The organism is Streptomyces sp. NBC_00459 (assembly GCF_036013955.1).
Taxonomy (GTDB): Bacteria; Actinomycetota; Actinomycetes; order Streptomycetales; family Streptomycetaceae; genus Streptomyces.
In genome coordinates, this window is sequence record NZ_CP107903.1 from 4,815,479 (window position 1) to 4,872,908 (window position 57,430).

At 70.2% G+C, this 57,430-nt stretch carries 48 protein-coding genes (2 of these 48 cut by a window edge); 26 read left to right on the plus strand and 22 right to left on the minus strand.

Translation table 11 applies throughout. From position 1 onward, the window contains the following. On the plus strand, nt 1–413 hold the final stretch of the coding sequence (locus tag OHN74_RS21055) for an NADP-dependent oxidoreductase (protein WP_327696109.1). Its footprint begins 526 nt before the window's first position; 413 of the gene's 939 nt are visible here — the last part of the coding sequence; its start codon lies off the left edge, out of view; the stop codon is at nt 411–413. A 16-nt stretch (nt 414–429) separates the two neighbouring features. Here the strand turns inward: OHN74_RS21055 and OHN74_RS21060 are convergent, their stop codons facing one another. Together OHN74_RS21060 and OHN74_RS21065 are read right to left on the minus strand one after the other, a co-directional pair. Further along, nucleotides 430–1,866: a hypothetical protein gene (locus OHN74_RS21060; protein ID WP_327696110.1), complete on the minus strand. Its 1,437-nt coding sequence runs from the start codon at nt 1,864–1,866 to the stop codon at nt 430–432. Nucleotides 1,867–1,954: 88 nt separating this feature from the next. After that, entirely contained in the window at nt 1,955–3,181 is a 1,227-nt protein-coding gene (locus tag OHN74_RS21065; RefSeq protein WP_327696111.1) for a PP2C family protein-serine/threonine phosphatase, read from the minus strand. 102 nt (nt 3,182–3,283) lie between these two features. Here OHN74_RS21065 and OHN74_RS21070 point away from each other — a divergent pair, with 102 nt between their 5' ends. Then, nucleotides 3,284–3,715 (plus strand): hypothetical protein, encoded by a 432-nt coding sequence (locus OHN74_RS21070; protein WP_327696112.1) that lies wholly within the window; start codon nt 3,284–3,286, stop codon nt 3,713–3,715. 28 nt (nt 3,716–3,743) lie between these two features. Here the strand turns inward: OHN74_RS21070 and OHN74_RS21075 are convergent, their stop codons facing one another. Then, complete coding sequence (locus OHN74_RS21075) at nt 3,744–4,205, minus strand: SH3 domain-containing protein (protein WP_327696114.1); 462 nt, start codon at nt 4,203–4,205, stop codon at nt 3,744–3,746. A 143-nt stretch (nt 4,206–4,348) separates the two neighbouring features. Between OHN74_RS21075 and OHN74_RS21080 the strand changes: the two genes are divergently transcribed. Beyond that, a complete protein-coding gene (locus tag OHN74_RS21080) occupies nt 4,349–5,278 on the plus strand; it encodes a hypothetical protein (RefSeq protein WP_327696115.1) in 930 nt (309 codons plus the stop codon). Here OHN74_RS21080 and OHN74_RS21085 read toward each other — a convergent pair. Then, nucleotides 5,184–6,542 carry an aminotransferase-like domain-containing protein gene (locus tag OHN74_RS21085; protein WP_327696116.1) on the minus strand — a complete coding sequence of 453 codons (1,359 nt, stop codon included), beginning with the start codon at nt 6,540–6,542 and terminating at the stop codon, nt 5,184–5,186. The two genes, OHN74_RS21080 and OHN74_RS21085, sit on opposite strands and share 95 nt — an antisense overlap. A 95-nt stretch (nt 6,543–6,637) precedes the next feature. Between OHN74_RS21085 and OHN74_RS21090 the strand changes: the two genes are divergently transcribed. Continuing rightward, entirely contained in the window at nt 6,638–7,465 is an 828-nt protein-coding gene (locus OHN74_RS21090; RefSeq protein ID WP_327696117.1) for an alpha/beta fold hydrolase, read from the plus strand. 39 nt (nt 7,466–7,504) lie between these two features. Then, on the plus strand, nt 7,505–9,454 hold the full coding sequence (locus OHN74_RS21095) for an FUSC family protein (RefSeq protein ID WP_327696118.1): 1,950 nt from the start codon (nt 7,505–7,507) through the stop codon (nt 9,452–9,454). Nucleotides 9,455–9,537: 83 nt separating this feature from the next. On the opposite strand, the gene snpA is transcribed toward OHN74_RS21095, so the two are convergent. Continuing rightward, nucleotides 9,538–10,194: a snapalysin gene (gene snpA, locus OHN74_RS21100; RefSeq protein WP_327696119.1), complete on the minus strand. Its 657-nt coding sequence runs from the start codon at nt 10,192–10,194 to the stop codon at nt 9,538–9,540. A gap of 200 nt (nt 10,195–10,394) precedes the next feature. Here snpA and OHN74_RS21105 point away from each other — a divergent pair, with 200 nt between their 5' ends. Beyond that, nucleotides 10,395–11,345: a LysR family transcriptional regulator gene (locus tag OHN74_RS21105; protein WP_327696120.1), complete on the plus strand. Its 951-nt coding sequence runs from the start codon at nt 10,395–10,397 to the stop codon at nt 11,343–11,345. A gap of 28 nt (nt 11,346–11,373) precedes the next feature. On the opposite strand, the gene OHN74_RS21110 is transcribed toward OHN74_RS21105, so the two are convergent. After that, nucleotides 11,374–13,452, minus strand: a complete 2,079-nt coding sequence (locus OHN74_RS21110; RefSeq protein WP_327696121.1) for a PhoX family protein — start codon at nt 13,450–13,452, stop codon at nt 11,374–11,376. A gap of 332 nt (nt 13,453–13,784) precedes the next feature. On the opposite strand from OHN74_RS21110, the gene OHN74_RS21115 reads away from it, so the two are divergent. The 3 genes from OHN74_RS21115 (at nt 13,785) to OHN74_RS21125 (ending at nt 17,578) form a co-directional block, all read left to right on the plus strand. Then, on the plus strand, nt 13,785–15,488 hold the full coding sequence (locus tag OHN74_RS21115) for a VWA domain-containing protein (RefSeq protein ID WP_327696122.1): 1,704 nt from the start codon (nt 13,785–13,787) through the stop codon (nt 15,486–15,488). A 119-nt stretch (nt 15,489–15,607) separates the two neighbouring features. Further along, entirely contained in the window at nt 15,608–17,233 is a 1,626-nt protein-coding gene (gene metG / locus OHN74_RS21120; RefSeq protein ID WP_327696123.1) for a methionine--tRNA ligase, read from the plus strand. Nucleotides 17,234–17,299: 66 nt separating this feature from the next. Next, on the plus strand, nt 17,300–17,578 hold the full coding sequence (locus tag OHN74_RS21125) for a hypothetical protein (RefSeq protein WP_327696124.1): 279 nt from the start codon (nt 17,300–17,302) through the stop codon (nt 17,576–17,578). 30 nt (nt 17,579–17,608) lie between these two features. Here the strand turns inward: OHN74_RS21125 and OHN74_RS21130 are convergent, their stop codons facing one another. Together OHN74_RS21130 and OHN74_RS21135 are read right to left on the minus strand one after the other, a co-directional pair. Further along, nucleotides 17,609–18,043, minus strand: a complete 435-nt coding sequence (locus OHN74_RS21130) for a PIN domain nuclease (protein WP_327696125.1) — start codon at nt 18,041–18,043, stop codon at nt 17,609–17,611. Beyond that, on the minus strand, nt 18,040–18,249 hold the full coding sequence (locus OHN74_RS21135; RefSeq protein ID WP_055525124.1) for a type II toxin-antitoxin system VapB family antitoxin: 210 nt from the start codon (nt 18,247–18,249) through the stop codon (nt 18,040–18,042). The genes OHN74_RS21130 and OHN74_RS21135 overlap by 4 nt, the downstream gene beginning before the upstream one ends. Nucleotides 18,250–18,372: 123 nt before the next feature. Between OHN74_RS21135 and metG (OHN74_RS21140) the strand changes: the two genes are divergently transcribed. After that, nucleotides 18,373–20,088: a methionine--tRNA ligase gene (gene metG / locus OHN74_RS21140; protein WP_327696126.1), complete on the plus strand. Its 1,716-nt coding sequence runs from the start codon at nt 18,373–18,375 to the stop codon at nt 20,086–20,088. Between the two features lie 21 nt (nt 20,089–20,109). Here metG (OHN74_RS21140) and OHN74_RS21145 read toward each other — a convergent pair whose 3' ends face one another. Continuing rightward, nucleotides 20,110–20,571: a hypothetical protein gene (locus OHN74_RS21145; protein WP_327696127.1), complete on the minus strand. Its 462-nt coding sequence runs from the start codon at nt 20,569–20,571 to the stop codon at nt 20,110–20,112. 220 nt (nt 20,572–20,791) lie between these two features. On the opposite strand from OHN74_RS21145, the gene OHN74_RS21150 reads away from it, so the two are divergent. Together OHN74_RS21150 and OHN74_RS21155 are read left to right on the plus strand one after the other, a co-directional pair. Further along, entirely contained in the window at nt 20,792–21,157 is a 366-nt protein-coding gene (locus OHN74_RS21150) for a PH domain-containing protein (protein ID WP_327696128.1), read from the plus strand. Between the two features lie 101 nt (nt 21,158–21,258). Continuing rightward, nucleotides 21,259–24,465 (plus strand): FG-GAP repeat domain-containing protein, encoded by a 3,207-nt coding sequence (locus tag OHN74_RS21155; protein WP_327696129.1) that lies wholly within the window; start codon nt 21,259–21,261, stop codon nt 24,463–24,465. A gap of 148 nt (nt 24,466–24,613) precedes the next feature. On the opposite strand, the gene OHN74_RS21160 is transcribed toward OHN74_RS21155, so the two are convergent. The 3 genes from OHN74_RS21160 to aspS all read right to left on the minus strand — a co-directional run bounded on the left by OHN74_RS21160 (nt 24,614) and on the right by aspS (nt 28,613). Continuing rightward, nucleotides 24,614–25,612 (minus strand): intradiol ring-cleavage dioxygenase, encoded by a 999-nt coding sequence (locus OHN74_RS21160; protein WP_327696130.1) that lies wholly within the window; start codon nt 25,610–25,612, stop codon nt 24,614–24,616. 156 nt (nt 25,613–25,768) lie between these two features. Continuing rightward, complete coding sequence (locus OHN74_RS21165; protein WP_327696131.1) at nt 25,769–26,713, minus strand: intradiol ring-cleavage dioxygenase; 945 nt, start codon at nt 26,711–26,713, stop codon at nt 25,769–25,771. A gap of 136 nt (nt 26,714–26,849) precedes the next feature. Continuing rightward, nucleotides 26,850–28,613, minus strand: coding sequence for an aspartate--tRNA ligase (gene aspS, locus OHN74_RS21170; RefSeq protein ID WP_327696132.1), 1,764 nt, complete (start codon nt 28,611–28,613; stop codon nt 26,850–26,852). Nucleotides 28,614–28,839: 226 nt separating this feature from the next. On the opposite strand from aspS, the gene OHN74_RS21175 reads away from it, so the two are divergent. The 3 genes from OHN74_RS21175 (at nt 28,840) to OHN74_RS21185 (ending at nt 33,465) form a co-directional block, all read left to right on the plus strand. Further along, the gene (locus OHN74_RS21175) at nt 28,840–31,029 is read left to right on the plus strand and encodes an ATP-binding SpoIIE family protein phosphatase (RefSeq protein ID WP_327696133.1); all 2,190 of its coding nucleotides are present in this window, start codon (nt 28,840–28,842) and stop codon (nt 31,027–31,029) included. 45 nt (nt 31,030–31,074) lie between these two features. Beyond that, a complete protein-coding gene (locus tag OHN74_RS21180) occupies nt 31,075–32,529 on the plus strand; it encodes a cytochrome P450 (protein ID WP_327696134.1) in 1,455 nt (484 codons plus the stop codon). 156 nt (nt 32,530–32,685) lie between these two features. Then, on the plus strand, nt 32,686–33,465 hold the full coding sequence (locus OHN74_RS21185; RefSeq protein WP_327700212.1) for a BRO-N domain-containing protein: 780 nt from the start codon (nt 32,686–32,688) through the stop codon (nt 33,463–33,465). 90 nt (nt 33,466–33,555) lie between these two features. Here OHN74_RS21185 and OHN74_RS21190 read toward each other — a convergent pair whose 3' ends face one another. The 3 genes from OHN74_RS21190 to OHN74_RS21200 form a co-directional block, all read right to left on the minus strand. Continuing rightward, nucleotides 33,556–34,527 (minus strand): pirin family protein, encoded by a 972-nt coding sequence (locus OHN74_RS21190; protein WP_327696135.1) that lies wholly within the window; start codon nt 34,525–34,527, stop codon nt 33,556–33,558. 127 nt (nt 34,528–34,654) lie between these two features. Then, entirely contained in the window at nt 34,655–36,865 is a 2,211-nt protein-coding gene (locus OHN74_RS21195) for an Ig-like domain repeat protein (RefSeq protein WP_327696136.1), read from the minus strand. 237 nt (nt 36,866–37,102) lie between these two features. Beyond that, complete coding sequence (locus OHN74_RS21200) at nt 37,103–37,570, minus strand: SseB family protein (protein ID WP_327696137.1); 468 nt, start codon at nt 37,568–37,570, stop codon at nt 37,103–37,105. Between the two features lie 209 nt (nt 37,571–37,779). On the opposite strand from OHN74_RS21200, the gene OHN74_RS21205 reads away from it, so the two are divergent. From OHN74_RS21205 to OHN74_RS21225, 5 genes are all read left to right on the plus strand, one after another. Then, a complete protein-coding gene (locus OHN74_RS21205) occupies nt 37,780–38,646 on the plus strand; it encodes an intradiol ring-cleavage dioxygenase (RefSeq protein ID WP_327696138.1) in 867 nt (288 codons plus the stop codon). Nucleotides 38,647–38,807: 161 nt separating this feature from the next. Then, complete coding sequence (locus OHN74_RS21210; protein WP_327696139.1) at nt 38,808–40,634, plus strand: acyl-CoA dehydrogenase; 1,827 nt, start codon at nt 38,808–38,810, stop codon at nt 40,632–40,634. A 256-nt stretch (nt 40,635–40,890) separates the two neighbouring features. Beyond that, nucleotides 40,891–42,225, plus strand: coding sequence for a M18 family aminopeptidase (locus tag OHN74_RS21215; protein ID WP_327696140.1), 1,335 nt, complete (start codon nt 40,891–40,893; stop codon nt 42,223–42,225). 112 nt (nt 42,226–42,337) lie between these two features. After that, a complete protein-coding gene (locus OHN74_RS21220) occupies nt 42,338–42,556 on the plus strand; it encodes a DUF6458 family protein (RefSeq protein ID WP_327696141.1) in 219 nt (72 codons plus the stop codon). Between the two features lie 114 nt (nt 42,557–42,670). Continuing rightward, entirely contained in the window at nt 42,671–43,165 is a 495-nt protein-coding gene (locus OHN74_RS21225; protein ID WP_327696142.1) for an LURP-one-related/scramblase family protein, read from the plus strand. Nucleotides 43,166–43,242: 77 nt separating this feature from the next. On the opposite strand, the gene OHN74_RS21230 is transcribed toward OHN74_RS21225, so the two are convergent. Further along, complete coding sequence (locus tag OHN74_RS21230; RefSeq protein WP_327696143.1) at nt 43,243–44,034, minus strand: carbon-nitrogen family hydrolase; 792 nt, start codon at nt 44,032–44,034, stop codon at nt 43,243–43,245. Between the two features lie 261 nt (nt 44,035–44,295). Here OHN74_RS21230 and OHN74_RS21235 point away from each other — a divergent pair, with 261 nt between their 5' ends. Continuing rightward, on the plus strand, nt 44,296–45,120 hold the full coding sequence (locus OHN74_RS21235; RefSeq protein ID WP_327696144.1) for a maleylpyruvate isomerase family mycothiol-dependent enzyme: 825 nt from the start codon (nt 44,296–44,298) through the stop codon (nt 45,118–45,120). A 149-nt stretch (nt 45,121–45,269) separates the two neighbouring features. Here the strand turns inward: OHN74_RS21235 and OHN74_RS21240 are convergent, their stop codons facing one another. Together OHN74_RS21240 and OHN74_RS21245 are read right to left on the minus strand one after the other, a co-directional pair. After that, nucleotides 45,270–46,619 (minus strand): MFS transporter, encoded by a 1,350-nt coding sequence (locus OHN74_RS21240; protein ID WP_327696145.1) that lies wholly within the window; start codon nt 46,617–46,619, stop codon nt 45,270–45,272. Beyond that, complete coding sequence (locus OHN74_RS21245; protein WP_327696146.1) at nt 46,616–47,278, minus strand: GntR family transcriptional regulator; 663 nt, start codon at nt 47,276–47,278, stop codon at nt 46,616–46,618. The genes OHN74_RS21240 and OHN74_RS21245 overlap by 4 nt, the downstream gene beginning before the upstream one ends. Nucleotides 47,279–47,588: 310 nt before the next feature. Here OHN74_RS21245 and OHN74_RS21250 point away from each other — a divergent pair, with 310 nt between their 5' ends. Continuing rightward, a complete protein-coding gene (locus tag OHN74_RS21250) occupies nt 47,589–48,494 on the plus strand; it encodes a D-alanyl-D-alanine carboxypeptidase family protein (RefSeq protein WP_327700213.1) in 906 nt (301 codons plus the stop codon). A gap of 107 nt (nt 48,495–48,601) precedes the next feature. Here OHN74_RS21250 and OHN74_RS21255 read toward each other — a convergent pair whose 3' ends face one another. The 3 genes from OHN74_RS21255 to pdhA are packed head-to-tail and all read right to left on the minus strand — an operon-like array spanning nt 48,602 to nt 52,324. Then, the gene (locus OHN74_RS21255; RefSeq protein WP_327696147.1) at nt 48,602–50,032 is read right to left on the minus strand and encodes a dihydrolipoamide acetyltransferase family protein; all 1,431 of its coding nucleotides are present in this window, start codon (nt 50,030–50,032) and stop codon (nt 48,602–48,604) included. Nucleotides 50,033–50,042: 10 nt separating this feature from the next. Next, the gene (locus OHN74_RS21260; protein ID WP_327700214.1) at nt 50,043–51,008 is read right to left on the minus strand and encodes an alpha-ketoacid dehydrogenase subunit beta; all 966 of its coding nucleotides are present in this window, start codon (nt 51,006–51,008) and stop codon (nt 50,043–50,045) included. 47 nt (nt 51,009–51,055) lie between these two features. Next, complete coding sequence (pdhA, locus tag OHN74_RS21265) at nt 51,056–52,324, minus strand: pyruvate dehydrogenase (acetyl-transferring) E1 component subunit alpha (RefSeq protein ID WP_327696148.1); 1,269 nt, start codon at nt 52,322–52,324, stop codon at nt 51,056–51,058. A gap of 321 nt (nt 52,325–52,645) precedes the next feature. Here pdhA and OHN74_RS21270 point away from each other — a divergent pair, with 321 nt between their 5' ends. The 3 genes from OHN74_RS21270 to OHN74_RS21280 all read left to right on the plus strand — a co-directional run bounded on the left by OHN74_RS21270 (nt 52,646) and on the right by OHN74_RS21280 (nt 55,237). Continuing rightward, nucleotides 52,646–53,332, plus strand: coding sequence for a response regulator transcription factor (locus tag OHN74_RS21270; RefSeq protein WP_327696149.1), 687 nt, complete (start codon nt 52,646–52,648; stop codon nt 53,330–53,332). Nucleotides 53,333–53,415: 83 nt separating this feature from the next. Further along, nucleotides 53,416–53,811, plus strand: coding sequence for a pyridoxamine 5'-phosphate oxidase family protein (locus tag OHN74_RS21275; RefSeq protein WP_327696150.1), 396 nt, complete (start codon nt 53,416–53,418; stop codon nt 53,809–53,811). Between the two features lie 76 nt (nt 53,812–53,887). Then, nucleotides 53,888–55,237 carry a phosphotransferase gene (locus OHN74_RS21280; RefSeq protein ID WP_327696151.1) on the plus strand — a complete coding sequence of 450 codons (1,350 nt, stop codon included), beginning with the start codon at nt 53,888–53,890 and terminating at the stop codon, nt 55,235–55,237. A gap of 140 nt (nt 55,238–55,377) precedes the next feature. Here the strand turns inward: OHN74_RS21280 and OHN74_RS21285 are convergent, their stop codons facing one another. Further along, a complete protein-coding gene (locus OHN74_RS21285) occupies nt 55,378–56,946 on the minus strand; it encodes a protein kinase domain-containing protein (protein ID WP_443060423.1) in 1,569 nt (522 codons plus the stop codon). A gap of 351 nt (nt 56,947–57,297) precedes the next feature. On the opposite strand from OHN74_RS21285, the gene OHN74_RS21290 reads away from it, so the two are divergent. Continuing rightward, nucleotides 57,298–57,430 carry the beginning of a Stk1 family PASTA domain-containing Ser/Thr kinase gene (locus OHN74_RS21290; protein WP_327696152.1) on the plus strand. The gene runs 1,577 nt beyond the window's last position, so only the first 133 of its 1,710 coding nucleotides appear in the window; it begins with the start codon at nt 57,298–57,300; its stop codon lies beyond the right edge, outside the window.

The window sequence follows — 57,430 nt, forward strand, 5'->3', positions numbered from 1 at the left end:
TCGCCACGGCCGGTGCCCGAAGCGCCGAGGTGGTCCGGCGGCAGGGCGCGGACCATGTGATCGACTACACCGCGGGGCCGGTGGGCGCGTCGCTCGACGGTCCGGTGGACACCCTGCTCAATCTGGTCCATCTGAGCCCGTCGGACGCAGCGTCGCTGGCACCTCTGGTGCGACCGGGCGGGCGTATCGTCTCGATCGCGACCCCGGTCGAGACACCCGCCGACGCCGGGGTCACCGCGACGCACATGGTCGCCCGCAACGATACGGCGCAACTGGCGGCGCTCGTTGAACTCGTCGAGGCGGGAACGGTCGCCATCGACATCAGCGAGTCGCGCCCGCTGAGCGACCTCGCAGACGTCCACCGTCTCAGTGAGGCCGGCCGGACCCGGGGCAAGGTCGTCATCGTCCCTTGAGGCCGGGCGGCCGAACCTAACCGGGTACGCGTTGGGCGGTCAGCGCCTTCCCCGACTTCTCCAGCCTCGCCAGCCTCTCCAACTGCCGCTCGGCATGCCGTACGGCCCCTTCTCGCCGGCCCGGCACCCGGCGTCGCAACTCGACGACCACCGGCCCGAGTTCACGCGCGTCGGCGCTCTCGCCGAGGCTCGTCCACTGGTGGTGGGCCCGGTCGACGGCCGCCTCGACGGCAGGCGTGTCCGACGCCTGCCCGGCCCCGAGCCGCGCGTCGGCGACGGTCAGCCAGGTCCGGCAGCTCCGGGCCGGGTCCCCGGCGAACATCGCGAGATCGGCCCGCACCTCGGTCCAGTGCAACGCCTCCTCGGAAGCGACCCCGTACGCCCTGGAGGCGGCCTGCTCCCACTGGGCGGCCAACGCGTCGGCGTCCCCGTGCCGTCCGGCCTGCACGGCGGAGGTGATGAAGGAGTGCGGATCACCGTCCTTGACGAGGGCGAGCCGCCGCGGTGCCTCTGCGACCGGGGCTGCCTGTTGCGCTGGGACCGCCGGTCGAACCGGGGCCTCCCGGTGAACCGGGGCCGGCGGCTTGGCCGGGGTTGCCAACTCCGCTGGACGGGAGACCTCTTCGGCGCCGACCGGCGTTCCCAGCCCGTCCGGGGGTCCCTCTGGGGGAGTTTGAGGACGAGGCCGTTCAGGCCGAGAGCGGGGGTCTGGGGGCGCGTCCCCCAGAGACGGGACGGGTAGGGGCGGCTGGGGCGAGACCGACCCGGTGTTCACCCCACCCCCGGACACCGCGTCCCACGCCAGCACCACATCCCCGTAAGCCGCCCCCTCCGACGACAACCGCCCGAGCGCCTGCTGGTGCAACCGCCCGGCCTCGGGCCGGTAGCCGCTGCGCAGAATCGTCGCGACCGTCTTCATGTACGTCGGGACGGCCACGGCCCGCCGGGGCGGCGGCGGAGCCACCCTCCCGTACACGCTCACCCCTCGCCCCGCGGCGAACGCCCGCCCCGTGACGTACTGCCACGCGGCGGCATCGGCGTGCAGGTCGAGGAACAGGGTCGTCGTCCCCGGTGCCCGCAACCGCAGTTCCTCGGCGATCCAGTGCCAGGGGAACGCCGTGTAGCGAACCGTGGAGGGAGTCGTGCGGGCCAGCGCGAGATGCGGAAGGTGCTGTTTGCGGTCGAGTTGGAGCTGTCCGGTGAGGAACACGGTGAGCGGACCGGGGGACACCGCGGCGGCACGCAGCCGGGTGAGAACGGCCTGCGGCTCCAGCGGATCGGCGAGTTCGACGACGTTCGCGGTGTCGGTGCCGGCCAGCACGGCGGGGGAGACGGCGGCGAGAACGGGCAGCACGGACGCCGCGTCCACCAGACAGCCCTTGCCCACGGGCGAGGCGGCGAGCAGCAGCGCGGTCCCGGTCGTCGAGCCGATCGAACCCGTTGCCCCAGCCATGGTCCCTCCCCTCACGTCCGTCACTTCCCTAGGCAGCACCGTAACCGGTGCGACTGCGAAGGGGGATTGGCGGTACGGCTATGGCCCCCTATGCGCGGCTTTTACCTGACCCGGGGTCAGCCGCACCCTCCGCCGGACCGTCCGCCGCACGCACCGCGAACACCGTCGTGTCGTCGGCCAGCCGCCCACCGGAGTGCCGCAGCGTGCCGTCCCGTACGAACGCCACCAGCCGCCCCGGATCGGCGGTGCGCGGATCCTGCGCGACGGCGTCGGCGACCCGTTCGCGCAGCGGGAAGAAGGTCCCGTCGGCGTCCCTGGCCTCGGTGACACCGTCGGTGACGAGGAGCAGGGTCTCCGCGGCGCCGAGCGGCACCCGGACCACGGACGGCAGCCCGCCGGCGCCCGAGGTCAACTCGCTGAGCCCGAGCGGGAGTCCGTCCCCCGGCGGCAGGCTCCGTACCCCCTCGGGTGACACGATCAGGGAAGGCTCATGACCGAAGTTGACGACCTCGACCACGACCTCGACGCCGAGCCCGTCGGCAGCCGCCCGCCGCTCCTCGGGGAAGCCGATGAGGACGGCCGTGGCGAACCGGTCGCCGTCGTCCCGGCCGACGGCCGCCCGGTAGCGGATGTGCCGCATCATCCGTACCTCCAGGCGTTCCGCGACCGACGCGAGCGCCGGTTCGTGGTATCCGGCCTCCCGGAACGTGCCGAGCAGGGCCGCCGCCGCCTCGACCGCGGCGAGCCCCTTGCCCTGGACGTCACCGATGAGGACCCGGGTGCCGTGCGGGCCCGGCTGGATGTCGTAGAAGTCGCCGCCGACCCGGGCGACGGCGTCGGCGGCGAGATAGACCGCCGCGTGGTCGAGGCCGCCCCAGCCCGGTGGCAGCGGACGCAGCACCGTACGACGGGTGGTCTCGACGACGTCCCGCATGTGCAGCATGCGCCGCTCACCGCGCAGCCGGACCACGCAGGCCAGGACGGCGAGCACCCCGCCGAGGGCGACGAGGATGAAGTCGGGCAGCCCGGTCTGGTACTGGTGCGGCCACGCACCGTCGACGAACACATAGGTGCCGAGGGACAGGACGGCGAAGACGACGGTGCCGGCCACCCGGCAGAGCGCGGCGGCGATCCCGGGCACCAGCACGATCCAGGAGATGATCCGGAACTCGCCGGTGGTGTTCCAGTCGAGGACCGCGATCCCGATGAGCAGCACCAGCGGCGGCACCCAGCCGACACCGCGCCCGGCGGAGAGGGGCGACGAGAAGGCGGGCCCCTCCTCCGTGCCCAGACCCACCGGGCCCACCGGCTTCATGGAACCCAGCGAAACACGGCCGGTCACCGCTGTCGACTTGCCAGGGGACCTCTCCAGGTGTGCTCTGGAGGGCGGGGGGCGAGGAGAGAGAGGAACACTCTCATGGCTCAGACAACGTCCGGCATCCCCGGCAAGGCCGGGTTTCCCGACATCTTCAGTGCCCGGGCCCATCTGGCCGCGAACCGGGCGCTGCCCGTCGTGCTCGGGCTGGTCTACGGCTTCTGGGCCGCGGCCAACCGGCGCGACGGCGGTCCCATCACCGGCTGGAACGTCCTCTTCGGCTTCGTGAGCGCGCTGGCGTTCATGGTGGTGCTGGTCGGCGTACGGGCGGTGGCGCCGCGACTGAGGCGGGAGTCGCACGCGGTGGCGTGGGGCGCGTTCGCCGGGGTCGCGTTCGGGTTCCTGTACAGCCAGACCGGGGCGAGTGTGCTGCGGTCGTGCGGCAACTCGGTGGCGGTCGCGGCGTCCGTGTCCGCGGTGCTGTTCTACCGCTACTACACGCACGAGGACGCGGCGGGCCACCGGGTGGGCTGATCCGGGCCGGACCCGGCCGAAGCCGGACTCAGCCGAAGGTGACGCTCCAGGTGACGTTCCAGGTGAAGCTCCACGTCCCCGAGGCGTTCCCGTGGTCGTGGCCGTGACCGTGGCTGTCGTCCTTCCACTCCGGGCACGGGTCGGCGCACCTGGGCACCGGCCGGCCTCCGGTGTCGACGAAGACGGCGCTCGCCCAGGCGTCGACGCCTGGCAGCCAGTACCAGTGCGGGTTCCCGCGCACGGTCTGTCCGACGACCGAGCACTCGACGCGGCCGTGGCTGCCCGGCGCCAGCCGCCCGACGACGGGCGAGTCGGTGGTCGGCTGCTGCCTCAGGTTCAGCTCGCCGACGGAGACGACGGTGCCCCGGACCCCGGAGCCGTCGGAGCCGGCCGGCGCTGCCGCCATCGCCGTGCCTACGGGTACGGCGGCCAGGATCCCGCCGGTGAACAGGGCCGCGGTCAGGGTCCGCAGGGCCGGAGTGGTGCGCATGGTCGGCCTCCTTCTCCCCAAAACCAGGAAACACCCGTTCGGGTGAACGCTCCACCGGAGGCTCCACCTCGGAGGCTTGTCCAGCACGCCCATATGCAGTCAACGGGCTCGCGTTTCCCCCCTCCGGGCCCTTGCCTGGAGGGGTGCCTCACCGTCTCCGGAGCGTCCTGTCGGCCGTCCTCACCGCCCTCGCGTGCCTTCTGCTGCCCTTCGGCGCGCTCTCGGCCTGGGCGGCGTACGGGCTCGCCGACACCGGCCGGTACGTCACCACGATGGCGCCGCTCGCCGAGAACCCGTACGTCCAGGACGCCATCGCGGACAACGTCGGCGCCGGGATCGTGCACGCTGTCGACGTGGGCCCGCTCGAAGGCACCGTGAACCACTTCGTGCAGGACGCGGTCCACTCGTTCACCCGCACCGAGGCCTTCCGCGCAGCCTGGGACACGGCGAACCGCGCCACCCACGAGGCCGTGCTGCACGCCCTGCGAAACGACCGCCGCACCTATGGCGGTTACGGCGGCGAGGGCGCCGTCACCATCGACCTCGCCCCCGTCACCGCCCAGGTCAAGCGTCAACTCACCGCCGACCACGTGCCGTTGGCGAGCCACATCCCCGTCGCGCACACCGAGGTCGCGGTTCTGCCGGCGCAGGATCTCGTACCGCTCCGGAAGGGTTTTCGCGTGCTCGAAGTCGCCGGTTTCTGGCTTCCGGTGACGGCCGGCGTCCTCGCCGTCGCCGGGATCGCGCTCGCCGTCCGGCGCCGCCGGGCGATCACGGCGACCGCGCTCGGCACGGCGCTCGGCGGGGCGCTGCTCGGTGTCGCGCTCATGATCGCCCGCCGTCTGACCCTCGCCGACCTGCCGCCGGGCGTCTCCGCGCCCGCCGCGGGCGCCGTCTACGACGCCCTGACGGCCACCCTCCGCACGGTCTCCTGGCTGCTCCTCGCCCTCGGCCTGGCCGTCGCCCTCGGTATGTGGGTCACCGACCGGTACGGCCGCGCCGGGCGATCGCGGCGAGCGTCCGCAGTGCCCGGGCCAAGTCCGCTTCCGGCGCCGACGCGAGCCCGAGTCTGACGGCGTCCGGCGCCCGCTGCGGTCCCACGGCGAAGGTGTCCCCCGGTGTGATGGCGATGCCGTGCACCGCGGCGGCGGCCGTGAAGGTGTCCGCCCGCCAGGACGCGGGCAGCTCCCACCAGGCGTAGTAGGCGTACGGATCCGACCGCAGGGTGCCTCCGAACTCCGCCAACTCATGTGCCACCAGCCGCTGTCGACGCGCCGCGTCCAGCCGCTTGGCGGCGACGAGCCGTGCCACGGTCCCGTCCTCGACCCACCGCACCCCGGCCTCCAGCGCGAACCGCCCCGCACTCCACCCACCCGACCGCACGGCCGCCGCCACGGCTTCCGCCCGGTCCGGCGGTACGACGAGAAAGCCCGCGGTGAGTCCGGGCGCGACCCGCTTGGACAACCCGTCGACGACATGGGCCAGTTCGGGAACATGGGCGGCCAGGGGCTCTCCCGAGTCCGTCGTGTCCCTGAGGAACGACCAGATCCGGTCCTCCACCACCGGTACGCCCGACTCCCTGACCACACCCGCGAGTTCGCGCTTCCGCTGCTCGCCCATCGTCACCGACGTCGGGTTGTGCAGCGTCGGCTGGACGTACAGCGCGGACAGGGGAGCGGTGCGATGGGCGGCGGCGAGGGCGTCGGGGCACAGGCCGTCCCGGTCCATGGCGAGGGGCACGAGGGTGATGCCAAGACGGACGGCGATCTCCTTGACCAGCGGGTACGTCAGCGCCTCGACGCCGACCCGGCCGCCCGGACGGACCAGGGAGGCGAGGGCGGCTGCGACGGCCTGCCGGGCGTTGCCCGTGAAGAGGACGCCGTCGGGGTCGGGCCGCCAGCCCGGGGTGGCGAGCAGCCCGGCGACCGCCGCCCTGGCCTCGGCGGTACCGGTGGCGGCCGCCGGGCGCAGCGCCTCGGTGAGCACGTCGGGCCGCAGAAGAGGCGCGAGCGCCGGGGCGAGCAGCTCCGACTGGCCGGGCGCGGAAGGGTAGTTGAGCTCCATGTTGACCGCGGTGGCCCTGTCGCTCAGCGCCGGCTCGGCGAGCGCGCGCCCGCCCGGCTCGGGCGGCGCGGCCCGGACGAACGTGCCGCGTCCGACCTCGCCGACGACCAGTCCGCGCCGCACGAGTTCGCCGTACACCCGCCCGGCCGTCGACCCGGCGATCCCGCGCCGGCGCGCGAACGCCCGTTGCGGAGGCAGCCGTTCACCGGGGCGGAGCCGTCCGGTGGCGATGTCGTCGGCTATCCGGTCGGCGAGGCGTCGGTAGTCGTCCATTGGTTCCCCTGGTCCCCCGTACTCGTTCTCGCGCATTGCACCGAGAGCAAAGATCTTATTGCACCGAGGAGTTGAGCCGATCTAGAGTCGTCCACATGCCCCCTCTCAACCCGATTACCCCTAATACACCCCTCACACCCTTTGCACCCATCACCCCTCTCATCCCTCTCGTCCTCGTACACGGCCACCCCTTCGACCACACGATGTGGAACCCGCAGGTCGAGGCGTTCTCGGCCACCCGCCGGGTCATCGCCCCCGACCTGCGCGGCTACGGCGCCTCCCCGGCGGCCGTCGACGCCGCCACCCCGCTCTCGCGGTTCGCGCAGGACATCGATGAGTTGCTCGACGAGGCGCGGGTGGAGTCGTGCGTGCTCGCCGGGCTGTCGATGGGCGGCCAGATCGTCATGGAGTACTGCGACCGGTTCCCGGAGCGCGTCCGGGGCGTGGTCCTCGCCGACACCTTCCCCGCGCCCGAGACACCGGAGGGCCACCTCGCCCGGAACGCGACGGCGGACCGCCTGCTCGCCGAAGGCATGCGCGGGTACGCCGACGAGGTCCTGGACAAGATGGTGGCCCCCTACGCCGACGCGAGCGTCAGGGCCCACGTCCACCGCATGATGACGGCCACGGACCCCCGGGGCGCGGCGGCAGCCCTCAGGGGCCGGGCCCTGCGCCCCGACTACCGCCCCCTGCTGACCAGGCTCACCGTCCCGGCCCTGGTGATCGTGGGCGCCGACGACACCTACACCCCGGTCTCCGACGCCGAGGCCATGCACGCGGCCCTCCCCGACTCCACGCTCCACGTGATCGAGAAGTCGGCCCACATGCCCAACCTGGAACGCCCGGCGGAGTTCAACAAGGCCCTGGCCGACTTCCTGGCGACCAGGATCGACCTCGACCCCGCCTTCCACCAGCGCGGATGAGCTCGCCGGGACGCACCGGTGTACGGCGATAATGGGGCCATGCCCCGCGAGTTCCCCATCGGCCTCACACCTCCCGACTGGCTGGTGCGGAATCTCCGGCCCCAGCCGGCCCCTCCCGTCAACCGCCCCGCAGTGGCCCGCGCCGCCATCGCCATGGCGCTGCCCCTGGCCGTCGGCCTCGCCACCGGCCACGCCGCCTACGGCGCTCTGGCCTCCATGGGCGCCCTCTCGGGCGTCATCGGGGACACCGCCGACGCGTACCGGATGCGCATCCTCAACATCGCGATCCCCCAGCTCTTCGGCGCCCTCGGCGTCACCCTCGGCTCGCTCGTGTACGGCCAGGGCTGGACCGCCGTCGCCGTCGTCACCGGCGTGGCCCTCGTCTCCGGGATGATCTCGACGATCGGCGCGGTGGCCTCCGTTTCCGGACTGCTGCTGCTCCTCAACTCGGTGATCGGGGCGGGGCTGCCACTGCCGGGAGCCTGGTGGCTGGCGCCGGCGCTGATGTCCGGTGGCGGGCTGCTGGTGCTGGCCCTGGCCCTGCTCGCCTGGCCGCTGCGATCGGGGGTGCCGGAGCGGGCGGCGGTCGCGCAGACCTACCGTACGGTCGCCGAACTGCTCGCCGCCGGCACCACCGACGGCTACGAGGACGCCCGGTACGCCGTCACCCAGTCCCTCAACAAGTCGTACGACCTCGTCCTCGCCCGGCGCGCCCGCCACCACGGCCGCAGCCCCGAACTCGTGCGCCTGCTCGCCCAGTTGAACGCCATCACCCCCGTCATCGAGGCCGCCCCCGCCGCCCACCAGGCCGGCCGCCCGCTGCCGCCCGAGGTCCCGGAGGCGGTCCGCCACCTCGCCGACGCCGTCGAGACCGGCTACACCGGCCCGACCGGGCTGCACATCCCCGCCCCGGCCGACCACACCTCCCGCGCCGTCGAACAGGCGCTGCGTCATGCCGCGGACGTGGTCGGCAGCCGCTCCCCCGACCTGCGTACCGCCATCGCCGACGACGACCGCCTCGGCCGGCCCGCCACCCTGCGCGCCCGCGCCGTCCACTCGGCCCGGGACGTCGTACTGTCCGGCGACTCCTGGCGCTACGGACTGCGCCTCGCGCTGTGCATCGGCCTCGCGCAGGTGCTGGTGTCGACCGTCCCGGTGCCACGGTCGTACTGGGTCGCGCTGACCATCACCTTCGTCCTGAAGCCCGACTTCGGCTCCGTCTTCTCCCGGGCGCTGCTGCGCGCCCTCGGCACGGTCGCGGGGCTGGTGATCGCGGCGGCGGTGCTCGTCCAGGTGCCGCGCGGCTGGTGGGACGTGCCCGTGGTCCTTCTCCTCGCCACGCTGATCCCGGCGTTCACGCCACGCGGTTACGGCTACCAGACGGCCGCCATCACCCCGGTGATCCTCCTGCTCTCCGACGTCCTCAACCACCAGGGCGCGGCCCTGCTGCTGCCCCGGCTCCTCGACTCCCTCATGGGCTGCGGAATCGCGCTCGTCGCGGGCTATCTCCTCTGGCCCGAGAGCTGGCACACCCGCGTCGGCGACCGTCTCGCCGACGCGGTCGCGGACACGGCCCGCTATGTGGACTCGGCGTTCCGCCCGGACACCGAGGGCGCGGCACGGGCACGGATGCGACGGCGCCTGTACCGCGATCTCTCCGTCGTCCGTACGGAGTTCCAGCGGGCCCTGACCGAACCGCCGCCCACCGGACGACGGGCGGCGGCCTGGTGGCCCCTGGTCGTCGCGGTGGAACGCATCGTCGACGCGACGACGGCGGCCCGGGTCCACATCAAGCAGGGCGCCGAGCCGCCGTCCGATGCCGAGATCGCCCATGTCGTCGTCCAGTTGCGGGAGTTGTCGGACGGGCTGCGCCGCGTCGAGACGCTGTACGCGGTGCGCACGGACCTCAGCGGACCGGCGAACAGCGTGCTGGAGCCGCTGCGGCAGGAGGTGGCGGCTGCGAGGGCGGTCACGTCACCGCAGAAGTAGGCGCGAGGCGAAGGGGGGCGCGGGCCGCCCCTGTGCAGAGGGACGGCCCGCGCCTGTGGGGGGTGGGGGCTGCTGGGGCGTGACTAGCGCAGTGCCGCCGCGAGCCCGTTGGCCCACAGCCGGTTCACGCGGGAGCGTTCGGTCGTGTTCGGGACGGCGTTGGTGCAGGACGTGCCGGGACCGCCGCCCGACATCAACTCGCTGCACGGGCCGGAGTAGTGGTCCGGCAGACCGAGCACATGACCTGTCTCGTGCGCGGTGATGCGCGTCGGGTCGTACTGGTCGCTCTGTGCGTAGTCGAGGAAGATGTACCCGCTGCCGTGGCCGTCCGTGGAGGCGTACGAGCCCTGGGAGCTGTTGCCCTCGCGATAGGTGAAGTCGGCGGCGGACGCGGTGCCCGCCTGTAGCTTCACGTTCGTCACCGAGCTGTTCCAGATCGAGGTGGAGCGGGCTATCTCGGCGCTGAAGGAGGGCGCGCGGGACGCGTTGTAGACGACCGTGACGGCGGCGGCCGAGCGCGGGGCGGCGGCACGCTTCTCGGCGACGGACTTCAGTACGGCCTCGAAGAACGCCTTGTTGGCGGCGGCTTCCTCGGCCGATCCTGCGTACGCGACCTTCGCGGTGGCCGCGGTGGTCGCGGGCTCGGGTGCGGCGGAAGCGGGAACTGCCGTACCGAGGGCGAGAGTTGCCAGGCCGAGGCCTAACGCCGCCGCCACGGCACCGGAGATGGGCTTTCTCATCGATGACTCCTTGAGTGGGGGGTGAGTCAGTCGGTCGTACCGTGAGTGTCGGCGGCTGTGCGGCGGCTGTGATGATGGCAAGTCGTGATAGCTCGGCCCTATCACCGCCTTTGTGCGTCTGTCGGAACGCACGGATCCGGCTTAGGCTGCGATGGCATGGACATGTGCATGCGCATGATTCGCGACGCGGAGCCGGTCGCATGGAGCTAGAGGTGAGGCACCTTCGGGCGCTGTGCGCCATCGCCGACACCGGCAGCCTGCACCGGGCCGCCCGCCAACTGGGCGTGGCCCAGCCCTCGTTGAGCACCCAGTTGCGCCGCATCGAGCAGGAGCTGGGCGGCGCGCTGTTCACCCGCACCCGGGCCGGCTGCCGTCCGACGCCGCTCGGCCGGGTCGTCCTGAGCCGGGCCCGGCCCCTGGTGGCGGAGATGCGCTCACTGGTCACGGAGGCGCGGGCCGCCGCGGTGGACGGACCGCAACTGCGCATCGGCTCGACGGCCAGCCGGGCCCTGTCGGGCTGGCTGCGCCGACTCCGTCAGCACCGGCAGGAACCGACCCTCCGCATGGACGTCTCCGCGAACGCGCTGCTGCGCATGGTCGCCGACGGCCAGTTGGACGTGGCGTTCGTGCACGAGGTGGAGGGCTGCCCGCTCCGCGTCCCGGACGGCCTGCGCCTGCGCGTACTGGTCGACAGGGAACCCCAGTTCGTGTCCCTGCCCGCCGACCATCCGGCCGCCGCGAGACCGGTGGTCCACCTCTCAGAGCTGGCCGGCGACCGCTGGATGGTGGACGAGACGGTCGACGGCGAGTTCGACGCCGTACTGCGCATGCTGCACACCGCCGGCCTCAACCCCCGTGTCCTGCACGGCGATTACCACACCACGGCCTCGCTGGTAGCGACCGGCGAGGTCATCGCCGTCTGCCAGGCGACCTGTCTGCCGCGCCCCGAGATGGCCGTACGCCGACTGCACGGCGACCCGCTCGGCGTACGGCTGCTGCTGGCGGCCCGTACGGAGGCGGAACTGGACGGGGTGCATCCGGCGCTGGCGGAGGCGTACGAGGAGGTGGCGAGACAGGCCCCGGCATACCGGGAGTGGCTGGGACAGAGCGCCGACGCCGAAGCGACCGCCACTGTCCCAGCACTCCCGTAACCGTGAGCTGCTCTCCGAACCGACCGGCTCAGACGCCGATGTCGCAGCCGTCCGTACGCCACACGGCGACGACCGCCGGACGGACGATCTTGCCGGGTCCGTCGGGCCACGTGCTGGCGGGCTTCTCCACCGAGGCGCCGTCGATCTCGCCCGGGTGCTGCACGGCGACGAGCACCTGCCGCTCCCCGATGACCGGACCACACGTCTCGGCGCCGGTCGGCACGGTCAGGAACTGCTTGAGCTCACCGCGCCGCGCCCCCTTCGTCGCGACGCCGAACAGGCCGTCGTGGGAGCCGAGTTGGGAACCGTCGGTGGAGATCCACAGGTTGCCGTGGCGGTCGAAGGCGACATTGTCCGGGCAGGAGATCGGGCTGACGTCGTCCTTCGGGAAGCCCGCGAAGTAGGTGGCGGGGTCCTTGGGGTCACCGGCGACGAGGAAGAGCGACCAGGCGAACGAGGTGCTCTCGGCCCGGTTCCACCGCTCGGTCAGCTCCAGGATCTGCCCGTGCTTGTTGGAGTTGCGCGGGTTGGCCTCGTCGGCGGCGGCGAAGCCGGCCTTGCCACGGTTGGTGTTGTTGGTGAGGGCGACATAGACCTTGCCGGTGACCGGGTTGGGCTCGATGTCCTCGGGCCGGTCCATCTTGGTGGCGCCGACCTTGTCCCCGGCGAGCCGCGTGAAGACGAAGACCTCCTCGGCGGTCATGCCGTCGACGTGCGAGACGGCACCCTTGGCGGTGGCGGTCGCCAGCGGGATCCACGTACCGCTGCCGTCGAACTCACCGTCGGCGGGCAGCTTCCCGCTCCCGTCGATCTCGATGGCGGGGGAGTCACCGGTGAGCTTGGCGACGTACAGCGTGCCCTCGTCGAGGAGGGAGAGGTTGTGCTCGCGGACGGACCGCGAATCCCCGTGCCGCATCCGCTTGCTGCTCACGAACTTGTAGAAGTAGTCGAAGCGCTCGTCGTCACCGGTGTAGACGACGGGCCGCCCGTCGGAGGTCAGCCGGATGGTGGCGGCCTCGTGCTTGAAGCGTCCGAGGGCGGTGTGCTTGCGGGGCGTGGAGGAGGGATCGTACGGATCGAACTCGACGACATACCCGAACCGGTGGACCTCGTTGGGCTCCTGCGCGACATCGAACCGCTTGTCGAACCGCTCCCACTTGCGCTCGGTGGCGCCGGTGCCGATGCCGTACCGCTTGTCGGTGTCGCGGGAGGCATTGGCGAAGTACTGGTTGAAGTTCTCCTCGCCGTGGAGCGTGGTCCCCCAGGGGGTCGTCCCCCCGGAGCAGTTGTTGAGCGTGCCGAGGGCCTTGCGCCCGGTCGGGTCGGCGGAGGTCCTGAGCAGCGTGGACCCGGCGGCCGGTCCCGTGATCCGGAACTCGGTGGTGGCGGTGACCCGGCGGTTGAGCGGGTGGCGGAGTACGGGGGTGAGCTTGCCGGTACGCCGGTCGCCCTCGACCACGACTGCCGACAGACCGTGCGCGGCCCAGGCGACCTCGACCTGCTCGCGGGTGGGGTTGGCGGCGTCGTAGCCGCGGAACATCAGGATCTCGTCGGTGTACTCGTGGTTGGCGACCAGGAGCTTCTGGTTCCCGTGCAGCGGGAGCAGGGCGAGGAAGTCGTTGTTGTACCCGAACTGGCCGGCCTGCGCGGCGGCGGTCTGCTTCTCGGGGTCGAAGGCGGGGGCTCCACGGAGTATGGGCTCGCCCCAGCGGATGACGACGTTCTGGCCATAGCCGCCGGGGACGGTCACGGCGTCGGCGGTGTTGGGCGCGACGGGAGTGAAACGCAGACCACGCGGCACGGAGGAGTGGGAGGGACGGGAGGGGTGAGGGTGATGGGAAGCGCCGGTGGCGGCTTCCGCGCTCTCGGCGCCGACGACGTTCGCGGCGGTACCGGCCGCGGTGGCCACGGTGACGACGGCGGCGGCACGCATCACGGAACGGCGGCTGAGGGCGCCGGCGATCACATCGCCGAGGTACTCGTTGGCGCTGGTGTTGGGAACCTCGTGGAAGCAGGCGTCACCACACCGGAAACGGCAGGTCATCGCGGACCGGCCGCCAGGATGCGATCCGGACGACGATCCGATCAACGGCAGCAGCTTGCGCACTTTACTCTCCCCATGGTGTCCCTATACGTGCCTTTGGTGTCAGCGTGACGCTAGGCGGGCGGGAGTGCGCCGGTGGGGACGCCAGATGAACGGAGGGTGAACCCGTCGGAGCGGTAAGGGTGTTGAGGTGCGGGGAAGATGCGGACGGAACCTGCCGCAAGCCCGTCCGACGCCTGCCGGGGGGCGGGGCGCGAGGTTGGCGGAGTGGCGCCCTTGACGCCCGCCGGGTTCCGTGAAAGACCCTGCCCAAGATCGTCAATCCGGCCCGCTAACCTTACGTGTCCGTCCTGGCCAGGGATTGACGGCTACAACTCACGTGAAGGGTTGCGCACATGGGCATTCTCACTCTCCTGCGGAACGCGTTCGGCAAGTCACGCAAGGGGCGTGACGCCGAGGCGGCGCCCGCGCGGGAGGCGGAGTCGGCTCCCCAGCAGGAAGCCACCGAGCCGAAGATTCCGGCACCGTCCCCTGAACCGACCCTGACACCGAAGCCCACAGAGACCCCCTCGGTGGTGGACGAGCTCGTCTCGGCAGCCTTCGACAACGTAACGGTCCCCAAGCCGGCAAGGCCGGTGGACGAGCCGGTACCTCCGGTGACCGAGGCGACTGGGCCGGTGGCCGAGCCGGAGCCGGAGCCGGAGCCGGCGGCTGAGCCTGTGACCGAGGTAGAGGCGAAGACCGAGGTAGAGGTAGAGGTAGATGCCAAGCCGGAGCCGGTCGCCGAGGCGGAGGCAGTGACCGAGGCAGAGGCCGAGGCCGAGACTGCGGCCAAGGCAGAGACTGCGGCCGAGGCCAAGCCTGAAGCAGAGCCTGAGCCGGTCGCCGAGACCGCTCCGGAAGCTGAACCGTTCGCCGAGGCGACCCCTGCCCCGGAACCTGTCGTCGAGGCGGCTCCGGAGCAGGAACCGGTGGCCGAGGTGACCGAGGTCGCCCCGGAACCGGAGCCCGAAGCCGAAGCCGAAGCGGTTGTCGAGCCCGAGGTCGAGCCCGCCGCAGAGGAGCCGACCCCCGAGCCCGCCCCCGAGCCGGAGGCCGAGCCCGTGGCCGAGGAGGCCCCGGAGCAGGAACCGGTGGCCGAGGTGACCGAGGTGACCGAGGTGACCGAGATCGCCCCGGAACCGGAGTCCGAGGCCGAAGCCGAAGCGGTTGTCGAGCCCGAGGTCGAGCCCGCCGCAGAGGAGCCGACCCCCGAGCCCGCTCCCGAGCCGGTGGCCGAGGTGACCCCTGAGCCGGAGCCGGAAGCGGAGTCTGCGCCTGAGGCTGAGGCAACGGGTGAGGACCAGGACCTGGAACCGGCAGCCGCCGACGCACAGGAAGCCCCACAGGTGCCACCCGCACCCGAGGACGAAGGCGCCACGGGTGGTGCGGGTGAGGAAACGGACAAGGCCGACGGCGAAGCCGAGGCCGTACCCGCAACCCTCCTCACCGCGTACAACTCCGCCGCCACCACCCTCACCACCCTCAGCCTCGACAACACCCGCGCCAAGATCTACCTCGTCCTGGACCGCTCCGCGTCCATGCGCCCGTACTACAAGGACGGCTCCGCCCAGGCCCTCGGCGAGCAGACCCTCGCCCTCGCCGCCCATCTCGACCCGGAGGCGACCGTCCACGTCGTCTTCTTCTCCACGGAACTGGACGGCACCGGCGAGCTGACCCTCTCCGACCACGACAACAAGATCGACGAACTCCATGCCTCCCTCGGCCGCATGGGCCGTACGAGCTACCACGCGGCCGTGGAGGAGATCGTCAAGCACTACGAGAAGTCCGGCACCGAGCACCCCGCCCTCATCGTCTTCCAGACGGACGGCGCGCCGGACGCCAAGACCCCCGCCACCCAGTCCCTCACGGAAGCGGCGGCGAAGCACCCCACCCTCTTCTTCTCGTTCGTCGCGTTCGGCGAGCCGGAGAACAAGGCCTTCGACTACCTCCGCAAGCTCAAGACGTCCAACACGTCCTTCTTCCACGCGGGCCCGACCCCCCGCGAGCTGACGGACACGGAGCTGTACGAGGGCGTACTGGCGAACTGGCGCCCGTAGCCAGCAAGCGCAATCCGTAACCCGCAGAACCTCACGCACGACGACCGACAGGGCCCGGGCCATACCCCGGGCCCTGTCCCCGTAATCCCCCACAGTCCCCCGCCAGTAGGATTTCGCGCATGGCGGCCACTGGATCCGAGAAGCAGGGCGGGAAGGCGTACTACGTCTCCACCCCCATTTACTACGTCAACGACGCTCCTCACCTGGGCCACGCCTACACGACCGTCGCAGGCGACGTGCTCACGCGCTGGCACCGTCAGCGCGGCGAGAGGGTGTGGTTCCTCACCGGCACGGACGAGCACGGTCAGAAGATCATGCGCACCGCGGAGGCGAACGGCGTCAGCCCGCAGCAGTGGGCGGACAAGCTCGTCGACGAAGCCTGGAAGCCCCTCTGGGAGCACCTGAACATCGCCAACGACGACTTCATCCGTACGACGGAGAAGCGTCACACGGACCGCGTCCAGGAGTTCGTCCAGGATCTCCACGACAAGGGCGAGATCTACAAGGGCGGCTACGAGGGCCCGTACTGCGTGGGCTGCGAGGAGTACAAGCTCCCGGGCGACCTCATCGAGACCGCGGACGTGGCCGAGGACGGTACGAGGACAAAGCTCTGTGCCATCCACAAGAAGCCGGTGGAGATCCTCAAGGAGGAGAACTACTTCTTCAAGCTGAGCGAGTACGGCGAGAAGCTGCTCGCCCACTACGAGGCGAACCCGGACTTCATCCAGCCCGAGTCGGCGCGCAACGAGGTCGTGAACTTCGTCCGCCAGGGGCTCCAGGACCTCTCCATCTCCCGTTCCACCTTCGACTGGGGCGTCCCGGTCCCGTGGGACGACAAGCACGTGATCTACGTGTGGGTCGACGCGCTGCTGAACTACGCGACGGCGGTCGGCTACAACGAGAACCCGGAAAAGTTCGGGAACACCTTCCCCGCCGACGTCCACCTGGTCGGCAAGGACATCCTCCGCTTCCACGCGATCATCTGGCCCGCGATGCTGATGGCACAGGGTCTGCCGCTGCCCGGCAAGGTCGCGGCCAACGGCTGGCTGATGGTCGGCGGCGAGAAGATGTCGAAGTCGAACCTGACGGGCATCAAGCCGCAGGACCTGACCTCCCACTTCGGTGTGGACGCGTACCGCTGGTATTTCCTGCGCGCGATCACGTTCGGCCAGGACGGCTCGTTCTCCTGGGAGGACTTCTCCGCCCGTTACACGAGCGAGCTGGCGAACGACTACGGGAACCTCGCGTCGCGGGTGGCCGCGATGGTCGGCAAGTACTTCGGCGGTGCCCTGCCGGAGGCGACGGCGGCGGGCGAGGCCGAGAAGGCCGTCCAGGACGGCATGGCCAAGGCGGCGGCCGAAGCCGACCGCCGGATCGGCGACGAGGTGGACTTCCAGGGCGGCATCCTGGCGATCTTCGACTTCGTGAAGCAGGTCAACGGCTACATCACGGAGCAGGAGCCCTGGAAGGTCGCGAAGGACGAGTCGCCCGAGGGCAGGTCCCGCCTGGCGACGATCCTCTACACGGCCGCGGAGTCGCTGCGCGCGGTGGCGGTCCTGCTGAACCCGGTGATGCCGGAGACCTCGCAGAAGCTCTGGGACTCCCTCGGCGCGGACGCCGTCCTCGGCGCGCTCGCGGACCAGCGCGTCGCCGACGCCGCCACCTGGGGCCGGCTCCCGGCGGGCGCGACGATCACCAAGGGCGCGGTGCTGTTCCCGCGCCTGGAGGAGAAGCCGAACGCGTAGTACGCATGCGAGGCCCCGCACCCCTTTCCGGGTGCGGCTGCGTGCCACCCGGGGGACCCTGCGTCCATGGCGTACAACAAGCTGGAGATCTGGGCCACGGGCGAGTGGCACGGCGTTCGGGGAGCCCGCCCACTTGGACGGCCCTTCGGGGTGCCGGGCGACTTCACGTGTGGCCGAAGGCAGGCCACAGGCCCGATGCGGCAGTCACTCAAGGCCGAGCTGAACAGGCTGCTGCAGGTCAACGACCCCATCGAGGTGGTCATGGAAGACGGACTCACGCTGTACTTCGCACCCGGGACAATGGGCCCGTTCCGCATAGCCGGCGGCGAGGACGAGGAGTCCTGACAGCACGAGGCCACGGGGCTACGCCGACGTTCAGAACTCGGGGGGCTCGGGCTCGGGCTCGGCCAGCCAGACGGTCGACTGGCCCGTACGGCGGGCGACGATGTCGAAGTCCCGGTCGTGGTGGAGAAGGGTCAGACCCGACAGCTCCGCCGTGGCGGCGACGAGCAGGTCGACCGGCCCGGCCGAGCGGTGCTCACCGTTGTCGGTGAGCAGCTGCTGGACCTCGCGAGCGCGCTGATGGATGCCGTCGGGCATCGAGGTCCAGGCGAACAACCGCCGCAGGCGTTCCTGCTTGGCATCCCGGTCCTTTCCGGAGCGGGCGGAGTAGAGGAGTTCCAGCTCGGTCAGGTCGCAGAGCGCGACCAGCCCGTTGTCGAGGACCTGTTGCCATCGCTCGTCATACGCGTCGCTGCTGAGCAGGCGTACAACAGCCGAGGTGTCGATCAGATACGAGGCGTCACTCACCGGCGGTAGTTCCTCTTGTCCAGAAGGATGTCGAAGTCACCTCGCGCTCCCATCTCCCGGAGCTCAGCCAGCGCTATGGCCCGGCTGCGCCGCTTGGCGACTTCCAGAAGCGCGGTGTTGACGGTGTCCTTCTTGGTCTTGGTGCCAAGCAGGAGCTGGGCTTCCGCCAGAGCCTCGTCGTCGACCTCAATGAGCAGCTTCGACATGACAGACCTCCCAATATAGATAAGCGACTCATGGAATATATACCGGCGTCGCGAGCGTCCACTCACGGCTACGATTTCAGGGTTCGCGAAGCAGCAGGAAACCAACCTGGGAGCAACCCCCCGATGGCTCGACACCTCATCACCAGCGCCCTTCCGTACATCAACGGGATCAAGCACCTGGGCAACATGGTGGGGTCGATGCTCCCGGCGGACGTCTACTCCCGCTATCTCCGTCAGCGCGGGCACGACGTCCTCTACATCTGCGCGACCGACGAACACGGCACCCCGGCCGAGCTGGCCGCGAAGGAGCAGGGCATCCCCGTCGCGGAGTTCTGCGCGCAGGCGCACGACGCGCAGAAGGCGGTGTACGACGGGTTCGCGCTGGCCTTCGACTACTTCGGGCGGAGTTCCTCTCCGCAGAACGTGGAGATCACCCAGCACTTCGCCCGCCGTCTCAACGAGAACGGCTTCATCGAAGAGCGTGCGATCCGCCAGGTGTACAGCCCCACCGACGGCCGCTTCCTCCCGGACCGGTATGTCGAGGGCACCTGTCCCCACTGCGGCTACGACAAGGCGCGCGGCGACCAGTGCGAGAACTGCACCCGGGTGCTCGACCCCACCGACCTGATCGACCCCAGGTCCGCCATCTCGGGCTCGACGGACCTGGAGGTCCGCGAGACCAAGCACCTCTTCCTGCTCCAGTCGAAGCTCCAGCACGAGGTCGAGGAGTGGGTGACCGCCCACGAGGGCCAGTGGCCCCACCTCGCCTCCTCCATCGCCCGCAAGTGGCTCACCGAGGGCCTGCACGACCGGGCGATCACCCGTGACCTGGACTGGGGCGTGCCGGTCCCGGCGGACACCTGGCCGGAACTGGCGGCGGAGGGCAAGGTCTTCTACGTCTGGTTCGACGCCCCGATCGAGTACATCGGCGCGACGAAGGAGTGGTCGGACGAGCAGCCGGAGACCAGGGACTGGAAGTCCTGGTGGTACGAAGCGGATGAGAGCGTCCGCTACACGGAGTTCATGGCGAAGGACAACGTCCCGTTCCACACGGTGATGTTCCCGGCCACCGAACTCGGCGTCCGTGAACCGTGGAAGAAGGTCGACGTCGTCAAGGCCTTCAACTGGCTGACGTACTACGGCGGAAAGTTCTCCACGTCCCAGAAGCGGGGCGTCTTCACCGACCAGGCGCTGGACATCCTCCCGGCCGACTACTGGCGCTACTTCCTCATCGCCAACGCCCCCGAGTCCGACGACTCCTCCTTCACCTGGGAGCACTTCACCGCCACGGTGAACAAGGACCTGGCGGACACCCTCGGCAACTTCGTCAACCGCGTCCTCTCCTTCTCGAAGAAGCGCTTCGGCGACGAGGTCCCGGCGGGCTCGGCGGCCGGCGAGGCGGAGGCGAGGCTGGGCGAGCAGATCGCCGAGCTGCTCGCGGAGTACGAGAGCCAGTTGGAGGCACTCCAGTTCCGCAAGGCGGCGGCGGCCCTGCGCGCCCTGTGGTCGGCGGGCAACTCCTACCTGGAGGAGAAGGCCCCCTGGCTGGAGATCAAGACCGACCAGGACGGCGCGGCCCTGACCCTCCGTACGGCGATGAACCTCATCCACCTCTACGCCGTGGTCTCGGAACCCTTCATCCCCGCGACGGCGGCGACGATGCGCGCGGCGTTCGCGCTGGACGCCGACACCCGGACGTGGGTCACGGCCGACGAGGCGAAGTCGCTGTCCGCCGTGCCCGCGGGCACCGCCTTCACGGTCCCGCCGGTGCTGTTCGCGAAGCTGACGGACGAGGACCTGGCGACGTACAAGGAGCGCTTCGGCGGCGCACCCGAGTGACCCGGCCCTCGCACCCGCGCCTTACACGGTGACACCGCACCGCCCGTCAACTCGCTGGAGTCGACGGGCGGTTCCTTCGGTCGGGTCGCCGGCATCGGCCTCGGTGTCCGCGTCGGCACCCGGCGGACCGGATGTGCGCCCGAGGGCGCTGCGGGCGGCGCTGACGTACTGGAGCCCCTCCACGGCGGTCTGCCTCGCGAGCGCGTACTCGGCGGGCGTGCGGGCGGCGGCCAGTTGGCCGCGGGCGGTGTGATGCCGTCCGGTCGCCTCGGCCAACGCCTGCGCGGCGACTTCGTCGGCCCCCGGCCGCAGACCGGCCAGACTCCCTCCGAGCCGCACGACCCACCGGTTGGCCTCGACCTCGGCGTCCAGCCCGGACAGGCCGGACGCAGCCGTGCGCATTCCCGCCTGCCTGCGCAGAAGGATGCCGGAAACCACCGCTCCGACGATCAGCAGCAGCGTGAGCGGAACGACGATTCCCATGACTTCCTCCAGCGAACAGCGAACAGCGGGCGTGAGTCGAACATGCCGTGAGGTGCGGTTACCCCACTGCGACAGTTCCCATCAAACGCCCCGCCACTGTGCCCTTCCGACGAGAAGTCTGTGCGCTGCCTGCGAACCTCCCGTGCGCGTACGCTGGCTGGGCTTACCTGGACATGAGTCCGCATGTGGACGTACGGGTCCACCCAACGGGGGGTCAACCATGGCACTTTTCGGCAACGCGCACACCGTCGATCCGGCCGCCGCGCAGCAGGACTACGCCCGGCTGCTCGGCCAGAACGAGCAGGTCCACGCGGCGTACCAGCTGATCCGCGACACCATCCTGTTCACCGACCGCCGGCTCCTCCTGGTGGACAAGCAGGGCATCACCGGCAAGAAGGTCGAGTACCACTCGGTCCCGTACCGCAGCATCACCCACTTCGCGGTCGAGACCGCCGGCACCTTCGACCTCGACGCCGAGCTCAAGATCTGGATCTCCGGCTCCCCGACCCCGGTCCAGAAGACGTTCACCAAGGGCGTCGACATCTACGAGGTCCAGGCGATCCTGACGCAGTTCGTCGCGAAGTAGGTCCGTAGACGGCAGATCCACCGATCATGGCCCGCCCCAAGCCCTGGTAAAGTCCGCTCACTTGTGCGAGGGCTGTGTCCCTCCTGAGGAGGGAACTTCACGTGGGCAGACAGGCCCTGCGGCAGGGCGGGCCGACCGCGCTCGTCTCCGCTTTCATGGTCGCCCTTGCGGCCGGAACCATCACTCTGTTCGCCGCGACACCCGACGGCGGTGGCGCGGCGCAGGCCGCCACGGCGTCCGGGACGACCGGGGCGACCGCGACGACCGGGACGACCGGGACCGCTGAGATCGTCCTGGACGATCCACGCTCGAAGACCCCGCGCACCGAGCGCCTGCTCGGGGCGGGCGAGACCGGCTTCCTGCATCGGCAGGCCGACGTCGCGGGCCTGCTGTGGACGAAGTACACGGACGGCACGACCGTCACCGTGCAGGGCCCGAGCGGGGCATACCAGCCGAACGCCGCCACCGGCTGCTACGACATCACCCTGGCGTGCCCGTCGGGCCTCTTCGCGCAGGCCGGCGACATCGTGGCGATGCCGCCCCGCAGCCCCGGCGACCCGGCTGTGCTGTGGAGCCCGGACGGCAGCGCGCTGCGGACCGTCGACCTGCCGTACGGCGACTACGTCGGAACGTACGGGTCGACAGTCGTCGCGATGGACAACGACCGTGCCGCGGTGGAAGTGATCGACTTCGTCGACGGCGAGCAGCGCGACCGTACGGTGACCGGTCTCGCGGGCGACGAGTACCGGCGCTACGAGTTCGGCAGTACCGGTGACCGGGCCGGTGCGGTGCTCGCCTACGCGGTCTTTCAGCCTGACCACACCCGCAGGTCCACCATCGGTTATCTCGACTTCGCCACCGCCGAGTTCACCGTGGCCTTCACCGGTGCGGACGATTTCCCCGAAGTCGTACTCACCGAGGACCGGATCGGCTGGTACACACCGGCCTCCGGCCTGCACCTGAAGCCCCGCGCCGACCTCACCGCCGAGGAGACGGTCCCGGTCGCCGGGAATCCCGACACCGGCGAGGCCGTCGACGTTTCTGCTCCCGTTCTCGTCGGGGACTGGCTCGTGCTGGCGGACCCGAACGGCGGCAGCACGGCCGTCTCCCTGGCCGACGGCTCCACCCGCACCCTGCTGGACAGCGCCTACGGCAATCCGCTGGCCGCCCCCGACGGCTCCGCCCTGGTCACCGGCGGCACCGGCGCCGCCGACTGGTGGATCCACCGGATCACCGAAGGCCCGGACGGCGCCCCGCAGTTGACGAAGCTGTACAAGGTCGCCCCGTACGAGAACCCCAAGAGCGGGGTCGCCCTCAGCCGGGGCCACCTGCGCGTCGCGGAGAACACCTCGGGCGACGACTCGACGTCCGTCCGCACCCTCACCACGGACAACGGCACCACGCTGACCGCGTCCGCCGCCAGGAGTGGACAGACGGTCAACCCCATCTGCCCGTACGCGGGCACCGTCTGCTCGGTCCTGTGGGGCAACCACGGCGCGGAGCCCGAGGACGTCTTCCTCCAGCGGACCGGCGGCGGCAAGGAACGCCTGATGTCCATCAACGAGGAATGGGGCAACAGCACACTGGCGTTCGGCACCGGGGGCGGCGCCATCGTCGACGTCTCCGACAACTACGTCGTCTACAACTCCGGCGGCACCGCACCCGCGCAGTACGTGGGCGAGTTCGTCCAGGGCCAGAAGCTGAAGCGCACGATCCGCGCCGCCGCCCTGGGCGGCTCCACCCTCTGGAGCGCCACCGGCACGTCCGGTCAGCTCACCTCGTACAGCCTCACCGCGAACAAGACCCTCGCCACGGTCACCGTCCCGGGCCTCGGCTGCGTGCCGAGCGAGCTCCAGGCGGCGGGCCGCTGGGTGTACTGGGCCTGCGGTACGTCCTCGGCGGGCGTGTACGACACCAAGTCCCGCAAGTCGACCGCCGTCAAGCCCGGTGATGTGCTGCTCGGTGACGGCTTCACCGTCCGCCACGACCACACCACCGACGAACTGGTCCTCACCCGGACGCCCACCGGCACCACCCGCGTCCTCGCCTCCCACGTCCCGGACACCGGTCTGGCAGTGGACCGCCGTTACCGCTGGACCGTCGACGAGTACACGGGCCTGGTCGCCTGGTTCGGCGCGTACGAGCAGACACACGTCGCCACCACCGGCGTCGCCCCGTCCGCCCCGACCGCGTTCGTCAGCGCGATCGACGACGTCTACGTGGATGTGCCCACCGCGGCGGCCTACCCCTGGCGGGGCTCCTGGCTGCTCTCCCGCCCGGTCACCTCCTGGTCCCTCACCTTCACCTCGGAGCAGAGCACCGCGACCGGCCGGGTCACTCGCACGTTCACCGGCGGCGCGACCCGTGCCTGGCTGTCAGCGAGCTGGAACGGGCGTACGGCGAACGGGAGTTACTTCCCCAACGGCGAGTTCACCTGGTCCCTGAAGGCGACCGGCCTCAGCACCGCGGCACCGGTCACGGCGGCCACCGGTACGGGCTTCGTCGAGCGTGGCTCTGCGGTGCGCCACGACTTCACCGACCTCGAAGGACCGGACGGCCTCGGTGACCTGCTCACCCTCAGCGGCTCCGGCGCCCTGGCCTTCCACGACGGCAACGGAAAGGGCGGGATCAGCCGCGACAACGGCGAGAACACCGGAACCGGCTGGCCCGCCTCCGTCACGGCCGTCGCCTTCGGCGACCTGAGCGGCGACCGCTGCAACGACGTCCTCGTCAGAATGGCCAACGGGGCCCTGCGCCTCTACAAGCCGCGCTGCGGCTACCCGGTCACGCCGAGCACCTCGTACACCACCCTCGCCGCCTCCGGCTGGACCCAGCACGACATCCTCACCTCCCCGGGTGACGTCTCCGGCGACGGCCGTCCCGACCTGATCGCCCGCAAGGCGTCCACCGGGGCCGTCTACCTCTACAAGGGCACCAGCGCCGGCAAGCTGTCCGCGCCTGTCGCCCTGTACGCCGACTGGAAGGGCTACAAGAAGATCGTCGGAGCCGGAGACCTCGACGGCGACGGAATCGGCGACCTCCTCGCCCAGGACAAGGCCGACAACCTGTACCGGTTCAACGGCACGGGCAGGGGCACCTTCACCGCCCGTACCAAGCTGTTCGGTTCGTGGGGAGCCTCGTACAACGCGGTCGTCGGCATCGGCGACCTCAACAGCGACGGCAAGGCGGACCTCGTAGCCCGCGACACCGCCGGCAACCTGTACCGCCAGAGCGGGGACGGGAAGGGGTCGTTCGGGGCTCGGGCGAAGATCGGGAGCGGCTGGGGCGGCTACAAGTCCCTCTCCTGAACCGCACGTCGCGGATCGAGGCGCCCGGGGTGCACGTTGCCCCGGGCGCCTCGGCGTTGCAGAGGAGCCAGTCGTCACACACCTGCCGACGAGGGCCCGGAACCCGGGGGGGTGGGTTCCGGGCCGTCCTTCGCGGGCCGTACGTCCGTCAGCTCGCGGAAGCGGAAGGTGAGGCCGTGTCCGCCGGTGACTCGGACGCGCCCGGCTGCGCCGCGTCGCCCGTGCCGTCGTTGGTCGCCTCCGGGTCGACGCCCATCGTGATGGAGCCGATCACGCCCTTCGCGATGTTCTTCTTGTCGTACTTCAGCTTGAGCAGACCGCCCGCGGTGCCGCTCTGGTCGTAGATCGTGTCCTCGGTGAGCGTCGTGCGCTCGGTCGTCGACGTCGAGTACGGCTCGACCGTGGCGGAGAGCAGCACCGACTCCTCGTCGAGGAAGAACTGACCGGTGTGGCAGGTGGTGCCGCCCTCGTAGCCGGCGTCCGTCCAGGTGCCGTCCACGTGCACCTTCGTGTGGATGTGGACGGTGCGGCCCCGGTACCAGCCCGGGAAGACCGTCTTGAAGGTGACCCGGCCCTGCCGGTCCGTCTTCCAGGTGCCGCGCAGGTAGCGCTTGTCGTCGGTGGGCTCCTCGTGCACACCGCCACCGCCCGTGCCGCCGGAGGGGGCACCGGAGGGCGCGTCGGTCGGCGGCTCACCGGTCGGGGTGCCGGAGGGTGCGTCCGTCGAGGCTCCGCCACCACCACCGGTGGAGAGGCTCTCGTAGCCGGAGTACAGGCCCAGGGCGTCGCAGTGCCAGATGTCGACGGCCGCGTTGACGATCGGCTTGCACGACTCGGAGTCGATCACCCGCAGGCTCAGGGTCAGCGGGATGCCTTCCTTGTCCTCGGTGATGTCCTGGCGGAGCTTGTCCGCGTCGATGTAGTACGGACCCTCCGTGGTTTCCGAGGTGAGCGTGTAGCAGACCTCCGAGCTGCTGCCGGAGGCCTTGGGGGCGGGGGTCTTCTTGCCCTTGCCCGTCTCACCCGCGAACGCGCCCGCCGCAAGTCCGCCCGCGACGCCCACCGCCGCCACCGCTCCGGCGCCGGTGACGACGACCTTCCGACGCGTCAGATCCCGCTTGTGCTTCGGCCCTTGAATCTCTGTCATGGTCGTGAAACCTAGGTAAGACGCCTGTCAGGACCATGGGAAAGGACTGTGCTTTCCTTTGCCTTTTCCTGAACCAAGGAGAAATGCGCGAAAGGGGCGGAAAACAGAGATCCATTTCCCGCCCCCGGAGTGCGAATTAGGGAAGCCTAACCTTATTTAATTGCTGTCGTGTGTCTCGTCCGGCGCCACGCCCATCGTCAGCTCGGCGCGAACCCCGCGCCCGATGTCCCGCTTCTTGTACCGCAGCCGCAGCAGCCCGCCCTCGGCGCCGTTGTCCGGGTAGATCCCGTCCTCGTCGAGGGTCGTACGAGGGGCCGTGTTCGTCGAGTACGGCGCCACCTCCGCCGAGAGCAGCACCGACTCCTCGTCGAAGAACAGCTGGCCGGTGTGGCAGGTGTGCCCGCCCTCGTAGCCGGCGTCGGTCCAGGTGCCGTCCACGTGCACCTTGACGTGGATGTGCACGCAGCGACCCCGGTACCAGCCCGGGAACACGGTCCGGAAGGTGACGTAGCCGTGCCGGTCCGTCTTCCACGTACCGCGCAGATAGCGCTCGTCGTCGGTCGGCTCCTGGTGGCCGCCGGGCCCGCCGGGACCGCCAGTGGGGGGCGGACCTGTGGGTACGTCCGTCGGCTCGCCGGACGGCGGGGTGCCGCCGCCACCGCCACCGCCGTTGCCCATGTCCTCGTAGCCGGAGTAGATGCCGAGCGCCGAGCAGTGCCAGATGTCGACGGCCGCGTTCCGCACCGGCCTGCAGTTCTCGGCGTCGATCACCTTGAGCCTGAGGGTCAGCGGGATGCCCTCCTCGTCCTCGGTGACGTCCTGGCGGAGCTTGTCCGCGTCGATGTAGTACGGACCCTCGGTCGTCTCCGTGGTCAGTACGTAGCAGGCCTCGGGCGTGCCGGAGGGGGTGCCCGACGGGGTGCCGGAGGGCAGGCTCCCGGGGCCGTGCGCGCCCTTGCCCTCCGGCGCTCCCTGCGCCGACGCGAGTCCGGCGCCCAGAGCCACCGCCGTGGCCGTCACGGCCGTCGCGCCACCGGCGACGACGACTCTGCGGCGCGTCAATTCCCGCTCCGCTGCTGTCTGTTGGGGGGATTCAGTCATGACTGGGGAGATTATGAATCGAACCTGTCAAAGCCCTGTGATTCCTGGGGATGACATGAGAATGGCTCGGAATCGTCGCCGATTCCGAGCCATTCACCGAAGGCCGCAAAGCCCTCTATTCCGAATTACCGATGCTTTACTTCGGCTGCGGCTTCCGCACCGAAATGTGCAGCTCCCGAAGCCGCGCCTCCTCCAGCTCCGTCGGCGCGCCCATCATCAGGTCCTGGGCGTTGCCGTTGAGCGGGAAGGCGATCGTCTCGCGGATGTTCGGCTCGTCGGCGAGGAGCATGACGATACGGTCCACGCCGGGCGCGATCCCGCCGTGCGGAGGGGCGCCGAAGCGGAGCGCGCGGAGCATACCGGCGAACTCGCGCTCGACGGTCTCCTCGTCGTAGCCCGCGATGCCGAACGCCTTCAGCATGATGTCGGGCTCGTGGTTGCGGATCGCGCCGGACGACAGCTCCGTACCGTTGCAGACGATGTCGTACTGCCAGGCCAGGATGTCCAGCGGGTCCTGGGTCTCCAGGGCCTCCATGCCGCCCTGGGGCATCGAGAACGGGTTGTGCGAGAAGTCGATCTTCCCCGTCTCCTCGTCCTTCTCGAACATCGGGAAGTCGACGATCCAGCAGAACCGGAAGACGTTCTCCTCGAAGTGCCCGGCACGCTTGGCGGCCTCGACCCGCACCGCGCCCATGATCTTCGAGACCTCGTCGAACTCGCCCGCGCCGAAGAACACGGCGTGACCGGGGGCCAGCGAGAGCCGCTTGGTCAGCTCTGCGACGTTCTCCTCGGTGAGGAACTTCGCGATCGGCCCGGACAGCGAACCGTCCTCGGTCACGCGCACCCAGGCCAGGCCCTTCGCACCCAGCGTGACGGCGAAGTCACCCAGCTGGTCGAAGAACTTCCGGGTCTGCGACGCCACGTCCGGCACCGGCAGAGCACGTACGTGCTGACCGGCGAAGGCCTTGAACTCCGAGCCCGCGAAGACATCGGTGATGTCGACCAGCTCCAGCTGGGCGCGCAGGTCCGGCTTGTCGGAACCGTACTTCAGCATCGACTCGCGGAACGGGATGCGCGGGAAGGGCGAGGTGACCTCGCGGCCCTTGCCGAACTCGGTGAACAGCTCGGTCATCAGCCGCTCGATCGGCTGGAAGACGTCCTCCTGCTCGACGAAGCTCATCTCGACGTCGAGCTGGTAGAACTCGCCCGGCGAACGGTCCGCACGCGCGTCCTCGTCACGGAAACAGGGCGCGATCTGGAAGTAGCGGTCGAACCCGGAGATCATCAGCAGCTGCTTGAACTGCTGCGGGGCCTGCGGCAGCGCGTAGAACCGGCCCGGGTTGAGGCGCGACGGCACGACGAAGTCGCGGGCACCCTCCGGGGAGGTCGCCGTGAGGATCGGCGTGGCCATCTCGTTGAAGCCCAGCGCGGTCATCTTGTGCCGGATCGCCGAGATGACGGCCGTACGCAGCATGATGTTGCGGTGCATGCGCTCGCGGCGCAGGTCCAGGAAGCGGTACTCCAGGCGCCGCTCCTCGTTGACCCCGTCCTCGGCGTTGATCGTGAAGGGCAGCGGCTGGGCGGCGCCGAGCAGCTCCACCTCGCCGACCTCGACCTCGACCTCGCCCGTGGGCAGCTCGGGGTTGATGTTCTCCGCACCGCGCGAGACGACCTTGCCGTCGACACGGACGGTCGACTCCTTGGAGACCTTGTCGAGGGCCTCGTAGGCGGGCGTGCCGGGGCGGGCGACGAGCTGCGTGATGCCGTGGTGATCGCGCAGGTCGATGAAGAGGATGCCGCCCAGGTCGCGCCGATTGTGCAGCCAGCCGCTCAGCCGGACGTCGCTGCCGACGTCAGAGGCGCGGAGCTCGCCGCAGGTGTGGGACCTGTACCGATGCATCGTCGTTCATCCAGCCTTCGCAGATCGGGGATCGGGGTCTGTGCCGGCGAAGGGTTCGGTGTTTCACGTGAAACACCGAACCTCCGAAAACACAGACCCAGGGTACCGGCCGCCCCGAGACCGCTTCCCCGCATTTGTTCGCAGGCGTAGCCTGTACCGCTCTTCCACAGGGTGCCCCGTACAGCTTGGGTGGCACGCTGCGATCACCTCTCCATAAAGTAGGTCAATGCGCACTGGTGAGCCCCTGCCCGCCGTGGGGGACGTCCTGGTCGCCCTCGCAACCGGCATGTGGCATTGGGACACAGCCACACAGCTGGTCACGCTCGACGCCGAGGCGGCCCGCCTGCTCGGCCTGCCCGCCGAGCCGACCACCCTCACGGAGGCCGCGACCCGGGCCCGTCTCCACCCGGTCGACTGGAACGAGATCGTCGGCGTCATCCAGCTCGCCGTCGCCGAGGACAGCATCGCCGAGGTCCGGGTCCGCGTCATGGACGAGCAGGGCCGGGTCATCCGTACCGCACGCAGCCGCGCGAAGCCGACCTTCGACACCGCTCGCAAGGCGTACGACGTGATGGGCACCCTCCAGGAGGTCACCGAGCCCTCGCCCGCCACCGCCGCGCGCACCCCCGTCACCGGTGACTGGCGGCGCTCCCGGGAGGCGTTCCTGCTGGACGCGGGCCGGGCGCTGGCCGAGGCGCGGTCCACGGAGGAGGTGCTGCGGGTCGCGGCCGGCCTGTCGATGCCGGGATTCTCACCGGACGGCCTCGCCGTCTTCGGCGTCCAGGGCGACCGACTCACCGTCATCGGCCACCACGGCCAGCGCCCCGGCGACGAGCGCCCCTTCTCCCACATGCCTCTGGAGACCGACTACCCGGCCGCCGAGGTGGTCCGCACCGGCCGGGCCGTCTACCTGTCCTCCCCCGAGGCCTACAAGGCCCGCTACCCCACCGCCTGGCCACTCGCCCAGGTGTTCGACCGGCAGTCCTGGGCGTTCCTGCCACTGACGGTCGCGGGCCGCACGATGGGCGCCTGGATGGCGGGCTTCGCCTACCCGGTCAGCTTCATCCCCGACGAACGCTCGGTCCTGACGACGGTCGCCCGCATGCTCGCCCAGGCCCTCTCCCGGGCGGGCGTGGCCGAGTCGGAACGCGAACTGACCGACGGCCTGCAACGCTCGATGCTGCCGACCCTCGGCCCCGAGATACCCGGCATGGAGGTCGCCGCCCGCTACATACCGACCGGCGGCGGTCTCCAGGTCGGCGGCGACTGGTACGACATGATCCCGCTGCCCGGCGGCGGACGTTTCGCCCTGGTCATCGGCGACGTCCAGGGCCACGACGTCCGCGCCGCCGGCCTGATGGGCCAGCTGCGCATAGCGCTGCGCGCCTACGCCTCCGAGGGCCACCGCCCCGACGCGGTCCTCTCCCGCGCCTCCCGCTTCCTGCACGGCATCACCCACTCCGCGAACAGCACGGTCGGCGGCGATCTGCGCTTCGCGACCTGCCTGTACGTCGAGGTCGACCCCGCGACCGGCGTCCTGGAGATCGCCCGAGCCGGCCACCCGGACCCGGCGATCCGTATGGCGGACGGCACGGTACTCACCCGCCCGACGGCAGGCGGCCTCCCCCTGGGCATCGACCCGGACGCCGACTACCCCACCACCCTCCTCGCCCTCGAACCCGGCGAGACCATGCTCCTGTGCACCGACGGCCTGATCGAGACCGGCGGCCACGACCTGGACACGGGCTGGCAGCGCATCCGGGCGACCCTGGAGGAACACAAGGGAGACATCAAGGCCGAGGACCTGGAGGAACTGGCCGACGCCCTCGTCCAGGCCGTGCACGGCCCGTCCTCCCACCACACCACGGGCCCGCTGGCCGACCGCCGCGAGGACGACATAGCGCTGCTGCTCCTGAGCCGCCCCGGCGAGTGCGCCACCGACGGCACCCAGCCACCGTCAGCACGCCCCACCGTCCGGCGCACCATGCTGACGATCGCCCAGGCGGAACCCGAGCGCGTCGCCGTGGCCCGCCAGCAACTCCGCGAACAGCTCCACGACTGGCCCTGTCCCGACCAGGTCGACTCGGCGGTCCTCCTGGTCTCCGAGACGGCCACCAACGTCCTGGTCCACACGGACGCCGACGCCCTGGTAATCGCCGAGGTCACGGGCGCCCCCGGCGCGCGCCGCATCCGCGTCGAGGTCACGGACGTGAGCGACGACCTCCCCCACAAACGCCGCCCGGGCGAACTGGCCTCGTCCGGCCGGGGGTTGATGCTCATCGAGATGCTCGCGGACTCCTGGGGGGTGGACCCGCGGGGCGAGGGCAAGAGCATCTGGTTCGAGCTGTACGAGAGGCCGCACGAGGAGGACGGAACGGAGAAGAGGGAGAAGAGGGAGACGGAGAAGGAGGTCTAGCGCGAACGGGCACCCCGGGCGCCCAGAAATGCGGATGATACGACTATGGCCGTCACACGCACCGTCCGCAGGACCGTACCCGGGACCACGTCCACCACCGCTCCCTTCCCAGGCCCCACCGGCCACCCCCTCCTGGGCTCGGCCCTGGACCTCCGCAGGGATCCGCTCGGCACCTTCGTCGGCGCCCAGCGAGAACACGGCGACGTGGTCCGCCTGGCAGCAGGCCCGCCCGGTCTCCGTACGGTCATGTACTGCGTCTTCTCCCCCGAGGGCGCCCAGCAGGTCCTGGCCACGCAGGCCGCGAACTTCCGCAAGGACAACGTCTTCTACGAGGAGATCCGCCAGACCGGCGGCAACGGCCTCCTGACCAGCCAGGACGACGTCTACCTCCGCCAACGGCGTCTGATCCAGCCCCTGTTCACCAAAAAGCGGGTCGACGGTTACGCCGCGACGATCATCGGCGAGGCCGAGGCGACAGCGGAACGCTGGCGGAACACGCCCGACGTGGACGTCGTACGGGAGATGGACCGGCTGGCGATGCGCGCGGTCTCCCGGGTCCTGTTCGGCGCGGATGTCGAGGCCGCGGTGGACGTCATCCACGCCAACTTCCCGGTCATCAGCGCGTACATCGCAGGGCGGGCCTACGCCCCGATCCGGCTCCCGCGCACCTGGCCCACACCGTCCAACAGGCGTGCGGAGGCGGCGACCCGGGCGGTGTACGAGGTCTGCGACCGGATCATCGCGACGCGCCGGAGCAACGGGAGCGAAGCAGCCGACGAGGCAGCCGGGGCCGACCTGCTCTCCCTCCTCTCCCAGGCACAGAACGAGGAGGACGGCAGCCTCGACGCCACCGAACTCCGCGACCAGGTCCTGGTGTTCCTGCTGGCGGGCCACGAAACGACGGCGACGTCACTGGCCTTCGCACTCCGCCTCCTGGCCTGCCACCCCGAGGCAAGGGCCCGGGTCCAGGAGGAGATCGACGCGCTGCCGCCGGGGGAGCCGTACACGGCGGCGACCGTTGACCGACTCCCGTACCTGACACAGGTCCTGAAGGAGACGATGCGCCTGTATCCGGCCGCGCCGCTGATGGGCAGGCGGGCGGTGGCAGAGACGGAGATCGACGGCCACATCATCCCGGCGGGCGCGGACGTCCTCATCTCGCCCTGGGTCACCCACCGCCACCCGGCCCACTGGGACACCCCCGACCGCTTCGACCCGGACCGCTTCACCCCCGACCAGGAGACCGCCCGCCACCGCTACGCATGGCTCCCCTTCGGCGGCGGCCCCCGCGCGTGCATCGGCCGCCACTTCTCGATGCTGGAGTCGGTCCTGGCCCTGGCGGTACTGCTCCGCGAGTACGACGTCGAGGCGCCGACCGCGGAGATGCCGGTGACGGCGGCGGTGACGTTGCAGGCGGCGGGGGAGGCCCGGGTGGGGTTGCGGGCGCGAGGGCGCGGCCTGGCGTCAAAATCGGTGCGCCCGTATCCCCCTAATGAATGAACAAGCTTGCTATGGACGCGCGTTGCTCCTCCACCTGCCTACCTTCCGAGGCGGAGGTGATGCTCGATGTACGAGCAGAACAACACGCGCAAAGACGCGATCGACATCAACGACTTCGTGTACGCGGCCACGGGGGCGCGGGTACGGAGGCTGACGATGCCGGACGGGACGCACTGGTTTCCCGCGACGGACGTACTCAACAAGCTGGGGTACACGAACCCCAGGAAGACTCTGGCGGACCATGTCCCCACAGAGCACCGAGAGACTCTCGAGACCGTAACTGGAGGGCACGGTCTCAGTGTTCCCGCAGGTCGGGAGTGGCGCCGAGACATGAATCTCGTGGACCTCCAAGGTCTGATCCGGTTGGTCAACGGCTGTACCAAACCGTCGGCACAGCCGTTCAAGGCCTGGGCCTCAGAAGTCATCGCCACCATCCAGCGCGACGGCTCCTACTCCCTCGAACCGGCCACCCTGCAACCCACCCCGACCACCGTCACCGCCTACGCGGTCCCCCAGCAACTCGCCGACGCCCTCGTCCGTCTCGAAGAGCGCGTCGACCGCCAGGACGAAACCCTGCGTCAGATCGACACCAAGCAGAACGTGATCGTCGACATGCTCAGGGACCTCACCCAGACCCTCCGCCGCGCCGGCGACCTCACCCGCCCCGTCCAGGCCCCGGAGCTGACACCCCAACAGCTCCTGTCCAACTGGAAGTCCAGGAACCTCGTCGTCACCGAGGACGTCCACAAGGTCGCCGCCCACCTGGCCCCGGCCCTGCTGCACGGCGGCGCCAACTACAGCGTGGAGGAGATCTCCGTACACACCGAGCTCTCCCCGGACCGCGTCCGCCACAGCCTGGAACTGCTGTCCGAGCAGGGATGCGTACGCGAGGCCGGCCGCACTCCGGACGACACTCCGTTCTACGTACTGCCGTAGTCCAGTAGCGCCGAAGACAGACGGGCCCGAAGCCGCAAAACAAGGTTGCGGCTTCGGGCCCGTTCGTACAGTACTGAAATTTCCTACGGTCTACAGGCCACCCTCGGACATTCCATGCACAGCCGGCACAGTTCCCAGCCGACCCTTCTGGAAGTCCTCGAACGCCTGCTCAAGCTCCGCCCGTGTGTTCATCACGAACGGGCCGTAGTGGGCCATCGGCTCACGGATCGGCTGCCCGCCGAGGAGTACGACCTCCAGGTCCGGGCTGTTCGCGTCCTGCAGTTCGTCCGCGCGGATCGTCAGGGACGAGCCCGCGCCGAAGACCGCGGTCTGGCCCTTGTGGACCGGGCGCCGGTCCACACCCACGCTGCCGCGGCCCGCCAGGACGTACGCCAGGCCGTTGAAGTCCTCGCGCCAGGGGAGGGTGACCTCCGCGCCCGGGGCCAGCGTGGCGTGGACCAGGCTGATCGGGGTGTGGGTGATACCGGGGCCCTCGTGGCCGTCCAGCTCACCGGCGATGACGCGCAGGAGCGCGCCTCCGTCGTGGGACGTGAGGAGCTGGACCTGACCTCCTCGGATGTCCTGGTAGCGCGGGGCCATCATCTTGTCCTTGGCCGGGAGGTTCACCCACAGCTGGATACCGTGGAAGAGGCCTCCGGACATGACGAGGGACTCCGGGGGAGCCTCGATGTGGAGGAGGCCCGAGCCGGCCGTCATCCACTGGGTGTCACCGTTGGTGATGGTGCCGCCGCCACCCTGCGAGTCCTGGTGGTCGAAGATCCCGTCCATGATGTAGGTGACGGTCTCGAAGCCGCGGTGAGGGTGCCAGGGCGTGCCCTTGGGCTCACCCGGCGCGTACTCCACCTCACCCATCTGGTCCATCATGATGAACGGGTCGAGGTGCTTGTAGGCGATCCCGGCGAACGCCCGGCGCACCGGGAAGCCCTCACCCTCGAAACCGCTCGGCGCGGTCGTCACGGTGAGCACGGGACGCGCCACGGCGTCGGCCGGAGCGGCCACACGGGGCAGGGTCAGCGGGTTCTCGACGGTCACTGCAGGCATGTCGGGACCTCCTTGTGCGGCCAGTTTAGTTGATTATTGAACTTCCTGCTACCCCTAACAGGGGAGGCCCGGAGGGCATTCCCTCCGGGCCTCCTCAGCCGACCGGGGCCGGCCGGTACGCGCGGTACTAGTTGCTGAAGTACAGGTACTTCCAGGATCCGAACGTCGTCGAGTTCACGTTGTCGCCGGAGGCGCCGTCGATGTACGCCGACCGTACCCGGGCCCGGATGCCCGACTCACCGGGCGCCACGAGCTCCACCGCCGACCTGCCGTTCGTGGCGAGCGCGAAGTACTGGGACTCGGCGGAGTACCACGTGCCCTCGAAGTACACCTGAAGGTCGAAGCGCTGCTGACGGCCCGGGTAGTAGGGCATCGAGGTCGTCAGCACCGGGTTGGTGTTCTTGTGGAACCAGTAGTACGAGGTCGAGCCGATCTTGGCGGTCTTGTAGTGCCGGGACACGGCCGTGGAGATCCGCACCCGCGCGTTCGCCGTGACCTTGACCGTCTTCGGCGCGAAGCGGGCGTCACCCTTGAAGACCGCGGTGACGTTCGTGTCGCGGGTCATGTCGACGGTCGCGGTGAGGTTTCCGGCGGAGTTGACCTTGCCGGTCTTGACCAGCCTCTTCGGCCTGTCGCTGCCGTGCGGGTCGGCCCAGATCTCGACCGTGCGGTTCTTGTACGTCCGGCCCAGGTGTGCGGTGAACCTGACGTCGGTGCCGTAGTTGTAGAGCTTCTTGTTGTTGTTCAGGGTCAGCGTCGTCGCCGTACGGGAGACCGCGACCTTGTCGGAGACGGCGACCGGCGTGTGCGCGGCGTCACCGGCGTACGCCACCTTGTAGGTGACCGTGCCGCCGACGGGCGGGGTGTTGGTGAAGGAGTACGTGCCGTCCGACTTCACCGTGACCGACGGCAGTGCCCTGCCGTTCGGGGTCTCCAGGTCGGTGCGGGTGACGCTCAGCTTGACGCCGGCCGGCAGCGCGACCGTCGCCGAGAGCTTTCCGGAGACCGTGAGCTTCTTGGCGCGGGTGGCGTTCGACGGAGCGTTCACCGTCAGGGTCGGGACGTTCTTCGTCGGGTCGGTGAGCACCTTGAGGGTGTAGCCGCTGCCGGTACCGACCACGGCGAAGATCCGCGAGGAGTCGGGTGCCCAGGCCAGGTCGGCGGTGCCGTACGTGCCGGTCGGGTACGTACGGAGCGACCTCGTGGCGTTCGGCCGGTAGACGGCCACCTTGGTGCCGGTGACCTGGGCGATCAGGCCGTTCGGAGCGATGTCGGCGCTCTGGCCGCCCGGGTAGGCGCCCGCCTTGGTGAACGAACCGTTCGCGTAGGCGTCCCGGTCCGTGCCGTTGACCAGTACCTGCGCGGCGCCGGGGACGAGGTCGATGTCACCGATGCCGCTGTTGAGCGTGTAGTCCGCCTGATACCAGGCGGTCAGCTCGGGCGTCCGACCCGAGACGTCCACGACGGCCATCGAGTCCGAGGACAAGCCGGTCTGACCGACGGCCAGCAGACCTGGCGCCGACGCGCTCGCGTCGAGGAGCCCCTGGCCATGGATGCCGATGTTGCCCGCGGGGAACTGCTCCATCGACACCGGGCCGGCCTCGGCCACGGCCACCCGAGCCGCGGCGGACGAGTCGGAGGAGCCGGACGGGTCCGACGAGGAGTCGGCCGAGGTCTCCGGGGACGGGGTGGGGGACGTGGGCTCGGCCGAGGGATCGGGCGACGGCTCCGTCGTGGGCTCCGCGGACGGCTCCGTGCTCGGGTCGTCGGACGGGTCCGGTGCGGGCGACGTCGGCGGCTGGGACGGCGGGGCCGTCGGCTCGACGGTCGGCGGCTCGGAGGTCGGGACGGCCGTCGGGGTCGGTGTCGGGTCCGGGGTCTCGGTCCAGTTCGGGTCGACCGAGCCCAGGTCGCCGTCCCACTGGTCGCCGTAGCTGAACCAGAGCTTGCCGCCGGTGAAGGCGAGGTAGCGCGGGCCGGTGTCGGTGGGAATCGAGTAGCGGGCCTTGATGTTCAGGGTGGCCGGGTCGAGGGCCACGATCTGGTGCCGCGCGGGCAGGGACGCGTACAGGGTGCGTCCGTCGTCGGACAGTGCCAGGTCGGCGACGGAACCGAGGCCGCCGACCGTGTCGACGACGGCGCCCGAGTAACTCGCCGCCACTACACGGCCGTTGCCGCTGTCGCCGACGAAGACCCGCTTCAGGATCGCGTCCGCGACGATGCCCCCGGGCGACTGCACGGTGGCGACGGCCGCCGAGGCCGTACCGGTGGTGGCGACGCTCAGTGCCACCGAACTGAAGAGAACCGCGAGCGCCGTCGCGGTCGAAGTGCTGCGCATGCGCACAGTAATGAACCCCCCACAAGGAACCCGGCATCACCGGGAGCTGAGAGCGCCGCGCGACACCCAGGCGCGACCGCCGGAAGCGGTGGCCAGTGGGGCGCGGCTGCCAGAAGGAACCCTATGGCATGCCTGTGACAATCACAGAGGGGATTTCCAGCGCGGAAGACAACGATTTCGGCGCGGGGGACGGGGTTTGCGGCACGCGGGGAGCAGAGGGAGCGGCGGCGGCGATCCTCAGCCGTACATCCTGCGCATCGCGAACTCCACCATCTGCTCGACCGCCTTGGCGTCGAACACCATGCGGTGCTCGCCCTCCATGTCCACGACGAAGCCGTAGCCCGTGGGCAGCAGGTCGATGACCTCGGCGCCGGTGATCACGAAGTACTTGGACTCCTTGCCGGCGTAGCGGCGCAGCTCCTTCAGGGAGGTGAACATCGGGATCACCGGCTGCTGGGTGTTGTGCAGCGCCAGGAACCCGGGGTTGTCGCCGCGCGGGCAGTACACCTTCGACGTGGCGAAGACCTGCTGGAAGTCCTCGGCCGACAGTGAGCCCGTCGTGAAAGCGCGCACCGCGTCCGCCAGGGACGGCGGGGACGGCTCGGGGTACAGCGGCGGCTGCTGGCCGTACCCGCCCGGCATCTGCTGCTGCGGCTGGGCGTACTGCTGCTGCGCCCCGGCGGCGTTCTGGTCATAGCCGTACATGGGCGCAAGAGTACCGAGAGCGCGGCCGAGTGGGGGCGGCCCGGTCCCCTGCTTGCGGCCGACGCGGCCGGACCGTCCCATGGGGAGTCCACAGGTGCGGCCCTGGTTTGCCACAGCGGGCGCTCATACCGTCGACTTCGACAAAGGAATGATCAGGCAGCGGCAAAGTCCGGGTAATACCCGGCGGGCGCAGACAGAGGGAGACGGCCATGAGCGGACACGGGCACCACGCCCAGGCGGACCACGGCGACCACGAGGTCCACGAGCACGACAGGGGCCTCTCCTACGACCTCCCCGTCCTCGCCCGTCGCCGCATGATCCGCCTGCTGGCCGGCGCGAGTCTGGTGCCGCTGGTGGGCTGCAGCGCCGACGACGACTCCACGTCCTCCGCCGCCGCCTCCGACACCTCGTCGAGCGGCACGGCCTCCTCGTCCTCGTCCGCCGAGTGCGCGACCATCCCGAACGAGACCGCCGGCCCCTACCCGGGCGACGGTTCGAACGGGGTGAACGTGCTCAAGGAGAGCGGGGTCGTCCGCAGCGACATCACGTCCAGTTTCGGGGACTCGGCGGGCGGCAAGGCCGAGGGCGTGCCGCTCACGATCACGCTCACCGTCGTCGACGCGGCCTCCGGCTGTGGGACGCCCAAGACGGGCGCCGCGGTCTACCTGTGGCACTGCGACCGCGAGGGCAACTACTCCCTCTACTCGGACGGAGTCACCGACGAGAACTACCTCCGGGGCGTCCAGGAGACGGACGACAAGGGCCAGGTGACCTTCACGAGCATCTTCCCGGCCTGCTACGCGGGCCGCTGGCCGCACATCCACTTCGAGGTCTACGGCAGCCTGGAGGACGCGACCGCGGCCACGTCGATCACGAACACCTCGCAGCTGGCGTTCCCGAAGGACGTCTGCGAGACGGTGTACGCGACGGACGGCTACAGCCAGAGCGTCCAGAACCTCAGCCAGGTCTCCCTGGAGAAGGACGGCATCTTCAGCGACGGCTACGACCAGCAGCTGGCGGCCATGGAAGGCAGCGTGGACAAGGGATACACGGCCACGCTCACCGTTCCGGTCTAGACCGGCTGTAAGGCTTCTGGCGCGTAACGCGTCACAAACGACAGGTTGGGGTTGCGTCTTATTACCGGCGGGTAGCATCATCGTGGGAAGGTAGCTACTAGTCGGTACGAATTAGGCGCGAGGAGCCAGTGCCTCGCCGATCTCTCTACGGAGCAGTCGCCATGGGGCACTACAAGTCGAATCTCCGCGACATCGAGTTCAACCTCTTCGAGGTCCTCGGGCGCGACAAGCTGTACGGCACCGGTCCGTTCGCGGAGATGGACACGGACACCGCCAAGAGCATCCTCGGGGAGATGACGCGCCTCGCGGAGAACGAGCTGGCGGAGTCCTTCACGGACGGCGACCGCACCCCGCCGGTCTTCGACCCCGAGACGAACACCGCGCCCGTACCGGAGTCCTTCAAGAAGAGCTACAAGGCCTTCATGGACTCGGAGTACTGGCGTCTCGGCCTGCCCGAGGAGATCGGCGGCACCACCGCCCCCCGCTCCCTGATCTGGTCGTACGCGGAGCTGCTGCTCGGCGCGAACCCGGCCGTGTGGATGTACGCCTCCGGCCCGGCGTTCGCCGGCATCCTCTTCGACGAGGGCAACGACGTACAGAAGAAGATCGCCCAGATCGCGGTCGACAAGACCTGGGGCTCCACCATGGTCCTCACCGAGCCGGACGCCGGCTCGGACGTCGGCGCCGGCCGTACGAAGGCGGTCCAGCAGGACGACGGCTCCTGGCACATCGAGGGCGTGAAGCGGTTCATCACCTCCGGTGAGCACGACATGGAGGAGAACATCCTCCACTACGTCCTCGCGCGCCCGGAGGGCCACGGCCCCGGCACCAAGGGCCTGTCCCTCTTCCTCGTACCGAAGTTCCTCTTCGACTTCGAGACCGGCGAGCTGGGCGAGCGCAACGGCGTGTACGCGACGAACGTCGAGCACAAGATGGGCCTCAAGGCGTCCAACACCTGCGAGATGACCTTCGGCGACCGGCACCCGGCCAAGGGCTGGCTGATCGGCGACAAGCACGACGGCATCCGCCAGATGTTCCGGATCATCGAGTTCGCCCGCATGATGGTCGGCACGAAGGCCATCTCGACGCTGTCGACCGGCTACCTCAACGCCCTGGAGTACGCCAAGGAGCGCGTCCAGGGTCCGGATCTCGCCAACTTCATGGACAAGACGGCGCCCAAGGTCACCATCACCCACCACCCGGACGTCCGGCGCTCGCTGATCACGCAGAAGGCGTACGCCGAGGGCATGCGCGCGCTGGTGCTGCACACCGCCGCCGTGCAGGACGACATCCAGGTCAAGGAGGCGGCCGGCGAGGACACCGCCGCCCTGGAGGCCATGAACGACCTCCTGCTCCCGATCGTGAAGGGCTACGGCTCCGAGAAGGGCTACGAGCAGCTCGCCCAGTCGCTCCAGACCTTCGGCGGCTCCGGGTTCCTCCAGGAGTACCCGATCGAGCAGTACATCCGCGACGCCAAGATCGACACCCTGTACGAGGGCACGACCGCGATCCAGGGCCAGGACTTCTTCTTCCGGAAGATCGTCCGCAACCAGGGCGCGGCCCTCAACTCCCTTGCCGAGGACATCAAGAAGTTCCTCGCGCCTGGCACGGGCGGCGAGGACCTGGCAGTGGCGCGCGAGCAGCTCGCCAAGGCGGCCGTCGAGCTGGAGGCGATCGTCGGCCTGATGCTGACGGACCTCGCGGCGACCGAGCAGGACGTCAAGAACATCTACAAGGTGGGCCTCAACACCACCCGCCTGCTGATGGCTTCGGGCGACGTCGTCGTCGGCTACCTGCTCCTCAAGGGCGCCGCGGTGGCCACCGAGAAGCTGCGGACGGCGTCGGCGAAGGACGTCCCGTTCTACACGGGCAAGATCGCGGCGGCGAAGTTCTTCGCCGCCAACGTCCTCCCGGGCGTCACCGGCGCCCGCAAGCTCGCGGCGGGCGTGGACCTCGACCTGATGGACCTGGACGAGGCGGCTTTCTAAGCACACTTCGTATCCCTCGCGACCTTCGCGCCCTTCGTACGCGTCCGACGCACACAGCAGACCAGGCACGGCGGCCCGCACCCGGATCCACTTCCGGGGCGGGCCGCCGTCCTGCTGAACCAGGACACAACCCCACGGTCCGTCCGGTGTCCGATAACTGACTCACCGGCCAGTTGTCCGGCCTTCACAGCCCCGTTACGAGAGCCCGCTCACCATCCCAGGGAGCGGGCGCTATTACGTCGTTAAGGTGAACCCCATGAGCGCACCCCACCGCTTCGACCGCGGCCACACCGACGACTTGATGTCCTTCCTGGCGGCGAGTCCGTCGCCGTACCACGCCGTGGCGAACACCGCCGAGCGGCTGGAGAAGGCCGGCTTCCGTCAGGTCGCCGAGACGGACGCCTGGGACGCGGAGACATCGGCGGGCTCCGCGACGGGGAGCGGCGGCAAGTACGTGCTGCGCGGCGGCGCGATCGTGGCCTGGTACGTCCCCGAGGGCGCCGCGCCGCACACCCCCTTCCGGATCGTCGGCGCCCACACCGACTCCCCCAACCTGCGCGTCAAGCCGGAGCCCGACCTCGGAGGACACGGCTGGCGCCAGGTCGCCGTGGAGATCTACGGCGGACCGCTGCTCAACTCCTGGCTCGACCGCGACCTCGGCCTGGCCGGCCGCCTCACCCTCCGGGACGGCACCTCGCGCCTGGTGAACATCGACCGGCCCCTCCTGCGAGTCCCCCAGCTCGCCATCCACCTCGACCGTGCCGTGAACACCGACGGGCTGAAGCTGGACAAGCAGCGCCACCTGCAGCCGATCTGGGGCATGTCGGACGATGTCCGCGAAGGCGACCTGATCGCCTTCCTCGAACAGGAGTCCGGGCTCGCGTCCGGCGAGGTCACCGGCTGGGACCTGATGGTCCACTCCATCGAACCGCCCGCGTACCTGGGCCGCGACCGGGAGCTGGTGGCGGGCCCGCGCATGGACAACCTCCTGTCCGTGCACGCCGCCGCGGCGGCACTGGCGTCCGTGGCGACGAGCTCCGCCGCCGGCGACGGGGCGCTGCCGTACATCCCGGTCCTCGCGGCCTTCGACCACGAGGAGAACGGTTCGCAGAGCGACACGGGCGCGGACGGCCCGCTGCTCGGCAGCGTGCTGGAGCGTTCGGTGTTCGCGCGCGGAGGGTCGTACGAGGACAGGGCGAGAGCGTTCGCGGGCACCGTCTGTCTCTCCTCCGACACGGGCCACGCCGTCCACCCCAACTACGCGGAGCGGCACGACCCGACGCACCATCCGCGCGTCAACGGCGGGCCGATCCTCAAGGTCAACGTCAACAACCGCTATGCCACGGACGGTTCGGGCCGTGCGGTCTGGGCGGCGGCCTGCGACAGGGCCGGCGTCCCGTTCCAGAACTTCGTCTCCAACAACTCCATGCCCTGCGGGACGACGATCGGCCCGATCACCGCCGCGAGGCACGGCATCAAGACGGTCGACATCGGTGTGGCGATCCTGTCGATGCACAGCGCACGGGAGTTGTGCGGCGCCGACGACCCGCACCTGCTGGCCAACGCGCTCGTGGCGTTCCTGGAAGGGTAGTTGGGCACAGTAGTCGGGCAACCACGCATACCTGTCCCAGGTCCGGGCACCCGGAACCTCCGGAACAACCGGAACCTCCGGTACGACCGGACCGGACAGGGAGGCAACACTCATGAGCCTCGGCGGATGCATCATCCTCATCGCCGTGGGAGCCATCCTCACGTTCGCCACCGACTGGGAGATGGAAGGGGTCAACCTCGACCTGGTCGGCGTCATCCTGATGATCGTCGGAGTGATCGGCGCCCTGGCGTTCCGCAGTGTGGCCCGGCGCAGGCGGGTACTGATACCGCCCTCGACGACCGTGATCGACGACGACCGGTACCAGCGCTGACGGTCGCCCCACAGGGTCGTGCCGGTCGCCCGCGCCGAGGGTGCCGGTGGATTCGAGGACCCCATCGGCGTACAGGTGGCGTTTCTGACCCCTGCGCGGGGAAGCGGTGAGTACATGAGATTCCTCGTACGCGACCGGCTGCTCGGCTTCGGCGACGACTACTGGATCGAGGACCAGCACGGCACCAAGGTGTACCTGGTCGACGGCAAGGCGATGCGGCTGCGGGACACCTTCGAGCTGAAGGACACCCACGGGCGGGTGCTGATCGACATCCACAAGAAGATGCTCGCCCTGCGGGACACGATGGTGATCGAGCGGGACGGCGACCCGTTGGCGACGATCAGACGCAAACGCCTGTCACTGCTGCGCAACCACTACCGGGTGTCGCTGGTGGACGGCACGGAACTGGACGTCAGCGGAAAGATCCTGGACCGGGAGTTCGCGGTCGACTACGACGGCGAACTCCTCGCCCAGATCTCCCGCCGCTGGCTGCGCGTCCGGGAGACGTACGGGGTGGACGTCGTACGGGACGACGCGGATCCGGCGCTGTTGATCGCGGTGGCGGTCTGCGTGATCCACCTGGCGGAGAAGGAGCGCGGGGAGGATTGAGGGGGGATCGAGAGGGGATCGCGAGGGTCTCGCTCCGCAGCCCCGGCCGGCGTCTTCAGCCCGTCCGGCGAAACCCCTCAGGTGCGCCCCGAAACCCCCAGCACCCGATCCTTCAACGCGGGAAACGCCTCCCGCGTCTCCCCCACCTTCGCGGGATCGAACTCGACCCGCAGTACCTCCTCGCCGGCCCCCGCCTCGGCCAGCACCTCACCCCACGGATCGACCACGATCGAGTGCCCGGCCTGCGGAACTCCCGCATGCGTACCAGCCGTTCCGCACGCGAGGACGAACGCCTGGTTCTCGACGGCCCGCGCCTGAGCCAGCAGCGTCCAGTGGGCGCGCCGCCGCTCCGGCCAGCCCGCCGAGATGACGATCGTCTCGGCACCCGAGTCGACAAGGCCGCGGAAGAGCTCGGGGAATCGAAGGTCGTAGCAGGTGGCGATGCCAAGCGTCGTCCCGGGCAGAGTGACGGTCACCAGTTCCGCGCCCGCGCCCATCAGCACGGCCTCGCCCTTGTCGAAGCCGAAGCGATGGATCTTGCGGTAGGCGGCGGCCAGGTCACCGGCGGGGGAGAAGACCAGGGAGGTGTTGTACAGAGGCCCCTCGGGGTCCCGTTCCGGGATCGACCCGGCGTGCAGCCACACGCCCGCGTCGCTCGCCGCCTTGGCCATCGCCTCGTACGTCGGCCCGTCCAGCGCCTCGGCCTCCGTCGCGAACCGCTCGTACGCGAAAGCCCCCGTCGTCCACAGCTCGGGCAGTACGACGAGATCGGCTCCGGCCTCGTCCCGTACCAGGGAGGCCACGCGCCGTCTGCGCGATTCGACCGATTCGCCCTCTTCTACACCGATCTGGATGAGCGAGGCGCGCACACTACCACCGTCCTGACATTCGAGCCGTTCACACGGGCCTACGATCGTCACACGAAAGCACTGCCGGGGTGCCGCACAGCAGCGTAACTTAACGTTCCAAGACACCCGCTGACAGCTATCCCGCCCGCGCCTTCGTACCCACCGAAACGCCACACCGCCGCCGATACCGCCACTGGCACCAGCGCCGACAACGCCGTCGACACCCGCCGTCATCCGCCGTCACCACTGCCCGCGTACCGACCGCCCGAGGGGTCCCGTTCCGTGAGTCTGCATCCCACTCTCCAGCCCTACGCCGACGCCTGGACCCACTCCATCGACGCGATATCCGAGCTGGTGTCACCGCTCGTGGAGGGCGAGTGGAACCGCCGGACCCCATGCCCCGGCTGGTCGGTCCGTGACGTGGTCTCCCATGTCATCGGCCTGGAGTGCGAGATGCTCGGCGACCCGCGCCCCATCCACACGCTCCCGCGCGACCTCTACCACGTCACCAACGAGCAGCAGCGGTACATGGAGATGCAGGTCGACGTACGGCGGCACCACACGGCCCCCGAGATGACGTCCGAGCTGGAGTACACGGTCATCCGCCGCAACCGCCAGCTGCGCAACGAGACCCGCGAACCGGGGACGATGATCCGCGGCCTCTACGGCCGGGAGACCGCCCTGGAGGACCTCATGCGCAACCGGGCGTTCGACGTGTGGGTGCACGAGCAGGACCTGCGCACCGCCCTCGGCCGGCCCGGCAACCTGGACTCGCCCGGCGCGCACATCGCGCGGGACATGCTCCTCTCCGCGCTGCCGAAGGTCGTCGCCAAGGACGCGGGGGCGCCGCGCAGTTCGGCGATCGTCTTCGACGTGCACGGTCCCGTCGAGTTCCTGCGCACGATCCGCGTCGACATCAACGGCCGCGGCACCCTGGAGACGTCCCCGGCCCTCGGCCCCGCCGCCAGCTTCGCCCTCGACTGGGAGACCTACTTCCGCCTGGCCTGCGGCCGGGTGACCCCGGAGGCGGTCGCCGACCGCGTCAAGACGGAGGGCGACCCGGGCCTGACGGCAGCGATCCTGCGCCACTTCGCGGTGACGCCGTAGCAGCACTTTTCAGCGCGGGCCGGGCAATCCCAGCCCATTTCAGCCCGTCCGGCGTTTGAGGACGAGGCCCGTTCAGGGCCGAAGCGGGGGCCTGGGGGCGGCAGCCCCCAGAGGCGCCCACCCGAGCACCGGCCACTGTGAACCGGCGCTCACACCGGAACGTGCACCGTAGAAACCCTGCTGACAACCAACCGCTCCGACTCCCGCAGAGCGGCCCGCTTCCGCAACCGCAGAATCTGGCTGACGCCAACCCCCTGCAGCAGGAACACGAACGAGAACGCGGCGGTGTAGTTGTCCCCGGTCGCGTCCAGCAGCACACCGACCGCGAACAGTGTCGTCATCGAGGCGACGAAACCGCCCATGTTGGTGATCCCGGAAGCCGTCCCCTGACGCTCGGGCGGATTCGCGGGCCGGGCGAAGTCGAAGCCGAGCATCGAGGCGGGCCCGCAGGCACCCAGCACCGTGCACAGCAGCACCAGCAGCCACATCGGGGCGTGTTCGGCGCCCGCCACCGCCGGGTAGGCGAGCGTCACCGCCCACATCAGCGCCGTGGCGCCCACCGTGCCCAGCGCCAGCGGCAGCCGAGCCGCGTGGTGCCGGGCGACGATCTGGCCGTACACCAGGCCGATCACCATGTTCGACAGCACGACCAGGGTGAGCAGCTCCCCCGCGGTCGCCCGCGTCAGCCCCTGTGCCTCGACGAGGAACGGCAGACCCCACAGCAGCAGGAACACCATCGCCGGGAACTGGGTGGTGAAGTGCACCCACAGCCCGAGCCGCGTCCCGGGCTCGCGCCACGAGGCGGCGATCTGCCGGCGTACGTACGCGGCCCCCTGATGCGGGAACGGCTCCGGCTCGTGCCCCTCCGGGTGATCCCTGAGGAACACGAGCATCAGCACCAGGACGACGACTCCCGCGACCGCGCTGCCCCCGAAGGCCGCCGTCCACCCGACGCCGTGCAGCAGCCGGGCCAGGACGAGCGTCGAGACCAGGTTGCCCGCCATCCCGGCCAGCCCCGCCAGCTGCGCGATCATCGGCCCGCGCCGCGCCGGGAACCAGCGGGACCCCAGCCGCAGCACGCTGATGAACGTCATCGCGTCACCGCATCCGAGCAGCGCGCGGGAGGCGAGGGCCGTGCCGTAGGAGGGGGAGAACGCGAAGCCCAGTTGTCCGGCCGTGAACAGCACCGCTCCGATGGCCAGCACCTTCTTCGTGCCGATCCGGTCGACGAGCAGACCGACCGGTATCTGCATGCCCGCGTAGACGAGGAGCTGGAGGATCGAGAAGGTGGACAGGGCGGACGCGTTGACATGGAAACGGTCGGCGGCGTCGAGCCCCGCCACCCCCAGCGACGTACGGAAGATGACCGCGACGAAGTAGACCGAGACGCCGACGGACCAGACGAGGACGGCACGGCGCCCGCCCGGGGGTGCTCCCTCCGGGGGAGTATCGCCGGGCAGCGAGCCGCGACCGGTGCCGGCCGGGGTCTTGGGGCTCATCGGACCTCGCCCCGCGCCAGGTTGGAGAACCAGCTGACGTGCCGGTGCACGATCGCGACCGCCGCCTCCGGATCGCCCGAGCGCAGCGCGTCGAGGATCTCCTGGTGCTCGACGAGCGTCTTGGTGATGCGGTCGGGGTGGGCGTGCATGACGGCGACGCCCATCCTCAGCTGCCGGTCGCGCAGTTGGTCGTACAGCCGGGAGAGGATCTCGTTGCCCCCGCTGCGGACGATCTCGGCGTGGAAGCACCGGTCGGTCACGGCGGCTCCCGCGAGGTCTCCCGCGGCGGCCTGCTCGCGCTGCCGTTCGAGCAGTTCCGTGAGACGGGCGAGGAGTTGGGGCGAGGCGGGCACCGCCTTGCGGATGGTGTGCTCCTCGACCAGCTGGCGGGTCTCGACGACGTCCGCGATCTCCTGTGCGGAGACGGGCAGGACGAGCGCACCCTTCTTCGGGTAGAGCTTGATCAGCCCCTCGGCCTCCAGACGCAGCAGCGCCTCGCGCACCGGTGTGCGGGACACCCCTACGGCCTCGGCCAGTTCGCCCTCGGTGAGCAGGGTGCCGCCTTCGTAACGGCGGTCCAGGACGCCCTCTTTGACGTGGGCGTAGACGCGTTCGGCGGCGGGAGGCTGCTTCACGTGCTGTATGGCCGGGCTACTCATGCCGACAGCATAGATACAACACGTACCCATGCGGGCAGCCGTCCGCCATATGGACCGACCCCCGAACCGATCCCCGTTCGGGGCGTGACGTTGCCGCGCGGGCAACAGTTCAATCTCAGGAAGGGTCGCGGGAACCACGGAGAGCCATACGGCGTCCCTCGGAAAGGGAAAATCGGGGAACCCGCCTCAGCACGCGCACAACCAACTGTGCTAGTTACGAGTCACACGAGAGTGGCGTTCCGCCCGTTCGGCCAACTCGGCCGCTCTCCAGGGACATTCGGACGATCCAGACGTAATCGGGGTATTGAAGTTGATAACCGGCATCCAGGGCATCCGTTTTCGTAGAGCCGCAGCCGTGGTGGTCACCACCGGCGCCGTGCTCGCGACCGGAGCGCTCACCGCGGCGCCCGCTCAGGCAGCTCCCGCCGTTCCGACGATCGTCGCCAAGGGCGGCTATCTGATGAACAACGCCAACGGCGCGAGCCTGTACACCAAGGCCGCCGACACCAAGCTCTCCACCGGTTCCACCACGAAGATCATGACGGCGAAGGTCGTGCTGGCAACGGCGAACCTGAACCTCAACACCAAGGTCACGATCCAGAAGGCCTACAGCGACTACATCGTCGCCAACACCGCCTCCTCGGCCGGCCTGATCGTCGGCGACAAGGTCACCGTCCGCCAGCTGCTGTACGGGCTGATGCTGCCGTCGGGCTGCGACGCCGCGTACGCGCTCGCCGACAAGTTCGGCACCGGCTCGACGCGCGACGCCCGGGTGAAGTCGTTCATCGCCAAGATGAACAGCACGGCCCGGAGCCTCGGCATGACGAACACCAAGTTCGACAGCTTCGACGGCATCGGCAACGGCTCGAACTACTCGACGCCGCGTGACCTGACGAAGCTCGCCAGCAACACCATGAAGAGCGGCGCCTTCCGCACGATAGTGAAGACGCAGAACTTCAAGGAGAAGGTCACCACCAAGACCGGTGGGACCCGCTGGATGAGCTGGGAGAACACCAACAAGCCGCTGCTGTCCGGCTACGCCGGCACCATCGGCATCAAGACCGGCTCCGGTCCGCAGGCCAAGTACTGCCTGGTCTTCGCCGCGACCCGCAACGGCAAGACGGTCATCGGCACGGTCCTCGCCTCCACCTCGGTCGCCAACCGCACGGCGGACGCGAAGAAGCTGATGAACTACGGCTTCGCGCGCCTGGGCTGACACCCGGCACGTACGCATGACAGAGGGGGCCCACTCCGGTGGGCCCCCTTCGTGCGTCACGGCTCACTGCGCCCCAGTGCCTACGCCCGGGTGCCTGCGCCCAGTGCCTACGCCCAGGTGATGAGCTTCTTCGGCTGCTCCAGGATCGCCGCCACGTCCGCCAGCACCTTGGAGCCCAACTCCCCGTCCACCAGCCGGTGGTCGAAGGAGAGGGCCAGGGTGGTCACCTGACGCGGCTTCACCTTGCCCTTGTGGACCCACGGCTGGAGCTTGATCGAGCCGACCGCGAGGATCGCCGCCTCCCCGGGAGGGAGGATCGGCGTGCCCGTGTCGACGCCGAAGACGCCGACGTTCGTGATCGTCACCGTGCCGCCCTGCATGGCCGCGGGCGACGTCCTGCCCTCCCGCGCCGTGGACACCAACTCGCCGAGCGCCTCCGCCAGTTGCGGAAGCGTCTTGTCGTGGGCGTCCTTGATGTTCGGGACGATGAGGCCGCGCGGGGTGGCCGCCGCGATGCCCAGGTTGACGTAGTGCTTGAGCACGATCTCCTGGTTCGCCTCGTCCCAGGACGCGTTGATGTCCGGGTGCCGCTTGATCGCCACCAGCAGGGCCTTGGCAATCAGGAGCAGCGGGTTCACCCGCAGACCCGCCAACCCGTACGAGTCGGGGGCGCTCTTGAGCTCCTCGACCAGCTTCAGCGTCCGCGTCACGTCCACCGTCACGAACTCCGTGACGTGCGGCGCCGTGAACGCCGAGCCGACCATCGCCACCGCGGTCGCCTTCCGTACGCCCTTGACCGGGACGCGCGTCTCCCGTGTGCCGTCGTACGAAGCGACCGGCGCCGGGAGCACCGGGGCGACCGGCTCTGTGCGCACCGGCTCGGGGACCACCGGGGCCACCGCGGCGTGGACGTCCTCGCGCGTGATGACGCCGTCGGGGCCCGACGGCGTCACCGTCGTCAGGTCGACGCCGAGATCCTTGGCGAGCTTGCGCACCGGCGGCTTCGCGAGCGGACGCGCGGCCTGCGGCGCAAGGACGGTGAGGGCGGCGCCGTGGCCGCCGTGCCCGTTGGCCTCCGCCCGCCCGCTGTGGCCGTTCAGCTCCTGCTGGACAGCCGCCGCGACCTCCTGGGCCGGGACCTCGGCGCCCTTGCGGGGGCGGCGCTTGGTCGAGGAGACGGACACGCCGTAGCCCACGAGGACCGGCTGGCGGGCCTGTGGCTTCGCCTCCTCGGGGGCCTCGGCCGCAACCGGGGCCTCCACCGCGGCGCCGGCTCCGCCGGTCACGTCCACCGCGATGATCGACATGCCCACGTCGACCGTCGTGCCCTCGGGGAAGTGCAGGGAGCGCACGACCCCGTCGTACGGGATGGGCAGTTCGACGGCCGCCTTGGCGGTCTCGACCTCGCACACCACCTGTCCGTCGGTGACCGTGTCGCCCGGCTGGACGTACCACTTGAGGATCTCGGCCTCGGTGAGTCCCTCGCCCACGTCGGGCATCTTGAACTCGCGAACGGACGCGTCAGTCATCGTCGTCACGTCCCTCTCCTCAGTACGCAAACGAGCGGTCGACGGCGTCGAGCACCCGGTCCAGGCTCGGTAGGTACTCGTCCTCGAGGCGCGCCGGCGGATACGGGGCGTGATAGCCGCCGACCCTGAGCACCGGAGCCTCCAGGTGGTAGAAACAGCGCTCCGTGATCCGGGCGGCGATCTCCGCGCCCGAGCCGAAGAACACCGGTGCCTCGTGCACCACGACCAGGCGGCGGGTCTTCTCCACCGAGGCCTGGACGGTGTCGAAGTCGAGCGGGGAGACCGACCGGAGGTCGAGGACCTCCAGGGACCGGCCCTCCTCGGCCGCCGCGTTGGCCACCTCCAGGCACAGCTTCACCATCGGGCCGTAGGCGGCGAGGGTGAGATCGGTGCCCTCCCGGACCACCTTGGCCTTGTGCAGCGGGCCGGGGATGGCCTCGACATCGACCTCGGCCTTGTCCCAGTAGCGCCTCTTCGGCTCGAAGAAGATCACCGGGTCGTTGCTCTGGATGGCCTGCTGCATCATCCAGTACGCGTCCGACGCGTTGGCCGGGGACACCACCTTGAGGCCCGCCACGTGCGCGAAGAGCGCCTCCGGGGACTCCGAGTGGTGCTCGACCGCGCCGATGCCGCCGCCGTACGGGATACGGATGACGATCGGGAGCTTGATCTTGCCCAGCGCGCGTGCGTGCATCTTCGCGAGCTGGGTGACGATCTGGTCGTAGGCCGGGAAGACGAAGCCGTCGAACTGGATCTCCACCACCGGGCGGTAGCCGCGCAGGGCGAGACCGATGGCCGTGCCGACGATGCCCGACTCGGCGAGCGGGGTGTCGATGACGCGGTCCTCGCCGAAGTCCTTCTGCAGACCGTCGGTGACGCGGAAGACACCGCCGAGCTTGCCGACGTCCTCACCCATGATCAGGACCTTGGGGTCCGACTCCAGGGCCTTGCGCAGCGATTCGTTGATCGCCTTGGCCAGGGCCATGCTCTTGGAAGTCACAGCCCTGGAAGTCCCTGTCTCCGCCGCCATGGTCATGCCTCCTCCACATCTGCGAACGACGCCTGGTAGGCGGCGAACTGGGCCCGTTCCTCGTCCACGAGCGCGTGCCCGTCGGCGTAGGTGTGCTCGAACATCGCGAAGGGGTCCGGGTCCGGCATGGCACGGACCACTTCGCGTACTCGCCTGCCCAACGACTCGCTCTCGGCCTCCAGTTCCGCGAAGAATCCCTCATCCGCGTGGTTTGAGGCCTCCAGGTACGTGCGCAGACGCGCGATCGGGTCCTTCGCCTCCCAGGCCACCCGCTCGTCGTCGTGGCGGTAGCGGCTCGCGTCGTCGGAGGTGGTGTGGTCGCCCATGCGGTAGGTGAACGCCTCGACCAGCGTGGGGCCCTCGCCCCGGCGGGCCCGCTCCAGGGCCCACCTCGTCACCGCGAGGACGGCCAGCACGTCGTTGCCGTCCACCCGTACGCCGGGGAAGCCGTAGCCCTGCGCGCGCTGGTAGAGCGGGACGCGGGTCTGGCGCTCGGTCGGCTCGGAGATGGCCCACTGGTTGTTCTGGCAGAAGAACACCACGGGCGCGTTGTAGACCGAGGCGAAGGTGAAGGACTCGGCGACGTCGCCCTGGCTGGAGGCGCCGTCCCCGAAGTACGCGATGACCGCCGAGTCGGCGCCGTCCTTGGCCACGCCCATCGCGTAGCCGGTGGCGTGCAGGGTCTGCGAGCCGATGACGATCGTGTAGAGGTGGAAGTTGTTGATGCTGGGGTCCCAGCCGCCGTTGTTCACCCCGCGGAACATGCCGAGCAGGTTGGTCGGGTCGACGTCCCGGCACCAGGCGACACCGTGCTCGCGGTAGGTCGGGAAGACGTAGTCGTCGGGGCGGGTGGCGCGGCCGGAGCCGATCTGGGCGGCCTCCTGGCCGAGCAGCGAGGCCCACAGGCCCAGCTCGCCCTGGCGCTGGAGGGAGGTGGCCTCGGCGTCGAAGCGGCGGGTCAGCACCATGTCCCGGTACAGGCCGCGCAGTTCGTCGGAGGTCAGGGCGGCGACGTACGGGTCGTAGGCGGCGTTCTTGATGCGCCTGCCCTCGGGCGTCAGCAGCTGGACGAGGTCCGGATCGGCGCCCGTCCCGGCCGGCTTCGCGGCCGGCTTCTTGGTGGCTGCGCGTTTGGCTGTGACGCGCTTCGCGGCCGTGGCAGGGGCGTCGACGGCCGGTGCGTCGGCGCTCTGGGCGGTGGTGCGGGTGGTACCGGTCTTGCTTCCGGCGCTGCGTCGCGGTTTGCGCGCGGCAGTGCTCTCCACGGTCACGTGTACTCCTCCGTCGGTCCGGCCCCGGGGTTGCCGGGTAACCAGTGCGGTCACCTGTACCCGACACCGGTGCACGGGGTGGGTGCCGCTCGGCCGGGAACAGGCGTGACAGGCGCCCCGGCGAGCGTCCCGCAAGGATCACGTTACCCAGTGCGTCATATTTCTATGAAACCCCCCTGACCTGCCATTTTGCTTGGAAATCCAAGTAAATTGAGCAAGTCGGGAAGGGACCCTGGTCACAGCCTTGCAGGGGGCCGGAACAACGGCACGTTATCCCGCTCACCCAGCTCACGGGAAGAGCCGGTATGTGAGACTGTCCGCGTGCCTGAAACCGGAAAAATCACCGTATTTCTCCTCGACGACCATGAAGTCGTCCGCCGGGGAGTCCGCGAACTGCTCTCGGTCGAGGACGACATCGAGGTGGTCGGCGAGGCCGGTACGGCGGCGGAGGCGCTGGCACGGATTCCGGCCACCCGCCCGGACGTGGCCGTCCTTGACGTACGGCTCCCGGACGGCAGCGGTGTCGAGGTGTGCCGCGAGATCCGCTCGCAGGACGCGGGCGTCAAGTGCCTGATGCTGACCTCGTTCGCCGACGACGAGGCCCTCTTCGACGCCATCATGGCGGGCGCCTCCGGGTACGTCCTGAAGGCCATCCGCGGACATGAACTACTGGCGGCCGTCCGGGACGTCGCCGCGGGCAGGTCCCTGCTCGACCCGGTCGCGACCGCCCGCGTCATGGAGCGGCTGCGGGACGGCGGAAACGCGGCGAAGGGCGACGAGCGGCTCGCGAACCTCACCGAACAGGAGCGCCGGATCCTCGACCTGATCGGCGAGGGGCTCACCAACCGCGAGATCGGCGAACGGCTGCACCTGGCGGAGAAGACGATCAAGAACTACGTGTCCGGGCTGCTGTCCAAGCTGGGCATGCAGAGGCGCTCCCAGGCGGCGGCGTACGTGGCACGGATGCAGGCGGAGCAGCAGGGGCAGCGCCAGGTTTCCGAGGGGTGACCCGCCGAATCGGGACCTAAGACCCCTCTTCTCGGGGCGAGCGCCCCTGGTGCGCCCGTCCTCCCGGCGCGCAACCTGGGTGTATGCCGACCGACGAACAGCGCGCCGCCGATCTTCTCGGCCGGGTCGAGCACGGCCGGGTCGCGACCAGCATGCGCGCGTTGCCCTTCCTGGCCTCCGCCCGGCACATCGTCGTGGACGGCCGGGTCCTGCTGCGCCTGCACAGAGGTCACGGGTACCACCGGGCGTGCGCTGGCGGTGTCGTCGCCTACGGCGCGGATGTTCCTTCCGCGCGGAGGGGGTCGTGGTCCGTGCAGGTCGTCGGTGAGTGCGCCGCCGTCGAGCCGACCGCCGCCGAACTCGACCGGTTCGGCCCGGCACCGCGCTCCGTGGACGGCGTTCCCTTCGATCCCGTCTACCTCCGAGTCGAACCCCAGTTCGCGACAGTGCACTCCGTGATCGAAACCGACTGCCCGTGACTGCCCGCGGTCACCTGTGACTGCCTGTGACAAGCGCCCCGCTCACACGCCCGGCTCGTGCCCTAACATCTGGCGCGTGCCGCGCTCATCTGTACCACCCCTTGCGTCCCATGCGCCCCCGCTGGGCGCCCTCCTCCGTCAGTACACCGCCGGGTCCGCGCTGACCTGCGATCCCGTCGACCAAGGGCTGCTGAACCGCGGCTACCGGCTCGCCACCACGCGCGGCGACTACTTCCTGAAGCACCACTTCGACCCCGAGACCGCCGATCCCGCCGCGATCGCCCGTCAGCACCGGGCGACCCAGCGCCTCGCGGATCTCGGCGTCCCGGTGGCCCCGCCCCTGCCAGGCCGCGACGGACGCACGGTCGCCGTCGTCGGCGGCCATGCCTACGCCCTGCACCCCTGGATCGACGGCCGCCACCGCCACGGCGGCCAGCTCAGCACCGTCCAGTGCGGCCGGCTGGGCGCGCTGCTGGGCGTGGTCCACGCGAGCCTGGAACGGGTGATGCCGACACGCGGCCGGACGCCGGGCGAGCGGGGCGGGGGCCGGCCTGAGGAGCAGGTCGCCGGAGAGCCCGCGCCGCAGGAAGCGACCGCCGGTCAGGGGCGGCCCTCCGAGCACGGCATCGGGCGGGGCCACGCGGGCCCCGAGGAGGCAACGGGCCGACCGGGCCCGGTCGCCCGGCGTCGGGACACCACCCGGCAGAGCCGGTCCACCGACCGGAGCCGGGCCCACGCCCCCGCCGGAGCCCCCGCGAAGACCCCGGCCCCCCGCAGCACCGTCGAGCCCCCGCACCCGCCCGACGCCCACCCCCACGACGCCCACGACCCCCGGACCGCCGCCGAGCCGCCGCAGGCACTCTCGGCCGACCCCGCCGACACCTTCGCGCTCATCGACGACCTCCTGGCCCACGTACGCCGCCACCGCCCCACCGACGCCTTCGACGAACTGGCCCGCCACCGGCTCCTGGAACGGCGGGCACTGCTGGAGCAGCACGCGGACCGGCGGCCCCCGCCGGGCGGCTCGGTGGGCTGGGTGCACGGGGACTTCCACCCGTTCAACCTGCTCTACAAGGGGGACGCCCCGGCCGCGATCGTCGACTGGGACCGGCTCGGTGTGCGGCCCCGCGCGGAGGAGGCCGTACGTGCCGCCGCGATCTTCTTCGTACGGCCCACCGGCACGCTCGACCTGCCCAAGGCACGGGCGTACGCGTGCGCGTACCGGCGTACGGCCGGGGCCACGCCCTCCGAACTGGCCGCCGCCGTGCACCGGGTGTGGTGGGAGCGCCTCAACGACTTCTGGATGCTGCGCTGGCACTACGAGCGGGGGGACACCCGCGCCGACTCCCAGTTCCCGGCCGCCTCGGCGCTCGCCGTGTGGTGGACACGCGAGTACGACGCGGTGTGCGAGGCGTTCGTGGACTGACACCCGCGTGGGCCGGCCGCCGCCGACCCCCGGCTGAACGCAACGCGCGCGTGAAGCCCGTTCCGGGCCGCACGCGCGCGTGGAGACTGCTTTCCGTCAACCGGCCGCCGGTCCGTTCACCCGGCGGGGCGGTCGGCGGGTCAGGGGGTGGTGCCGCCGTCCGTACCGCCGTCTTCCTCACCGGTGTCGCCCGACGTCTCGGACGACGGAGTCACCGCGTCCGACGGCTGCGACGCCGTGACCGAGGGCGCCGCGCTCGTCGCCGGGTCCGACGGGGTGGTCGACGGCGTGGTGGAGGGGGTGGCGGACGGCGTGAACGACGGCGTGGCCGACGGCGTCCACTGGGACCCTCCGTCCGAGCCGCTGCCGTCGTCCGTGGCGGTGTCCGACGGCTCCTCGGAGGGCTCGTCGGTCGGGCTCGCCGTGGTGTCGTCGGCCGTCTCGGACTGCGAGGTGGTCGGCGACTCCTTGGTGCCGGTCTTGCCGTCCGTGCCGTTGCCGTTCTGCAGGGCCAAGGCAACGCCCGCCGCGATGGCGATCACCGCGAAGAACGCCAGTATCCACAGCTTGCCCCGGCCGCCGCCCCGGTTGCCGTGCCCCTCGAAGCCGCCGTCGTCCCTGCCGCCGTACCCGGCGGGCAGGATCTGCTGGGGGATCTGGGTGGTGCCGGACTGGTCGCCCGGGTGGTTCATCACCGCGGTGCCGGCGAAGCCCCCCGAGGGAGTGTGCCGACCGTCGTGCATGTCGACGGGCCCGGTGTTCCAGGTACCGGTGTGGCTGCCCTGGTCGTACAGCATCTGGAGGCCGTACTGGATCAGCCCGCGCATCTCCTCGGCGGTCTGGAAGCGGTCGTCCGGCTCCTTGGCGAGGGACCGCATGACGAGCCCGTCGAGCTCCGGCGGCGCCGCGTCCGAGACCTGTGACGGGGGCACCGGAATGTCCTGGACGTGCTGGTAGACCACGGACAGCGGCGTCTCGCCGGTGAACGGGGGCCGCAGCGCGAGGAGTTCGTACAGCAGACAGCCGGTGGCGTACAGGTCGGAGCGGTGGTCGACGGCCTTGCCGAGGGCCTGCTCCGGGGAGAGGTACTGGGGCGTGCCCATGACCATGCCGGTCTGCGTCATCGTCGTCGACGCCCCGTGCAGCGCGCGGGCGATGCCGAAGTCCATGACCTTCACAGCGCCACCGTGGGTGATGATCACGTTGGCGGGCTTGATGTCGCGGTGCACGATGCCGTGCTGATGCGAATAGGCAAGCGCTTCCAGCACCCCGGAGACGATGATCAGGGCCTGCTCGGGCCCGGGCGCCTCGGCGTTGATGAGGAGGTCGCGGATGGTGCGCCCCTCGACGATCTCCATCACGATGTACGGGACGGACTGGCCGCCCACGTTGTCCTCGCCGGAGTCGTACACGGCGACGATCGAGTGGTGGTTGAGCCCGGCCACCGACTGGGCCTCGCGCGTGAAGCGGGCCTTCGAGATCGGGTCCTCGGCGAGGTCGGCGCGGAGCAGTTTGACCGCGACGGTCCGCCCGAGGCGCACGTCCTCGGCGGCGAACACCTCGGCCATCCCGCCCCGGCCGAGTCTGTGGGTGAGCCGGTACCGGCCGTCCCCTACCAGTCCGCCGTTGCCCCACAGTTCAGGCGCGTCTGACATACCGCCGCCAGCCGCCTCGGGGTCGGACGGGCCCTGAGCGCGCTGCTGTGCCATCAGTCCTCGCCGTCGTTTCTGCCCGCGGTGCGCGCGGTGTTGTTACGGTCTCCGTCGGCCACGCTACAGCCTCCACGCAAGCCTCCGATCCGGGAGGCGATCCCGGAAGAGCTCCGGAAGGAACCCCGGTACGAGTCCCGGGCGGACCGGTTATCAAACCCGTTGCGGGTATCGGCGTGCAAATCCCGTACTCCGTCCGTACAGCCCCTGTAACGCTTCCGCGACGCTTCCTTCCCGTACGGTCACGGAACGGGCACCGCGCTTGACGTGTCAGTGCCCTCCGGCAGACTTGGCCCGGAATCGGCCGATCGATCACGTACGGCCGTGGCGAAACACGGGGGACGCGGACACATGAGCCAGGACGGCGCACACGGCCGGTACGCGGGGCACGCGCTCGCCGGCGGGCGCTACCAGCTGCGCGATCTGCTAGGCGAGGGCGGCATGGCCTCGGTGCACCTCGCGTACGACTCGGTCCTGGACCGAC

Excerpts from the sequence above, each read along its gene's own strand:
- OHN74_RS21135 (WP_055525124.1), bottom strand. The coding sequence starts at position 18,249 with ATGTCGAAGCTGCTCATTGAGGTCGACGACGAGGCTCTGGCGGAAGCC.
- OHN74_RS21240 (WP_327696145.1), bottom strand. The coding sequence starts at position 46,619 with ATGAGCCCCAAGACCCCGGCCGGCACCGGTCGCGGCTCGCTGCCCGGC.
- OHN74_RS21085 (WP_327696116.1), bottom strand. The coding sequence starts at position 6,542 with ATGGACGACTACCGACGCCTCGCCGACCGGATAGCCGACGACATCGCC.
- metG (WP_327696126.1), top strand. The coding sequence starts at position 18,373 with ATGGCTCGACACCTCATCACCAGCGCCCTTCCGTACATCAACGGGATC.
- OHN74_RS21150 (WP_327696128.1), top strand. The coding sequence starts at position 20,792 with ATGGCACTTTTCGGCAACGCGCACACCGTCGATCCGGCCGCCGCGCAG.
- OHN74_RS21160 (WP_327696130.1), bottom strand. The coding sequence starts at position 25,612 with ATGACAGAGATTCAAGGGCCGAAGCACAAGCGGGATCTGACGCGTCGG.
- OHN74_RS21285 (WP_443060423.1), bottom strand. The coding sequence starts at position 56,946 with ATGGCACAGCAGCGCGCTCAGGGCCCGTCCGACCCCGAGGCGGCTGGC.
- OHN74_RS21175 (WP_327696133.1), top strand. The coding sequence starts at position 28,840 with ATGCGCACTGGTGAGCCCCTGCCCGCCGTGGGGGACGTCCTGGTCGCC.
- OHN74_RS21275 (WP_327696150.1), top strand. The coding sequence starts at position 53,416 with ATGCCGACCGACGAACAGCGCGCCGCCGATCTTCTCGGCCGGGTCGAG.
- OHN74_RS21220 (WP_327696141.1), top strand. The coding sequence starts at position 42,338 with ATGAGCCTCGGCGGATGCATCATCCTCATCGCCGTGGGAGCCATCCTC.
- OHN74_RS21095 (WP_327696118.1), top strand. The coding sequence starts at position 7,505 with ATGCCCCGCGAGTTCCCCATCGGCCTCACACCTCCCGACTGGCTGGTG.
- OHN74_RS21200 (WP_327696137.1), bottom strand. The coding sequence starts at position 37,570 with ATGTACGGCTATGACCAGAACGCCGCCGGGGCGCAGCAGCAGTACGCC.
- aspS (WP_327696132.1), bottom strand. The coding sequence starts at position 28,613 with ATGCATCGGTACAGGTCCCACACCTGCGGCGAGCTCCGCGCCTCTGAC.
- OHN74_RS21215 (WP_327696140.1), top strand. The coding sequence starts at position 40,891 with ATGAGCGCACCCCACCGCTTCGACCGCGGCCACACCGACGACTTGATG.
- OHN74_RS21205 (WP_327696138.1), top strand. The coding sequence starts at position 37,780 with ATGAGCGGACACGGGCACCACGCCCAGGCGGACCACGGCGACCACGAG.
- OHN74_RS21260 (WP_327700214.1), bottom strand. The coding sequence starts at position 51,008 with ATGGCCCTGGCCAAGGCGATCAACGAATCGCTGCGCAAGGCCCTGGAG.
- OHN74_RS21075 (WP_327696114.1), bottom strand. The coding sequence starts at position 4,205 with ATGCGCACCACTCCGGCCCTGCGGACCCTGACCGCGGCCCTGTTCACC.
- OHN74_RS21115 (WP_327696122.1), top strand. The coding sequence starts at position 13,785 with ATGGGCATTCTCACTCTCCTGCGGAACGCGTTCGGCAAGTCACGCAAG.
- OHN74_RS21145 (WP_327696127.1), bottom strand. The coding sequence starts at position 20,571 with ATGGGAATCGTCGTTCCGCTCACGCTGCTGCTGATCGTCGGAGCGGTG.
- OHN74_RS21090 (WP_327696117.1), top strand. The coding sequence starts at position 6,638 with ATGCCCCCTCTCAACCCGATTACCCCTAATACACCCCTCACACCCTTT.
- OHN74_RS21190 (WP_327696135.1), bottom strand. The coding sequence starts at position 34,527 with ATGCCTGCAGTGACCGTCGAGAACCCGCTGACCCTGCCCCGTGTGGCC.
- OHN74_RS21245 (WP_327696146.1), bottom strand. The coding sequence starts at position 47,278 with ATGAGTAGCCCGGCCATACAGCACGTGAAGCAGCCTCCCGCCGCCGAA.
- snpA (WP_327696119.1), bottom strand. The coding sequence starts at position 10,194 with ATGAGAAAGCCCATCTCCGGTGCCGTGGCGGCGGCGTTAGGCCTCGGC.
- metG (WP_327696123.1), top strand. The coding sequence starts at position 15,608 with ATGGCGGCCACTGGATCCGAGAAGCAGGGCGGGAAGGCGTACTACGTC.
- OHN74_RS21060 (WP_327696110.1), bottom strand. The coding sequence starts at position 1,866 with ATGGCTGGGGCAACGGGTTCGATCGGCTCGACGACCGGGACCGCGCTG.
- OHN74_RS21065 (WP_327696111.1), bottom strand. The coding sequence starts at position 3,181 with ATGAAGCCGGTGGGCCCGGTGGGTCTGGGCACGGAGGAGGGGCCCGCC.
- OHN74_RS21105 (WP_327696120.1), top strand. The coding sequence starts at position 10,395 with ATGGAGCTAGAGGTGAGGCACCTTCGGGCGCTGTGCGCCATCGCCGAC.
- OHN74_RS21180 (WP_327696134.1), top strand. The coding sequence starts at position 31,075 with ATGGCCGTCACACGCACCGTCCGCAGGACCGTACCCGGGACCACGTCC.
- OHN74_RS21185 (WP_327700212.1), top strand. The coding sequence starts at position 32,686 with ATGCCGGACGGGACGCACTGGTTTCCCGCGACGGACGTACTCAACAAG.
- OHN74_RS21125 (WP_327696124.1), top strand. The coding sequence starts at position 17,300 with ATGGCGTACAACAAGCTGGAGATCTGGGCCACGGGCGAGTGGCACGGC.
- OHN74_RS21225 (WP_327696142.1), top strand. The coding sequence starts at position 42,671 with ATGAGATTCCTCGTACGCGACCGGCTGCTCGGCTTCGGCGACGACTAC.
- OHN74_RS21165 (WP_327696131.1), bottom strand. The coding sequence starts at position 26,713 with ATGACTGAATCCCCCCAACAGACAGCAGCGGAGCGGGAATTGACGCGC.
- OHN74_RS21195 (WP_327696136.1), bottom strand. The coding sequence starts at position 36,865 with ATGCGCAGCACTTCGACCGCGACGGCGCTCGCGGTTCTCTTCAGTTCG.
- OHN74_RS21070 (WP_327696112.1), top strand. The coding sequence starts at position 3,284 with ATGGCTCAGACAACGTCCGGCATCCCCGGCAAGGCCGGGTTTCCCGAC.
- OHN74_RS21210 (WP_327696139.1), top strand. The coding sequence starts at position 38,808 with ATGGGGCACTACAAGTCGAATCTCCGCGACATCGAGTTCAACCTCTTC.